This is a genomic window from Porcibacter vitabionis (assembly GCF_046263795.1).
GTDB lineage: Bacteria > Bacillota > Clostridia > Lachnospirales > Lachnospiraceae > Lachnocurva.
Window position 1 is genome coordinate 288,357 of sequence record NZ_JBJYZD010000001.1, and the last position, 57,671, is coordinate 346,027.

The 57,671-nt window shown below is 46.7% G+C and carries 57 protein-coding genes, 1 tRNA gene, 1 riboswitch and 1 other annotated feature (1 of these 60 only partly in view); of the genes, 2 read left to right on the plus strand and 56 right to left on the minus strand.

The genetic code is table 11. From position 1 onward, the window contains the following. The 29 genes from ACKX2L_RS01335 to ACKX2L_RS01475 all read right to left on the minus strand — a co-directional run. Positions 1–316, minus strand: the 5' portion of a protein-coding gene (locus tag ACKX2L_RS01335; RefSeq protein ID WP_497550827.1) for a chemotaxis protein CheD. It extends 221 nt beyond the left edge of the window; 316 of the gene's 537 nt are visible here — the first part of the coding sequence; it begins with the start codon at positions 314–316; its stop codon lies off the left edge, out of view. Beyond that, positions 316–1,059 (minus strand): flagellar hook-basal body protein, encoded by a 744-nt coding sequence (locus ACKX2L_RS01340; protein WP_497550828.1) that lies wholly within the window; start codon positions 1,057–1,059, stop codon positions 316–318. The genes ACKX2L_RS01335 and ACKX2L_RS01340 overlap by 1 nt, the downstream gene beginning before the upstream one ends. 15 nt (positions 1,060–1,074) lie before the next feature. Continuing rightward, the gene (locus tag ACKX2L_RS01345; protein WP_497550829.1) at positions 1,075–1,830 is read right to left on the minus strand and encodes a flagellar hook-basal body protein; all 756 of its coding nucleotides are present in this window, start codon (positions 1,828–1,830) and stop codon (positions 1,075–1,077) included. Positions 1,831–1,843: 13 nt separating this feature from the next. Further along, a complete protein-coding gene (locus ACKX2L_RS01350) occupies positions 1,844–2,674 on the minus strand; it encodes a sigma-70 family RNA polymerase sigma factor (RefSeq protein ID WP_497550830.1) in 831 nt (276 codons plus the stop codon). Further along, entirely contained in the window at positions 2,667–4,826 is a 2,160-nt protein-coding gene (gene flhA, locus ACKX2L_RS01355; RefSeq protein WP_497550831.1) for a flagellar biosynthesis protein FlhA, read from the minus strand. Before flhA ends, ACKX2L_RS01350 begins: the two co-directional genes overlap by 8 nt. Before the next feature lie 57 nt (positions 4,827–4,883). Then, on the minus strand, positions 4,884–5,945 hold the full coding sequence (gene flhB, locus ACKX2L_RS01360) for a flagellar biosynthesis protein FlhB (protein WP_497550832.1): 1,062 nt from the start codon (positions 5,943–5,945) through the stop codon (positions 4,884–4,886). A gap of 67 nt (positions 5,946–6,012) precedes the next feature. Further along, positions 6,013–6,783: a flagellar biosynthetic protein FliR gene (locus ACKX2L_RS01365; protein WP_497550833.1), complete on the minus strand. Its 771-nt coding sequence runs from the start codon at positions 6,781–6,783 to the stop codon at positions 6,013–6,015. 3 nt (positions 6,784–6,786) lie between these two features. Further along, on the minus strand, positions 6,787–7,050 hold the full coding sequence (locus tag ACKX2L_RS01370; protein WP_497550834.1) for a flagellar biosynthetic protein FliQ: 264 nt from the start codon (positions 7,048–7,050) through the stop codon (positions 6,787–6,789). Between the two features lie 12 nt (positions 7,051–7,062). Next, positions 7,063–7,737, minus strand: a complete 675-nt coding sequence (gene fliP / locus ACKX2L_RS01375) for a flagellar type III secretion system pore protein FliP (RefSeq protein WP_497550835.1) — start codon at positions 7,735–7,737, stop codon at positions 7,063–7,065. After that, the gene (gene fliO / locus ACKX2L_RS01380; protein ID WP_497550836.1) at positions 7,734–8,120 is read right to left on the minus strand and encodes a flagellar biosynthetic protein FliO; all 387 of its coding nucleotides are present in this window, start codon (positions 8,118–8,120) and stop codon (positions 7,734–7,736) included. Before fliO ends, fliP begins: the two co-directional genes overlap by 4 nt. Then, positions 8,117–9,607, minus strand: coding sequence for a flagellar motor switch phosphatase FliY (fliY, locus tag ACKX2L_RS01385; RefSeq protein WP_497550837.1), 1,491 nt, complete (start codon positions 9,605–9,607; stop codon positions 8,117–8,119). The genes fliO and fliY overlap by 4 nt, the downstream gene beginning before the upstream one ends. Positions 9,608–9,624: 17 nt before the next feature. After that, a complete protein-coding gene (gene flgC, locus ACKX2L_RS01390) occupies positions 9,625–10,080 on the minus strand; it encodes a flagellar basal body rod protein FlgC (protein WP_497550838.1) in 456 nt (151 codons plus the stop codon). Positions 10,081–10,099: 19 nt separating this feature from the next. Continuing rightward, positions 10,100–10,465 carry a response regulator gene (locus ACKX2L_RS01395; protein WP_497550839.1) on the minus strand — a complete coding sequence of 122 codons (366 nt, stop codon included), beginning with the start codon at positions 10,463–10,465 and terminating at the stop codon, positions 10,100–10,102. Positions 10,466–10,469: 4 nt separating this feature from the next. Further along, positions 10,470–11,531, minus strand: a complete 1,062-nt coding sequence (locus ACKX2L_RS01400) for a flagellar motor switch protein FliM (protein WP_497550840.1) — start codon at positions 11,529–11,531, stop codon at positions 10,470–10,472. Positions 11,532–11,541: 10 nt separating this feature from the next. Next, on the minus strand, positions 11,542–12,432 hold the full coding sequence (locus tag ACKX2L_RS01405; RefSeq protein WP_497550841.1) for an OmpA/MotB family protein: 891 nt from the start codon (positions 12,430–12,432) through the stop codon (positions 11,542–11,544). A 3-nt stretch (positions 12,433–12,435) separates the two neighbouring features. Continuing rightward, a complete protein-coding gene (locus ACKX2L_RS01410) occupies positions 12,436–13,242 on the minus strand; it encodes a motility protein A (RefSeq protein ID WP_497550842.1) in 807 nt (268 codons plus the stop codon). A 24-nt stretch (positions 13,243–13,266) separates the two neighbouring features. Further along, positions 13,267–13,470 (minus strand): flagellar FlbD family protein, encoded by a 204-nt coding sequence (locus ACKX2L_RS01415; protein WP_497552514.1) that lies wholly within the window; start codon positions 13,468–13,470, stop codon positions 13,267–13,269. Between the two features lie 36 nt (positions 13,471–13,506). Further along, complete coding sequence (locus ACKX2L_RS01420) at positions 13,507–14,508, minus strand: flagellar hook-basal body complex protein (protein WP_497552515.1); 1,002 nt, start codon at positions 14,506–14,508, stop codon at positions 13,507–13,509. Positions 14,509–14,574: 66 nt separating this feature from the next. Next, positions 14,575–15,078, minus strand: coding sequence for a flagellar hook assembly protein FlgD (locus tag ACKX2L_RS01425; protein WP_497550845.1), 504 nt, complete (start codon positions 15,076–15,078; stop codon positions 14,575–14,577). Between the two features lie 44 nt (positions 15,079–15,122). Continuing rightward, positions 15,123–16,925 carry a flagellar hook-length control protein FliK gene (locus ACKX2L_RS01430; protein WP_497552516.1) on the minus strand — a complete coding sequence of 601 codons (1,803 nt, stop codon included), beginning with the start codon at positions 16,923–16,925 and terminating at the stop codon, positions 15,123–15,125. Positions 16,926–16,961: 36 nt separating this feature from the next. Continuing rightward, complete coding sequence (gene fliJ / locus ACKX2L_RS01435; protein ID WP_497550847.1) at positions 16,962–17,408, minus strand: flagellar export protein FliJ; 447 nt, start codon at positions 17,406–17,408, stop codon at positions 16,962–16,964. Positions 17,409–17,497: 89 nt separating this feature from the next. Next, a complete protein-coding gene (locus ACKX2L_RS01440; RefSeq protein WP_497550848.1) occupies positions 17,498–18,805 on the minus strand; it encodes a FliI/YscN family ATPase in 1,308 nt (435 codons plus the stop codon). Further along, on the minus strand, positions 18,798–19,613 hold the full coding sequence (locus tag ACKX2L_RS01445) for a FliH/SctL family protein (RefSeq protein WP_497550849.1): 816 nt from the start codon (positions 19,611–19,613) through the stop codon (positions 18,798–18,800). The genes ACKX2L_RS01440 and ACKX2L_RS01445 overlap by 8 nt, the downstream gene beginning before the upstream one ends. Next, positions 19,597–20,640, minus strand: a complete 1,044-nt coding sequence (gene fliG, locus ACKX2L_RS01450) for a flagellar motor switch protein FliG (RefSeq protein ID WP_497550880.1) — start codon at positions 20,638–20,640, stop codon at positions 19,597–19,599. The genes ACKX2L_RS01445 and fliG overlap by 17 nt, the downstream gene beginning before the upstream one ends. A 10-nt stretch (positions 20,641–20,650) precedes the next feature. Then, entirely contained in the window at positions 20,651–22,321 is a 1,671-nt protein-coding gene (gene fliF / locus ACKX2L_RS01455; RefSeq protein ID WP_497552517.1) for a flagellar basal-body MS-ring/collar protein FliF, read from the minus strand. Between the two features lie 129 nt (positions 22,322–22,450). Further along, positions 22,451–22,789, minus strand: a complete 339-nt coding sequence (gene fliE, locus ACKX2L_RS01460; protein ID WP_497552518.1) for a flagellar hook-basal body complex protein FliE — start codon at positions 22,787–22,789, stop codon at positions 22,451–22,453. Positions 22,790–22,950: 161 nt separating this feature from the next. After that, a riboswitch (cyclic di-GMP riboswitch) is annotated at positions 22,951–23,024 on the minus strand. Between the two features lie 463 nt (positions 23,025–23,487). Continuing rightward, positions 23,488–24,822: a C40 family peptidase gene (locus ACKX2L_RS01465; RefSeq protein ID WP_497552519.1), complete on the minus strand. Its 1,335-nt coding sequence runs from the start codon at positions 24,820–24,822 to the stop codon at positions 23,488–23,490. A 100-nt stretch (positions 24,823–24,922) separates the two neighbouring features. Continuing rightward, positions 24,923–26,269, minus strand: a complete 1,347-nt coding sequence (locus tag ACKX2L_RS01470) for a methyl-accepting chemotaxis protein (RefSeq protein ID WP_497552520.1) — start codon at positions 26,267–26,269, stop codon at positions 24,923–24,925. Between the two features lie 59 nt (positions 26,270–26,328). Further along, positions 26,329–28,674: an EAL domain-containing protein gene (locus ACKX2L_RS01475; protein WP_497552521.1), complete on the minus strand. Its 2,346-nt coding sequence runs from the start codon at positions 28,672–28,674 to the stop codon at positions 26,329–26,331. Positions 28,675–28,829: 155 nt separating this feature from the next. On the opposite strand from ACKX2L_RS01475, the gene ACKX2L_RS01480 reads away from it, so the two are divergent. After that, positions 28,830–29,426 (plus strand): methyl-accepting chemotaxis protein, encoded by a 597-nt coding sequence (locus ACKX2L_RS01480; RefSeq protein ID WP_497552522.1) that lies wholly within the window; start codon positions 28,830–28,832, stop codon positions 29,424–29,426. Between the two features lie 123 nt (positions 29,427–29,549). Here ACKX2L_RS01480 and ACKX2L_RS01485 read toward each other — a convergent pair whose 3' ends face one another. The 17 genes from ACKX2L_RS01485 to ACKX2L_RS01565 all read right to left on the minus strand — a co-directional run bounded on the left by ACKX2L_RS01485 (position 29,550) and on the right by ACKX2L_RS01565 (position 49,147). Next, positions 29,550–30,662 (minus strand): HD-GYP domain-containing protein, encoded by a 1,113-nt coding sequence (locus ACKX2L_RS01485; RefSeq protein WP_497550856.1) that lies wholly within the window; start codon positions 30,660–30,662, stop codon positions 29,550–29,552. 205 nt (positions 30,663–30,867) lie between these two features. After that, positions 30,868–31,698 (minus strand): ribonuclease H1 domain-containing protein, encoded by an 831-nt coding sequence (locus ACKX2L_RS01490; RefSeq protein ID WP_497550857.1) that lies wholly within the window; start codon positions 31,696–31,698, stop codon positions 30,868–30,870. 309 nt (positions 31,699–32,007) lie between these two features. After that, positions 32,008–32,805: an ABC transporter ATP-binding protein gene (locus ACKX2L_RS01495; protein ID WP_497550858.1), complete on the minus strand. Its 798-nt coding sequence runs from the start codon at positions 32,803–32,805 to the stop codon at positions 32,008–32,010. Next, positions 32,805–33,716 (minus strand): ABC transporter permease, encoded by a 912-nt coding sequence (locus ACKX2L_RS01500; RefSeq protein WP_497550859.1) that lies wholly within the window; start codon positions 33,714–33,716, stop codon positions 32,805–32,807. The genes ACKX2L_RS01495 and ACKX2L_RS01500 overlap by 1 nt, the downstream gene beginning before the upstream one ends. Positions 33,717–33,753: 37 nt before the next feature. Next, positions 33,754–34,755, minus strand: a complete 1,002-nt coding sequence (locus ACKX2L_RS01505; protein WP_497552523.1) for an ABC transporter substrate-binding protein — start codon at positions 34,753–34,755, stop codon at positions 33,754–33,756. A 749-nt stretch (positions 34,756–35,504) separates the two neighbouring features. Continuing rightward, entirely contained in the window at positions 35,505–36,566 is a 1,062-nt protein-coding gene (leuB, locus tag ACKX2L_RS01510) for a 3-isopropylmalate dehydrogenase (protein WP_497552524.1), read from the minus strand. Positions 36,567–36,668: 102 nt separating this feature from the next. Then, a complete protein-coding gene (leuD, locus tag ACKX2L_RS01515) occupies positions 36,669–37,166 on the minus strand; it encodes a 3-isopropylmalate dehydratase small subunit (RefSeq protein WP_497550862.1) in 498 nt (165 codons plus the stop codon). A 1-nt stretch (position 37,167) separates the two neighbouring features. Next, positions 37,168–38,427: a 3-isopropylmalate dehydratase large subunit gene (gene leuC / locus ACKX2L_RS01520; protein WP_497552525.1), complete on the minus strand. Its 1,260-nt coding sequence runs from the start codon at positions 38,425–38,427 to the stop codon at positions 37,168–37,170. A gap of 112 nt (positions 38,428–38,539) precedes the next feature. Continuing rightward, entirely contained in the window at positions 38,540–40,216 is a 1,677-nt protein-coding gene (locus ACKX2L_RS01525; RefSeq protein WP_497552526.1) for a 2-isopropylmalate synthase, read from the minus strand. 4 nt (positions 40,217–40,220) lie between these two features. Next, positions 40,221–40,601 (minus strand): RidA family protein, encoded by a 381-nt coding sequence (locus ACKX2L_RS01530; RefSeq protein ID WP_497550865.1) that lies wholly within the window; start codon positions 40,599–40,601, stop codon positions 40,221–40,223. Between the two features lie 48 nt (positions 40,602–40,649). After that, positions 40,650–41,843, minus strand: a complete 1,194-nt coding sequence (gene ilvA, locus ACKX2L_RS01535) for a threonine ammonia-lyase (RefSeq protein WP_497550866.1) — start codon at positions 41,841–41,843, stop codon at positions 40,650–40,652. Between the two features lie 166 nt (positions 41,844–42,009). Further along, positions 42,010–42,257 (minus strand) — a binding site (T-box leader). A 197-nt stretch (positions 42,258–42,454) separates the two neighbouring features. Further along, positions 42,455–43,423, minus strand: a complete 969-nt coding sequence (locus ACKX2L_RS01540) for a family 43 glycosylhydrolase (RefSeq protein ID WP_497552527.1) — start codon at positions 43,421–43,423, stop codon at positions 42,455–42,457. A 15-nt stretch (positions 43,424–43,438) separates the two neighbouring features. Continuing rightward, on the minus strand, positions 43,439–44,428 hold the full coding sequence (locus ACKX2L_RS01545) for a LacI family DNA-binding transcriptional regulator (protein ID WP_497552528.1): 990 nt from the start codon (positions 44,426–44,428) through the stop codon (positions 43,439–43,441). 30 nt (positions 44,429–44,458) lie between these two features. Next, positions 44,459–45,973: an arabinosylfuranosidase ArfA gene (arfA, locus tag ACKX2L_RS01550; RefSeq protein WP_497552529.1), complete on the minus strand. Its 1,515-nt coding sequence runs from the start codon at positions 45,971–45,973 to the stop codon at positions 44,459–44,461. A 4-nt stretch (positions 45,974–45,977) separates the two neighbouring features. After that, positions 45,978–46,817, minus strand: a complete 840-nt coding sequence (locus ACKX2L_RS01555; RefSeq protein WP_497552530.1) for a carbohydrate ABC transporter permease — start codon at positions 46,815–46,817, stop codon at positions 45,978–45,980. Continuing rightward, positions 46,814–47,704, minus strand: a complete 891-nt coding sequence (locus tag ACKX2L_RS01560; protein ID WP_497552531.1) for a carbohydrate ABC transporter permease — start codon at positions 47,702–47,704, stop codon at positions 46,814–46,816. Before ACKX2L_RS01560 ends, ACKX2L_RS01555 begins: the two co-directional genes overlap by 4 nt. A gap of 141 nt (positions 47,705–47,845) precedes the next feature. Further along, positions 47,846–49,147, minus strand: a complete 1,302-nt coding sequence (locus ACKX2L_RS01565) for an extracellular solute-binding protein (RefSeq protein WP_497552532.1) — start codon at positions 49,145–49,147, stop codon at positions 47,846–47,848. A gap of 277 nt (positions 49,148–49,424) precedes the next feature. Between ACKX2L_RS01565 and ACKX2L_RS01570 the strand changes: the two genes are divergently transcribed. Then, entirely contained in the window at positions 49,425–49,547 is a 123-nt protein-coding gene (locus ACKX2L_RS01570; RefSeq protein WP_497552540.1) for a hypothetical protein, read from the plus strand. Positions 49,548–49,672: 125 nt separating this feature from the next. On the opposite strand, the gene ACKX2L_RS01575 is transcribed toward ACKX2L_RS01570, so the two are convergent. The 10 genes from ACKX2L_RS01575 to ACKX2L_RS01620 all read right to left on the minus strand — a co-directional run bounded on the left by ACKX2L_RS01575 (position 49,673) and on the right by ACKX2L_RS01620 (position 57,519). After that, positions 49,673–50,263 carry a TetR/AcrR family transcriptional regulator C-terminal domain-containing protein gene (locus tag ACKX2L_RS01575; protein WP_497552533.1) on the minus strand — a complete coding sequence of 197 codons (591 nt, stop codon included), beginning with the start codon at positions 50,261–50,263 and terminating at the stop codon, positions 49,673–49,675. 188 nt (positions 50,264–50,451) lie between these two features. Then, a complete protein-coding gene (gene fucO / locus ACKX2L_RS01580) occupies positions 50,452–51,597 on the minus strand; it encodes a lactaldehyde reductase (RefSeq protein ID WP_497552534.1) in 1,146 nt (381 codons plus the stop codon). Positions 51,598–51,800: 203 nt separating this feature from the next. Continuing rightward, a complete protein-coding gene (locus tag ACKX2L_RS01585; RefSeq protein ID WP_497552535.1) occupies positions 51,801–52,250 on the minus strand; it encodes a hypothetical protein in 450 nt (149 codons plus the stop codon). 241 nt (positions 52,251–52,491) lie between these two features. Then, complete coding sequence (locus ACKX2L_RS01590; RefSeq protein WP_497552536.1) at positions 52,492–53,427, minus strand: DMT family transporter; 936 nt, start codon at positions 53,425–53,427, stop codon at positions 52,492–52,494. A 5-nt stretch (positions 53,428–53,432) separates the two neighbouring features. Further along, positions 53,433–53,505, minus strand: a tRNA-Thr gene (locus ACKX2L_RS01595). Positions 53,506–53,670: 165 nt separating this feature from the next. Then, entirely contained in the window at positions 53,671–55,182 is a 1,512-nt protein-coding gene (locus ACKX2L_RS01600; RefSeq protein WP_007215987.1) for a recombinase family protein, read from the minus strand. Between the two features lie 90 nt (positions 55,183–55,272). Continuing rightward, on the minus strand, positions 55,273–55,428 hold the full coding sequence (locus ACKX2L_RS01605; RefSeq protein ID WP_436798084.1) for a hypothetical protein: 156 nt from the start codon (positions 55,426–55,428) through the stop codon (positions 55,273–55,275). 43 nt (positions 55,429–55,471) lie between these two features. Continuing rightward, positions 55,472–56,416, minus strand: a complete 945-nt coding sequence (gene mobV, locus ACKX2L_RS01610; RefSeq protein ID WP_497552537.1) for a MobV family relaxase — start codon at positions 56,414–56,416, stop codon at positions 55,472–55,474. 182 nt (positions 56,417–56,598) lie between these two features. Then, entirely contained in the window at positions 56,599–56,994 is a 396-nt protein-coding gene (locus tag ACKX2L_RS01615; RefSeq protein ID WP_139619488.1) for a replication initiator protein A, read from the minus strand. 111 nt (positions 56,995–57,105) lie between these two features. Further along, positions 57,106–57,519, minus strand: a complete 414-nt coding sequence (locus tag ACKX2L_RS01620; RefSeq protein ID WP_002578725.1) for a cysteine-rich VLP domain-containing protein — start codon at positions 57,517–57,519, stop codon at positions 57,106–57,108. Positions 57,520–57,671 lie beyond the last annotated feature (152 nt).

The following is a 57,671-nucleotide window of genomic DNA, read 5'->3' on the forward strand; positions in this document are numbered from 1 at the left end:
TCTTCACAACGGTATTTTCTCTTGTAAAACCATGTTTTTCCAGGATCGCCCAGGTCGTTCGGATCCCCGAATCCGCATATTTCATGTCATTCGGATCCCGCCCGGCAGGCTGTTCTGGAAGCAGAATATGGAGCAGAGCTCCCATTTTACGGCAGGGATCATAGAAACTGATCCCCACACAGGACCCAAGTGCATAGGTTGTTATATCGACATCGCCTTGGGCCATTTTCATATCCGATATCCGGACCAGGTATTGTTTTCTCATCTTGTTACCAGAATCCATCAAAGTATTGATGGAAAGTCCTCCCCTTCCCATCAGCCTCTTAACTGGTTGATGGTCTGCATGACCTCATCCGACGTGGTTACCATGCGAAGATTCATCTGCATGGCTCTCTCGGTTTCGATTACCTTCGTCATTTCCTGTGCCAGATCTGTTCCGCTGACTTCCAGCGCACCGCGGGTAAGCTTGCTATCCGGATCAGGACTTACCGTATTCTCATTATCGCCATCCTGGATGGCAAAGGCATTGTCTCCTACGGAAAGAAGACGGGAGGGAAAAGCAAGACGAAAGACTCCAACTTCGCTTCCCTCTGCCAGATCCGCCTGGCCTTCTGCATTGGTCTCCATAGGAATCCGCTGACCATTCCTGTCAAGAACCAGCTGATTGGACTCATTCATAAGGAAGAATTGCCCCTCCTCCATCTGGCCGGCATGGAAGTGACCGTCTCTGGTAAATGTAAGGCGACCTGTCGCAGGATCTTCCAGGCCGAAGAAACGATTATCGCCGTTGATTGCGAAGTCCAGGTTTCTTCCGGTATCTGTAAAAGCAGCCGTCCGAAAGTCCGTATGCGTGGACACGAGACGGGCACCGGATCCGGTGCGAAGATTACTTTCTTCCTCTTCGGGTGCATGGAGATTGTATTTTACCAACTCCTGGAAAGAAGCATCCTTTGCCTTATATCCATTGGTATTGATATTTGCAAGGTTGTTGGAAACCACATCCAGATTTTTCTGCATGGTGCCGGCGCCGACTGCACCGGTCCAGAATGACATATCCATTGTTTCTCTCCTTTATTAGATCTGGCCTACATCATTGGAGGCCTTGCTGAGCACAGAATCATACATACGAAGCATCTGTGCTGCACTTTGCAGTGCTCTCTGAGAAGACATCATAGAAGTCATCTCCTTTACCATATCCGCATTGGAGCGTTCCAGGCTTCCATTGATCAGCCTGGTCTGTCCTGTCAGATCTCTTCCTGCATCATCTGACCGATAGAGGCCGCTGTCTTCCTTGACCAGCTGATTCGTATCAAGACCGGTCAAGCGGATCTGTCCGGCGATTCTGCCGTCCGCCTGATAAATGATTCGGCCATAAGAATCCATAGTGACATCTTCATTGTCCAAATGGATCGGATTTCCATCCTGTCCGAGAACCAGGCCCAGTCCATCCAGCATGAGATCGCCATTCTCATTCAGAGAAAAGGAACCATTCCTGGTATAGCGAATTCCTTCATTGGTCTGAATATTGAAGAAGCCCTCTCCCTCAATCGCGAAATCATACTTCTGTCCGGTCTCGTGCAGAACTCCCTGGGAAAAATCCGTAAGGGTTTCATCCGCCTTGACGATTGGCGTCTGGACTCCAAGCTCCTTGGGATTCTTTTTATTGTATCGGCCGGTCCGGATCAGCATTTCTTCGTCAAAAGTACTGTTGACCTGGGTATCCTTCTTATATCCGGCTGTTTCAATATTGGCAAGATTATTACTGATCGTATTCAGATTTCTCTGCTGGGTCAGCATTCCGCTGGTCAGTTCATAAAATCCCTGGTACATCCTTCTCTCCTTCTCACTCTCTCATCAGTTTCTGAAGCTTTCGTATTGCCTGGGCATGAAGCTGTGAGACACGCGGCTGACTGATTTCCATCACATCGGCAATCTGGCTCATATTGAGATTATCGACATAATAGAGTGAAATTATCATCTTTTCTTTCTCTGCCAGGCGGTCAATACAGGAGGCAAGCTGGCGGGTCGTCTCTTTATTCATGAGACTGGCCTCGGGAAGGACCCCTTCATCTTCTGTCGGGACCTGCAAAACTGCCTCATCCGTATCATCGTAGGTCATATCCAGAGAAAGAACATTCACCATGGTTGACATGCTTCGGATCTTTCGTAACTTTTTTATATCGATATCCGCTTCTGCTGCCACTTCTTCATCGGTCGGTGCCCGCCCCAGTTTCTCCGTAAGCTTTGTCTGAATCTCCTCCAGATTCTTCCGGTCTCTGTGAAAATTCCTTGGCATCCAGTCATTTTTCCTCATAAGATCGATCACCATGCCCCGGATCCGTTGAGAAATAAAGGTATCAAATTTATTATCGCGAGCCGGATCATAACGGTCGATTCCCTTCATGATCTCCAAAACACCCTCGTTAATAATATCTTCCGGTTGTGTAAAGCTGATATAGAGATCCCGCATCTGATAGGCGATGGCTTTTACAATAAAGAGATAACGGAGGGTCAGCTCCTGACGAAGAATCTGTTTGATCCCTTCATCATTTTCTTTTCGATAAAGATCGAACAGCTCCTCATTGGTCTTTTCTTTCAACTCATCCATAGACATAACTTTCTCCCATTCACCGGAAATGGTCTGCATTTTACAATCAGAAAACGATTCAGTCATTTCCATCTTCCAGTTTCAGGCTACCGATCGACTGTATCTGAACATTGCTTGCCACTTCGTTAAAGGAAAGCACCCGAACGTTCGGGAAAAACTGGGCAATCAAATGATAAAAATGGGTTCGCATCACCTGTGAGGTCAGGATCACAGGCGGCTGATCCAATTCGGAAAACTTCTTGACTCCGCTTTGTACCTGGCGGATCACGCTCTGCAGAATCTCAGGCGACAGAGCCAGATAAAAGCCGTTTTCTCCCTTTGAGAGAGAATCCACCATAGCCCGCTCCAGATCCGCATCCAAGGTAATGACTCTCATGTTGCCATCTTCGGTATACATACGGGTGATGGTCCGTTTCAACGCCATACGAACCTGTTCTACAATACCGTCGATGTCCTTGGGGCTTATGCCCTTGTCTACAATAGCTCCGGCCATGGTCTCCAGGATCGTCTCCATATCCCGGATGGCAACACCTTCTTTTAAGAGCTGGACCAGGACTCTCTGAATCATACTGTAAGTCAGAACCGGTCCGACCGTTTCTTCCACCAGTTCCGGTGCCGTCTGTTTCAAGTTGTCAATCAGACGAACCACTTCCTGTCTGGTGATGAGTTCAAAGGCATGCTGACGGATGACTTCAGACAAATGGTTGATCATAACAGACAAAGGATCGATGACGGTATAGCCGTAAAGCTCTGCTTTCTCCCTGTTTTCCGGCCGGATCCATTTACTGGGGATGCCATAGGCCGGCTCAATGGTGTCGATACCGTCCACCTTATGGCTGACCTGATCGGATTCCAAAGCGAGAAAATAATCAATCAGGATCTCACCACGGGCAACTTCCTCGCCTTTGATCCGAATGCAATATTCATTGGTTCCCAAACTGGAAGAATCCCGAAGACGAATGGATGGCACGACAAAACCCATATCCTGAGCATATTGCCGTCGGAAGATCACAATCCGGCTGATCAGCCTGCCTCCCACAGATTCGTCTGCCAAAGGGATCAGACTATAACCGAAATCCAGCTCACAGGGTTCCACTTGAAGAAGCTTATAAACATTATTGACATCTTTGTAATAGTCTGCTTCCTGAACGGGTTCGGGCGCCTCGGCTGCGGCCTTCGTTTCCTCTGCCGGCGTAGGTGCTGCGGATCTTCTCCCGCTGCCTCCGTCTCCGAAGACTTCTTTTGTTTTGGCAAAATCCGGCTGTTCCTTCATCTTCTTCTCCAGGAAAAAGCCTGCTGCCAGAAGTCCGCCGCCTACTAGAAGAAGATAAGGAATGGGCATACCCGGGATGACAACCAGGATAAGCATGACTGCACCGGCAATGGTGAAGGCTCTGGGCTGGGCCAGGAATTCTCTCGAGATATCCTCATTCAAGGAGCCTTCTGCAACTGCTCTTGTGACGATCATACCGGTCGAAGTCGAAACCAGGATCGAAGGGATCTGTCCGACCAGGCCGTCACCGATGGTTGCGATGGAATAGGTCTGGGCAACGGTCTGCAAGTCTCCGCCGCCCTGCACCATACCGATAATGATACCGCCGATCAGATTGATCATAGTGGTAATGATGGACATGGTGGCATTTCCTTTGACAATTTTCGTTGCACCATCCATAGAGCCGTAGAAATCGGACTCTCTCTGCACCTTCAACCGTCTTCTGGAGGCCTCGACATCATCGATCAGACCGGCTCCCATATCGGAGTCGATGGCCATCTGTTTTCCGGGCATGGCGTCCAGATTGAAGCGGGCAGCTACTTCGGCGACTCGCTCGGCGCCCTTATTGATGACGATGAAATTCATGAGGACGATAATAATATAAATGACGATACCGACAACGACATTGCCTTGCAGAACGAAGTCACCCATGGCCTTGATGACATTCCCGGAATTTCCTCCGTTGGAAAGAATGTTTCTGGTCGTGGAAACATTGATTCCAAGCGTCAGAAGCGTCGTCATCAAAAGCAGAGTCGGGAAGATTGAGAATTCCAGGGGTTCGTGAATAGACATGGTAATCACAAGGATCATCATGGAAAGTGCCATATTCAAAAGAATAAAGACATCAATGATGCCGGCAGGGATCGGGATGATCATCATCAGAATAATGACCAGGACCATCACTGTCATGGAATTCTGTAATACTTGTTTGACGAACTTAGGCATGTTACGACTTCTCTTACCGCTCTTACTATTATTATGGAACTATGATTCTTACAACTCTTACTTCAGGATATCCTCTCTGCCTTCTTTCCGGTAGATCAAAACCAGGATCTCGGCAACGGCTCCGAAGTATTCAGGCGGGATCTCCTGGTCCAGGTCACAGGCACTGTAAAGGGCCCGGGCCAGGGTCTTGTTTTCGATCCAGGGGACCCCGTTTTCTTCTCCGACTTTTACGATTCGAAGTGCCATGGAATCTAATCCTTTTGCCAGGACAACAGGCGCTTCATAACGATCGGGATCGTATTTCAAAGCGACAGCAACATGAGTCGGGTTTCTTATGATCACATCAGCTTCCGGCACTTTCTGCATCATACGGCGCTGGGAGATCTCTCTCTGCTTTCTCTTAATCCGGCTCTTGGTCTCCGGATTTCCTTCTTCCTGCTTTAACTCATCTTTGACTTCCTGCTTGGTCATCATGAGATCTCTCTTATGCTGCCATTTCTGAAAGGCAAAATCTACAACCGCGATGACACCGAAGGCCAGGCTGACTTTCACCACCAGGTTGAATATCATATCAAACAGGGCAATCAAGGCAGAATCCGGTGTCACATGCTGGAGTCTGACCGCCGGCAGGATATCCCCTTTGATCGTGGAATAGACCAGAAAAATCAGAATCGTGATCTTTAAAAGATTCTTCAGCATTTCAAAGAGATTTCGAAGAGAGAAAAGTCTTTGAAATCCTTTGGCCGGATTGATCCTTTCGAACTTGGGCTGCATGAGTTTCGGCGTTACCGCAAATCTCGTCTGGACACCATCTGCTGCAACGGAAACGGCAGAAAGGATCAGAAGAAGAGGCAAAGTCGCCGCTGCTGCCACCTTAATGAACTCTTTGGCCACCTGACCGGACAGGGGAGTGTTATTTCCGATCATCTGAAGAATATAATTCAGGAAGACACGCAGGTTCTGGTCTATATTTGACCTCTGTATTTTCAGAAGAAAAGCGCCGGCAAGGAGGATAGCCACAGTACCGATGTCCCGGCTCTTAGCGATATTACCTTCTTTTTTGGCATCATCCAGTCTTTTTTGGGTGGGCTGCTCGGTCTTACCGTCACGGTCTGGCATGGCTTTCCTCCTTTCCCTGGTGCTTGTTTATCAAAACCTTTCATCTTACGGAAGAATCTCTTATGACTTAAGAGAAATATCCGATAGATTGATATAGATGCGTGAACATGTCCTTCCAGATATTGGTCAAAAAGCCGGACATGGGATTAAAAAGAACCATAAGCATCACGAGTCCGACTGCGATCTTCATCTGAAAACTGACAGCGAAGATATTGATCTGCGGCACAATACGCATAAGAATACCGATCCCGACCTCAGTCAGGAATTCCACAACGATGACCGGCATGGCGAATTGCAGACCGAGGGCAAAACAGGCCGTAAAATACTTCAAAACAAACTGTGGCAGATCACTTGATATCACTACATGTCCAAAGGGTATATCCTCCACGGTCTGAAAGACGATCTTTAAGAATTCTACATGTCCGTCATTTACCATAAAGATCAATAACATGAACATGAGATAGATTCCGCTGGATACGCTCATCTGTGCATTGGAAGAGGGATCATAGACCTGAGCCATGGAGAGACCCATGGTATAGTCCATGACCGCCGTACCGAACCGCACGACAAGCATGGCAAGTTCTACGCCGAATCCAAGCACAAAGCCGATGAAAAGCTCACGGACAATAGCTATGGAAAAGGCCAGGACCTCTGTCGGAGGATTCACAGTCATTTGTCCGCCGGTCCAAATATAGACCATAAAGGACAGAGCCAGCGTCAGGCCGCCTCTTGCCAGCGGCGGAAAGTCCGACCTGCCGTAGATCGGATTAAAAGCGATGGCTCCGGACATCCGCGCCAGGATCAGGGCCAGATAGGTCACAATATACTGCGGATCCATAAGCTAGCCTCCGGCAATCATCGACAGGATACTTTTGAAGAAATCCTGCAAGGTGACTAAGATCGTAGATCCCAGGATAAAAATCATTGCGACGATCCCGACCAGCTTTAGAACAAACATGACCGTCTGCTCATTGATCTGTGTAACCGCCTGGAAGATCGCCACGATAATGCCGATCACCATACTGACCAGGAGGAAAGGCAGGGCGATTCGAAGGGCCAGAAAGAAGGTCTGCCGCATGACGTCAAGAACCTGTGCATTACTCATGAAGCCTGCCTCCTATCGAAAACTATTGACAATGGTCGAGAACATCAGATCCCAGCCATTGACAGAAACAAACAGTAGAAGTTTAAAGGGCATGGACACCATGGTCGGCGGCATCATTGCCATACCCATGGCCATCAGAGTCGATGCCACGACGATATCGATCAGAAGAAAGGGCAGATAAATCAGGAAACCCGCCATAAAGCCTCTCTTTAATTCATTGGTCATAAAGGCCGGTGTAATGATGGTGAGAGGATACTGGGTCGGATCCTTCAATTTCTCCTGTTTTGCCATGGACACGAACTTGTTTAAGGTCTTCTTTTCCGTATTCCGGAGCATGAATTTCTTCATGGGCTCCTCCATTTTCACCATGGCTTCTTCCTGATTGATCTGTCCGGCCTGATAGGGTTCTATCGCCTGGGTCCGGATCTGATTCATGGTCGGTGTCATGATGAAGAGAGTCAGGAAAAGAGAGATCCCGATCAGGACAATGTTCGGAGGTGTCTGCTGAACGCCCAAAGCTGTTCTGGTGAAGGATAAAATGATGATGATACGGACAAAACTCGTCATCATGATGACGATGGTGGGAAGCAGGGCTACCAGAGTGATCGTATAGATCATATCCAGTGCCGGTACATTGCCTCCGTTCAAGCCCGAGATCACTTGTGTTGCTGTGTTCAAGTCATTCATTTCTTCAAAACGTCCTTTCCCGGGTCAGCATGCCCGGTATATTTCTTGAAGTTGTATATTAACAACTCCTTGAAAGTCCCCTTCGCATCCTTTCCCGGGAAATGAAAATCCGAAGGCGTATCTTCATCCTTGAAATCGCCCTCCAGTTTTGACAGGAGACGAATGTCTCCATTTGTAGATCCGACCAGATAGTTCTCGTCCTTGATCTTAACGATCATAAGATAACGATCCTGTCCACAGGGGACCTGATCGATCACATGAATATAACGGCCTCTGGCGGTTTTCCGCCAGGTCTTACCAAGAAAACGGCTGGAGGCCCAGGCCAGAACCAGGACCATAAGGCACATTAAAATAACTGTTACAAGGGACAGGACCGTGTTCATTCCTGAACCTCCCGGTAAATATCCTTGTTCAGGATCTCTGTAATTCGAATACCGAAATTATCCTCAACAACAACGATATCGCCATGGGCAATGCATTCTCCATTCACATAGAGATCTGCCTGCTCACCTGCCATCTTATCAAGAACCACGAGAGATCCCTGTGTCAGATCCAGAACTTCCTTAATGGGTTTTCTGGTTCTTCCGATTTCAACGGAGATCTCCACGGGAACCTTCATCAGCATCTCCCGGTTGGCTTCGATTTCCTCTCCATCCTCCTGAAGTTCGCTGTATTCCGGGGCAGATAAGGAGCGGACAATACCTCCGGTCTCCTGCTTTCTTGCTTCTTTTCTGGCCTCTAATTTCTTCTCCCTCTCCTTCTTCTCCTCATGCATTTCCTGCATCAGATTCATCATCTGATTCTGGGACTGCTGGAGAGCGGAAAGAATCTGGGTCAAGGCCGGATCCGGCGCTGATACATACTGAACCGGAGCCGTTTGGCTGCCTGTATTCACAGTTGGAGTCGGGGCAGGCTGACCGGTCGTTTGAACAGGGTTATTGGAAGCCGGTGCTTCCTCTGCTTCTTCTTTTTTAGTCTCTTCCGAAGAAGCTGCAGCTTCCTCTTTGAGGCGGGCCAGGATCGCATCCGTTTCATTCTGATCCAGAGCATGTTTTTCATTCATTCCCTGGTAGACCGCTTTTGCTTCTTCATCAGAGATTTCCGGCGAAGTTTCTTTCTCCTCCACAGGAGCCTCTGCGGTCTCTTCTTTTTCAGTCTGATCCTCTTCTCCAAAGGCCGGCGGTTCTTTTGATGATGACTCGGGAGCGACAACGGTCTCTTCCTGACCGAGAACCGGCGGTTCCTCCAGTGTATCCTCCTCTGACGTATCCTGTCCCAGGCTTGCAGCATAGGGGCGAAGCAGTTCCTTCACCAGCTTCGCATCCATGATGATCAGAAATTCACTGTTTAAGGCCTGATCAATGGCCAGATTGAACCGGACAACAACCTTATCCTCTTCTCCGGGAAAGTACTTATCCTTGAAGGCAGCTGCATTCGGCACTTCGAAGGAAACCGGTGTGGAAATATTGACCGTATATCCGAGGAACTCCGACAAGGCGGTTGCGGAGCTTCCCATCATCTGGTTCATGACCTCACAGATGGCGCTTTTGTTCATTTCATCGAAAACAAATTCTTCCGGCGGGATTTCCTGCCCCATCATCATTCCGACGATGATCCGGACATCCTCTTTACTGAACATCATGACATTGGTACCGGATAAGCCTTCGACATAAGAAATCTCAACAGCAATCGCGGGTTCCAGATTCTGGAAACTGAACTGGGAACGGGATTCCACCGATACAACCGGTGTTGTAATATTGGTTCTTGCTCCAAGGAGTGTCGAAACAGCGGTTGCCGAGGCGCCCAGACTGATATTCATGATCTCGCCGACAGCGTCAATCTCCATTTCGTTAAAATTGGAAGCTCCCATTGATTCTTACTCCTTCATTATTTACCGATGTTCATCGCACTCTGTGTCATCTGCTTGATGGCATTCAAAGCAGTCACATTTGCTTCGTAGGAACGGGTCGCTGACATTGCATCTACCGTTTCTTTTAAGACATCCACATTTGGTTTCTCTACATATCCGTTTGCATCTGCGTCCGGATTCTCAGGATCATAGACTCTTTTCAAAGCGGTCGTATCTTCCACAACCTCAGAAACACGAACGCCCATTTTCCCGGAGCCAACCGTCTTCTCTCCGGTTCTTGCCCGGCGGAGCGCATTGGCAAATGTCGCTTTCTCTCCATAACTCTCGAGGACAACATCCTTCCTCCGATAGGCACCGCCATTTGCCGTTCTCGTGGTATCGACATTGGCTATATTCTCGGAAGCAATATCCAGACGGGTCCTCTGAGCGCTCATTCCGGATGCGTTGATATCAAAAGAATTTAAGAAAGACATTCTTCCTCCTTCTTACGGCTTATCCCAGGATATTCTTTACGGTAGAACAAATTCTCTCCGCATTGAAAGGCTTTACGACGAAATCCTTTGCGCCGGACTTGATAGCGTCCACAACCATGCTTTCCTGTCCCATTGCCGTACACATAACAACCTTTGCAGACGGATCCTCTTCACGGATCTTCTTTAAGGCTTGAAGTCCGTCCATATTGGGCATGGTAATATCCATGATCACAATGTCCGGCTTCTCCTGTTCATATTTCTGAACGCCGTCCAGGCCATCGGTCGCTTCAATGAAAGTCGCATCGGCATATCCACCCTCAGACAGGGACTTCTTCACCATCATTCGCATGAATGCCGCATCATCTACCAGTAAAATCTTAGCCATTTGATTATTCTCCTTCTTCTTTGTTCTTGTTCGTTTCCTGATCGTCCTCATTCTTTGGTTCAATGCGGCGATCAATGTGAATTGCTATATTTTTCTTATAAACACCCATATGACCCTTAAACCAGGGGCTGCTACCGACATAAACCGTCGAAAGGGCATTTTTTGAAATATTCATATCAATCACATCTCCCACCTGGAGGCGATCGATATCATCTACCGTAAGTCTGATCTTCCCCAGAACTGCCGTAAGCTGCAATGAAGAATCTCTGAGGTGACTCATAATGGTATCGGTATTATTGGCATAGGTAAAACCTCTTGCCAGATGCTTTCGATTATCAATGGTCCGAAAAATCTGCTCGAGAAGGGTTCCCGGAATACACATCCGGATCTTCTCAGAGGATATCCCTGTAACATCTACATTTAAATGAACGAGGACCACGGTCTCATCCAGTCCGACTTCCTGTACCATGGAGGGGTTTTCTTCCACTTTCTGCGGTTTGAAATCCGCAGTAATGTAATTCGAAAATCCGTCTCCCAGGGCATGAATAAAATATTCCACAATTCGCCGGTAAAGAGACATCTCCACATCAGAATAGCGGTAATTGTCCTCCGCCTTTAAGACCCGGTCGCCGCCGCCCAGCATATGATTCATCAGAGTCAGAATCAGTCCCGGTGTAATATACATCATCATGGGTACACTGAACTTGCCCTTGTCCGGAAGACTGACATCAATGATGGTCATACAGTCATTCTCATGGAAAGAATTAACAAATTCATAGTAACGGCTCTCCCGGAGCTCGATGACCGTAATATCCGTCATGGCCCGAAAGATTCCATTCACCTGAGAAGTCATCAAACGGGCATAGTTCTCAAATATGCTCCGAAGGATCTTCAGTTTTTCTTTTGTAAATTTTCTCGGACTATAGAAGTCATACTTCTTATAGTCATCATTCGGCTTGGCTGCCGGAGTCGGAACCGCTTCTCCTTTGACCTCTGTGTCTTCTGCATCATTATGCATGGAGGCTAAAAGGGCATCGATCTCACTCTGAGACAATACATCTGCCATGCTGTTTCCTCTATTGTGCCGTGTTATTTACTGTCGTCGATGTAGCATCCTTCCCTACAGAAACATCTGTATCCGGATTTCCGTCAGTTGTCGCCGTTTTTGCATTGCCCGTTCCGGAATTCACCTCATCCCGGATCTTGTCAACGTCGTTTTCGTCAGCTCCCTTGTCAATCAGAAGGATTTCAACCCGGCGGTTGGCCGCCCGTCCCGCCTCCGTATCATTACTTTGGACGGGACGAAACTGTCCGTATTCCATACTGACAATTTTTTCCGGTTCAATCACATTCTGCTCTTCGATATAAATACAGACCTCTGCCGCTCGCATGGCGGCCAGCATGCGGTCACCTCGAACGGTATCTCCCGCCCGGGATGCCTGGGCTGTATGTCCCATGATATTGACCTGGCTGATCTTTTCCTTTTCCGGTGCAATGATATTACAGAAAATACTCAAGGCATCTTTTCCCTGATCTGTCAGGACAGAAGAATCGCCGTTAAAGAAGGCCTTATCCTTGAATTCTACAAAAGTATAATTCTTACCCCGGCTTGCAGATACTCCGCTGACCCCCTGCTGGTCCATTTTCTGTGCGATCATGAGATAGAGTTCATTCAGGTTGTCTGTTGTTGCCTGCGCATTACTGGCGGCAGCTTTATCTCCGGCTCCCTTAGACGCCTTTCCGTCTTTGGTAACCTGGCCATTTATATTGATGCTTCCGCTGTCACCGTCTTTACTGACAAGACCAGGATAGATACTCTTTACGAAAAGATCCCACTTACTCTGATCCAGACTGGACATGGAATAAAGGAGCACAAAGAAAGTCAGAAGCAATGTAACCAGATCCCCGTAGGTATCCATCCAGCTTCCGCCTTCATCTCCGCCCCCGCCTTTCTTTCTTCTTGCCATACTTTATTCTCCCGTCTGTCCGGTCTTAATGTCCTCTGCCAGCAATTTTGTTGAATCTTTTGTCTTAATGGAGCCAAGCAGATTCTCCCGGATATTCTTGGGGTTTTCCCCGGACTGAATCGCAATCACGCCTTCAATAATGGTGGAACAATAAAGTTCTTCTTCTGCATCTCTTACTCCCAGTTTCTGCGCGATCGGATGGAAGAAAATATTGGAAAGAGCCGAGCCATAGAAGGTTGTGATCAAGGCAACGGACATATCCTGTCCCAGGGTCGACGCACCGCCGGAACCACTCAGATTCATTCCCTTTAACATGTTGATCAGTCCAACCAGGGTACCGATCATACCAAAAGCCGGTGCAAGGGCAGAGCCCTTCAAATACATGCCCCGAACTTCTTCATGTCTTGCTGCCATATCATCCAGCCGCCGTTCCAAAACAAAGCGAACCTTATCCGGGTCGTTTGCATCTACGATCATAAGGACTGCTGAATGGAAGAAGGGCTCTTCGATCTCATCCGCTTTCTCTTCCAAGGCTAACAGTCCCTCTTTTCTGGCGATCATAGCCAGTTCCACAATTTTATCAACGGTCGGCGGAATCTCAAAATCCTTGCCGCGAAAGCATTTTCCAATATGCTTCGGGATATCCTTCAGCATTCGGACAGGATAGCAGGCAATCAGGGAGGCAATGGTTCCTCCTAAAACGATAGCAATACTGGGTACATCATAGAAGTTCCCGAGCTTCGGGACCGTAATACCATAGACAACCAATGCGATTGCCAGTACCCATCCGATTAGTGTCGTAATGTCCATAAGACTTGATCTGCCTCCTGCATCCTATTGTTCCATCCCGCTATTTCCGGTAAATATAGACCGGAAATAGACCTGGGTCTCTTTGACAATATGGTCAATGCTTTCCCGAACCAGGAAAAAGTCCCCATTTGTCATTCGAATCTTCGTCTCCGGAATCGATTCCAGACTAAGAATCTGGAAATAATTCAAATAGAAGGTCTCACCATTGAGACGAGTCAATTTTATCATATTTTCTCCTAATAAAAGGGGCGATGTATTCTTCTATCAGCGCTTCATGTTAACTAATTCCTGAAGAATCTCATCGCTGACCGTGATCATCTTGGAGTTTGCCTGGAAACCACGCTCAGTAACGATCATATCGGAGAATTCCTTGGCCAGATCCACATTGGAGGACTCCAGGTAGCCGCTCATCAGACTGGATGTGGATCCTCCCGGCTGGGTAGCTGTCATGAAACCGGAGTTGTCATTTGCACTGGCATTGAAGTTATTGTTTCCGGCCTTCATCAGGCCTTCCTGGTTCTGGAAGTTTGCGATAGCCACCTTTCCGATGACAACATTCTTGGATTCCCCATTGAAACTGATTGTTCCCTTTACAGTACCATCGTTATCGATCTGCACACTCTTCAGCTGGGTTGCCTCACCGGTGAAATTCAGCCTTGCGTCAGCAGCAACCGTATTGCTTCCGGTAAGAGCCGGAGCACGGAGTGCCTGTAACTTTGTTCCATAGTGATCTCCGGGATTTCCGATCTCATCCAGGGTCAATGTAATTGCATTGTTATTTCCCAGAGGCTGAAAACCATAGACGAAATTTCCGTTGGAATCTACCATATATCCGTTGGCATCCACAGAGAACTGGCCGACACGGGTAAAATTGAAATTGGCAGCCTTTAATTTCGTAGACACTGCGGCGTCTCCGTCCGCAGTCTCAATCGGTTCCTGCTGAGCTGTTGTCTTTGTGATGAAGAATCCGGATCCGTTGATGCTGGCATTAAAGCCTCCGACATAGCTCGGTGTGGAGCTTGTCATATCAGTGGAAATCGCTCCTGTGACAGAACCATAACCATACTGAACAGCATTAGAACCGCCGACGGTTCCTGCCTGGCCATTGGAAGATGCGGTTGTTGTCTGATACATGGCATCCTTAAAGGTGTAATTCTGTGCCTTGTAACCACTGGTATTGACATTGGCAATATTATTACCGATGACATCCATCTTGTTTTGATGTGCTCTTAAGCCGGAAACGGCGGAATCCATAGCTCTTAACATAATTTTATTCCTTTCTTCCTTTTGAATCGGTTTTATTTCAAACAATCAGTTATTATCTATCACTGGTTAAGACTCAAGAACAGAGTCTGCATTCTTTGTATCTCTTGTAGTGTTTCCAAGTACACTCTGAATTCGTTCCAAAGAATAGTCTGTATCGTCTCCCTCGATCCGAATGGTCGGGTTCTTGCCACTCAGACTGACCGAACTTACAATTCCGGTCTTTGTGACGGTCTTTTCACTGCCATCCGCTCCAGTCCCTGCAGATGCGAGATAGGTTACCTTTTTCCCGATCAGACTGGCTGCATAGCTTTGCTGACTTAAAGCGGTCGAAGTCTTTATGGATTCTGTCATAGCTGTCAAAGACTGCACCATAGCCATCTGAGACATCTGATTCATCATATCACTGGTATCCATGGGATTGGACATATCCTGGTTGGCAAGCTGTGCTGCCAGAAGTTTGAAATAACTCTGTATGTCCAGACTTCCCTTCTCATTATTGGCGGCGGCTGTATTTTTTGAATATACGGAACTTGTTCCGCTCGATCCGCTCAATGCACTGATATCCGGCATTTTGTCTTCCTTTCTTCTTTCTGCGAGGACTTTTCTATTCTCTATCAATCCAGGCCAAGCCGCATCATATTAAGAAAACGGTCGTGGCTCTCCTGTTTTTGTTTCTGTCTTTTTTGTCCTTCATCCGCTTCCCGGCGGTTTTGAGATCGTCCTTCCAGATTCATGGAAGTTTTCTCCCCGCTATCCGTCATATTTGGTGGAAGAATGACAGCCGTTTCTTTCCCGGTCGACCGGGTCAGGATCTCTCCCATCTTTTCAGCATGTTCGGAAAGTAAATGGAAAGTTTCCGGTTTTGTTGTAAGAATCGTAAGATTTGCCCGTCCGGACTCGTAGGTCAGATGGATCGTGATCTTTCCGAGATTCTCCGGATTCAAGGTCAATTCCATCGTTCCGGGTCGGTTTTCATTTGCTTTCCAGGTCTTCGTAATGAGAGTACTTAAGTCCTCCGGAAGGCGCGCAGGACTTGTTGTCATCTGTCCTTTCGCTACGAAAGCCGAACCTTCCCCATTCCTAATTATTTCGACATTTTGGCTTGAATTATAAACATTCGACGGAGATATCGGCGAAGGCTCTTCGCTATTCCCGGAATCCTTCCTGCTACTCTTTAAGGCGGAATCCGGACGATTCTTTGCTTCTATTGTAAGGGCTGTAAGGTCCTTCCCATCTCTATTCTCCAAAGCATCTGTACTCGGATTCGAATCAAGGACCTTTGGATCAGAAGAATTCTCTTTTCCGTTCAAAGGGTCTGTCTGCACTTCAGCCAAAGAAGCCTTTCCTTCCGATTTCCCATTCTCGGATCCAAAAGCATCCCTTTCCTGATTGGTAATAGCGATCGGCTCTGCACTTGAATCTTTCGCTCCTGCCGCTCCTGTTTCATTGTCTCGATTGGAAGCGGATATTGAAAGCATTTCCCGGTCATTTGCATCCGACTCCATCATTTTCTGATTGACAGTGTTTAACGCATCTTTTGTCGGATTTACTGCAGCTTTTATCTCCTCCTTCGAAATGGCAGGATCTGTCGAGCCATCTTTCGGAATCGCAGTGTCTTTCCTGCCTTCTTTGAAAGCCGCTTTGTCTATTGCGCCTTCGTTCAAAATTGCAGTGTCTTTTTCGCCTTCGTTTAAGACCGCTGTGTCTATTTCGCCTTCGTTTAAAATTGCAGTGTCTTTTAGGCCTTCTTTTGAAATCGCAGGATCTTTCACATCCTCATCCGGATCTGTGATTTCTTTCCTTCCGGCTTGAAAACTTATCGCAGCATCCGTTTCCACTTCCAAATCTACAGGTTCTGTCTGACCTGTACTCGAATCTTTTGTAACTTCTGCTTCTACTTTTGGATTTTCCTTCGGTAGGGCATCTGCTTCCAGATTTACCGCGTTTTTCTCATTTATTTCAGGGTCCACGATGATCTGACTGTCATTTTTCTCATTTTTCACAGCCGGGCCATCTTGTCTCTGTTCTCGCAGGGCAGCCGGATCCGAGTCAGAAATAGCAGCATCCGTTTTCTGGCTTCTGCTATCTGTAGGTATCCTGCTTTGCTCCTTGTCTTTGTAATCGACTGTTCGGGCGCCATTCGAAGAAGACAAATTCTGATTTCTCTCTGTAACGGAAGCTGTTTTTCCTGCTTTTTCTACCGAAGAAGTCGAATGGTCCATCGTATGGCCTTCTTCTCTTTTCGGACTGTCTTTTGCTTTTATATTACCGGTCAGAGTCTGAATGAGATTTTGAAATGTACCGGCAATGTTGTCATTCCCATTCGAAAGTCTTCTTTCTCTCTTTCGGATCCCAGAGGAATTGGCCTTTGCCGGTTCGTTTCCCCGAACATTCAGGGTATCGTTCATTCCATACATTCTTCTTCCTCCTTTCTAATGATCTGCACTTTCCTGTTAACCTGTCGGACGTGACGTCTGGTTCTGAACAAATTCATCGATAAAAGCCTCATTTTCTTTCTGCTCGGCCAGACGATAGGATTGAAATTTCTTTTCCTTCAATTTTTCGAATTTATTGACATCGATTTTCGCGTCGATTACCTTCTTTTTGACCTTCTCTGCTTCCTTTTCGAGTTCTTTCAATTTTTCCTTCTGGACTTCTATTTCCCGGTCCATCCGGTCAATCAGGTCCGCATAGAGGAGAAATTTTTCAATGCTTCCACCGGCATGCTGGAGTTTGTCAAAGGAATCCTCAAGATTTCTCTTTTCCTTTCTGAGCGTTTGGATCTTTGTCTTCCTCTCTTCGATTCTCTGTTGCCAGACGGCATATTCTTCCAGAATGGAATCCAGGATCCTTTGTTTATAATCGAGGACAGTCTCCAGACTGTAGTGAAATTTCTTCATGGATGATCCTCTGACAGGAAACTTCTGTTCTTTGCCCGCTGAAGAAGCTTTTATTTTCGTCAGCCTGTTTCTCAAAAGTCATCGAAAAGTCAGCCTTCCAGAGCTTTCTTCATGCCTTCCAGAACTTCTTCATAGCTAAAACTTTCATTGACCCCTTGCATCAGGAAGCGATTGATCCGGGGGTAGAGGCGAATTGCCTCATCCAATTCCTTATTGGCACCTTTCTTATAAGCACCAATAGCAATCAGATCTGCATTCTTCTCATAGAGAGCCAGAATATTTCGCATACGACTGGCCAGCTTTCTATGCTCATCCGATACGATCTCTGCCATCAGACGAGAAATAGAAGCGCCAATATCAATGGCAGGATAATGGTTTTGCGCGGCCAGAGCACGGGATAGGACAATATGCCCGTCCAAAATGCCTCGAACCGTATCGGCAATCGGTTCATTGGTATCGTCGCCTTCCACCAGGACCGTATAGATCCCTGTGATGGAACCCTTCTTGAATTTTCCGCTTCGCTCTAAGAGCTTGGGAAATTCCGAATAAATAGAAGGGGTATATCCTCTTGCAATCGGCGGCTCTCCAGTCGCGAGTCCGATTTCTCTCTGTGCCATGGCAAATCGAGTCAGGCTGTCCATCATCAGAAGGACGTCCATGCCCTGGTCTCTGAAATACTCCGCAATGGTTGTTGCAACCAATGGGCATTTCAGCCGCATCATAGACGGCTGATCAGATGTTGCTACTACAAGAACCGTGCGTTTCATTCCTTCCTCGCCCAGATCCTTCTGAACGAATTCCAGAACCTCACGACCACGCTCGCCAACCAGAGCAATCACATTGATGTCGGTCTTAACATTCTTGGCAATCATGCCCATCAAAGTGGACTTTCCGACACCGGATCCGGCGAAGATACCGATACGCTGTCCCTTGCCGATCGTATTTAAGCCATCGATAGCCCGGACGCCGAGATCCAGCCGGTCCCGGATGGGCGGTCTGGTCAGAGGATTGGAGTAGCTGCTGCTTACGGTGTAATATTCACATTCCTCCGGGAAAGCCTCTTTCCCGTCGATTGGATGACCGACAGCATTGATAATCCTGCCTCGTAAGAAATCTCCAACCGGGATCCGCAATCTGTGACCAGTGTTTCTGACAAAGCTTCCGGCTGTAATCCCGCTGTTACTCTCATAGGTCATAAGCTGGATCTTCTCACTCTTAAAGCCAACGACCTCAGAGGCCACATAACGGCCGAGTTCCTCGCTGTAGATTTCCATGATATCGCCGATCGAACATTTGCTGCCCGAAGCTTCCATGGCAAGTCCGACGATGTTTTCAATTTTACCGATGTGACCTATCGTATCCATATTGCGGATCAGGCCGGGTATCTGACTAAACATCGATATCTTCGTCCTCGATCGTAACTTCCTTCAACCTGCTTTTTACATTTTCGACCTGGGTTTTCACGCTCATGTCGATCACTTCTTCCGGGGTCTCCATGATGAGATATCCACGGGATTCCTTGTCCATAACAACAAATTTAATATTTTCGGAAATATCGGAAAGGACCCCGGCGAGATCCCCTCCTTCCTTCGCTATCATGTCATAATCTTCTTTATCGATATAGATCTTGATCCAGGCCGTTTTCCTGTGTTTCTCCGCCTCTGCGGCAATCATTCGTAAGATGATCTCCGAACTGGATGCAAGAGAGACCTGAATGACTTTTTCCGCAACTGCAAGGGAGATATCCCTAAGAGTTCCGAGATACTTCTTCAAGATGGCATTTTTTGCGTCCTCGAGTTTTTGGATGGCTTTTATATTTTCAACCTCTGTCTCTTGGATGGCCTTTTCAAATTCTTCTCTGCCTTCGACCTGGCCGGCATTTTTTCCTTCTTCAAAGCCTTCTTTATATCCATCCAGATGAGCCTTTTTTCGGATATCCTCCGCTTCCTTTCTCGCATCTTTCAGGATGATGGCGGCTTGTTCTCTGGCCTCTGCCAGAATCTGTTCACTGACTCTGGCAGCATGGCTTGTCTTATCTTCTTCTTTCGCTTTTTTCTCGACTTTCTTCCGTTCTTCCATTCGGATCGCTTCCGGCTGTATTGCCGTGACCTTCGGCGGATCCTGAAACTTCAGAGTCAGGAAGGGGTGGATGTCTGAAAGGCTCTTCTTATCCGGCATTTCCGTATCCTTATACGATGATCTCATCTTCACCGCCGCCTCCCTTATTGATTACAAGCTCGCCACGATCTTCCAGAGACCGGATCAGGTTGACAATTCTCTGCTGTGCTTCCTCGACATCACGGAGACGGACATTGGTCGTCATCTCCAGATCACTTGTCACGGTTTCAGCCATACGCTTGGACATATTGTGGAGGAAGGTCTGTTTCATATCTTCGCTTGCCGTCTTCAGGGCAAATACAATATCTCTGCTGTCGCAATCGCGGATAAAGCGCTGTACCGAACGGTCGTCCATGGTAAGGATATCTTCGAAAACAAACATCCGGTCGCGGATCTCTCCAGCCAGATCCGGATTGGTTTCGTCCATTCCGTCAAAAATCTTCTTGCTTGTGGTACGGTCCACATGGTTCATGACATCCGCAGCGAAATCAATACCGCCGACATTCATGTTGTCTTCACTGGTAATGATGGTATCAAACTTCCGTTTCATCTCTTCCTCGACGATGGATATTGCCTCGGGAGAAACCCGGTCCATTTCCGCCATAGCCGAGATCGTATCGACTCTCTTGCTTTCCGGCAGATTTGCCAGGACTTGAGCCGCAAGTTCCACCTCCAGATAGGAGAGAATCAGAGCGATGACCTGGGGTCTCTCATTCTGCATCAGAGAAATCAGAGATTTCGGATCTCCCTTGCCAAGAAAATTGAAGGGTCTGGACTGCAAAGTCTTTGAAACCTTATCCAAAAGATTTCGGGCAGTTGTTTCGCCGAACGCCTTTTCCAGGACATCCCGAGCATAATCAATACCGCCCTCGCTCATCATCTTATGCGTGACGCAGAGTTTATAGAAATCGCTTAAGGCGCCCTCGACCTGGGAATTGGTCCTCTGGCCAAGTCTTGCGACCTCATAGGTCAGCTCTTCTACTTCACTTTGTTTTAAATATTTGTAGATCTGAGAAGCCCTCTCTGTACCCAGAGATACGATGACCAATGCCGCCTTCTGCCGATTGGTCAGCCAGGAAGTCGATGTGCGGTCCGGCTTGGCCAGCTCGCTCAGATCTACTGTATTATTTTCTGGACTTTCTTCTGCCAACGCTATCATCCTCACTTCTCAGCCAGCCTTCCACCAGCTTGGCTGCAGCCTGCGGATTCGTCTCCACAAAGCTTCCAATACTGTCTTTCAGTTCCTCTCCTCTGGCGACATGAATGTCTGCCTGTTCTTCTTCGTTCAATTTTCTTGCCTGAGCTTCCGCTGCTTCCTTTTCTGCCTTTTCCTTGGCCAGCCGCTCTTCTTCAAGACGAGCAGCTTCCTCTTCTTCCTCTTCCTGCCGTTTGGCCTTTCTCGCCATCAGGATGCGAAGAATAATAAAGAGGATCAGAATTCCTGCACCGGCAATAATGGCCATAAGGATCATCTGTCTCGGATTCATCTTGCCATTGTTATTAGCATTGGTCGAGCCGGATTGCTTGGCAGCTTCCTTAGTTACTCCGGTTCGAATGACGCTGACCTTCTGATCTGCGTTTGCTCTGCTGATACCTGCTGCATCCGCGATCAACTGACGAAGCTGGTTGTCCGCAATCGACATATCTGCTGTATCAATGACAACAGCCACGGTCAGATCCTGTAAGGTTCCGGGATTCGTTGTGGTCTGTTCCTTCTGAGTGTTATAGAGATATTCTCTGGAAGCATCATTATTGAAATTCGAATCATTCGTTGTATTGCTTCCATTTTGTGTCGTATACTGTGGCGTATCCGCATTCGCGTCTGTTCCTGCAACACCCGCAGCTCTTGTAGCATTATCTCCAGTGTAAGCATTGCTCTCTGTTTCTTTGGAAAGCAATCCCTCCTTATCATCCGGATCCGTCTGTACCGGAACCGAGTAAGTTGTATTTTCCTGCACCCGACTCGAGGTATCCAAAGTTCCCTTAACGGAAACTTCTACATTGCCGGCCTTATAGAGCTTGGCAAGAACACGCTTTACATTTGCTGCAATGTTATTCTCAAGTTTCTGTGTCTGACTGTCTACCGCCTCCGTATTATCGGTACTGCCAGTGGCGGAAGAATCTCCAACCTCTGTCATGGTAGCTGCATCGAAAACCGATACATTGGTGAAATTCATTCCCTTAACTGATCTTGCAACCAGATTTCGGACCGCATTGGCGCTTTTTTCCGACAGTGTTGCACCTCTTTGCATGGTTACGACGACCGATGCAGAAGCTGTTTTCTCTGAATTACTATCATCACTGGAGAGTGCGTAAGTGTCATCGTCATCCTCCGCAATTGTCACCTTGGCATCCCGTACTCCGTCAAAAAGGCGAATGGTCGATCCCAGCCGATCCTGAAGTTCATAGAGTGTATATTGTTTCTTGTCTGATTCCGTTGCCATCAGGTTCGAGTTCTTTACATACATATCATATGTAAAACCGCTCTTCGGATATCCCTGACTGATCAGCTTCGCACGGAGAGAATCTGCCTGATCTTTCGGGACATTGATCGTTCCGGAAGCAGCATCGTATTTGTATTCCACTTTCTCTTCTTCGATCAATGATGTGATCTCTGTAGCTTCATCTGCACTGAGACCGGTAAAGAGTGTGGTGTATTCCGGTTTCTTGGTAGAAAGATGAGCAAAAACCAGAGATCCGATCACAACAAAAGCGATTGCCGCTGCCGCAGCAATCATTATCACTCGCTGAGCTTTTGGAGACAGCCCCTCCCAGGCTTTTTTTACTTTATTCATCATGTCCTCTGATCATCCATTGATAAGTATCAAAAAAGAAGCTGTGAAAAAAGATGGTAATTTGCAAAAAATGCAGTGTAACCTATCAATCACTTTTTTCCAGCAAAAGAAGACCTCCGAAAAGAGGCCCTAAATCTGCATCTGTGTTAATTCCTTATAGGATTCCATTGCTTTATTTCGAAGGGAAATCATGAGATCCAGAGAAATCTGCGCCTTGGATTCGGCGATTGGCAAAGTATGAGGATCATCCAACTGACCGGTAGCCAGAAGATATTGCTGATTCTCTACTTCCGCCTGTGTAGACTTCACCTGATCCGCCGCGTTCCGGAAGACATCGCTAAAAGGCAGTTCACCCGTTCCCTGAATGGAATTTGTACCGGGTGTAGAACTTGAAAGTGACTGAACCCCATTTGCTTTCCACAGCTTCATAGGGGTAATAAAAGCCGAATTGATAGACTGAATTGCCATGCTGATAAACTCCTTTTGTTTTATTTCCGACATCCTTGTCGTAAGTTACCGGCCTCCATAGCCGGTAATAAAGTAAAACAAAAAAAGCACCGAGACCCTATCAAGGCGGCCGGTGCTGCAAGGAAACAGAAATATCCATGTATCCTGTCTCCATTCTAAAGTAGTGCAGCTGGCTGACCGTCTGGTCCCTATAGCTTTGCGCCACAGACTTCCATCTGCTTTGCCTTTGATATTACTTTTAAGAACCTATTATATTACCATTGTTCATAAGTGGATCTACCGATCGAAAAATATATCGGATCAATCTCTTATCAGTAATTAATATTAATAGCCTAAAGCCAATTATGCAAGCCTTTTCCTCGAAACATTCGATTTTTCGTCATTTTATATAAAGGCTTTGCCTTGTAGTTTTCTGTTTTTTGGGGTGGATTTTTGTATTATTTGATAACAGCTGATTAATTTTTATATTGTCTGTATCTTTTGGTTATAATTGCAATATTGTCTAGATGAAAGTCCATCGTTTTCTAACGAAAAATCAGTAAAAAACTCTGATTTTTGTTGAAATTGTCATGCTGTATGCACTCATAGATTCTTTTCTGTTCTCTAATGGATTCCAAAAAAGAATCGAACAGTATTGCATGACAACTCAACAGAAAATTCCGGATTTTCATAATCCTAAGTCGAATCTGTCCTATATGCTAAAACATACGGCGAATATCAAGAATCTGCCGGTAGGCCGGATTGTCCTGAACAATGATGCCGGATTTTGTGCTGGCAGCATGAACGATCCGGTTATTTCCGATATAGATTGCTGTATGGCTGCCGTAATTAATGACATCTCCCGGCTGCATTTCCTGATAGGAAACAGATCGCCCATCATAAAGCTGCGTTGCAGTCGTCCGGGTCAGATTGATATGGAATGCTTTATAAACCTGCTGCACAAAACCTGAGCAGTCGCATCCATTCGTCAGAGAGGTTCCGCCCCAAACATAGGGGTTTCCGACGAACTGAAGGGCATAATTCACCAGTTTCTCTCCTTCTGTCTTTGGATTTTTATACCCATAGGCCTCTACTGCTTTCTGCCCGGTCAGTGAATGGTCCACCGATCCTGTTTTACTATTATGGCTCTGACTTTCGAATCCGTTTTCCGAACCCTCTGTATCATTGTCAGGTCCTGCCTCATCCGAATTACCATTCCCAATCCGGGAGTAATTGCTTCCTTCACCTTCCCCTGCCAGCTTTTCCCGATCCGCAATCTCATCCAATTTCGATTGAATGGCGGCAATCTCTTCTGTTAGATCAGAGAGACTCTCTTCTTTTTCTCTTGCCAGGCGATCCTTCTTCGTCCAGTCCTCCGTCACTTCCGTCAATTGATCCAGGATCTTTTGATCCGGTTCCGAAACTTTTCCCTTAATTTCTTTCTTCGTATTCCGATAATACTGTAACGTCTGCTTCTGTTCCTGGCGGGCCGTCTTCATTTCCGATTGGGATAAGGAAAGCTGCGTCCTCTGAAAAACAAGGGCCTTCGATGCCTCCGCCTTGGCCCGTGCCGCTTCCAAAGGACTGTCATATTTCTGCCGCGTAACCTTTCTTTGTTCTCTCAATGCTTGCTTTAAAGCCTTACGGATATCCTTCTGATTGGTCTTTATTTCGCGGATCCCGTCTTTGGCAAGAGAAACAGAGACCTCAGCGTCGGCCAGTTTTCTCTGATTTTCTTCTAAAGCAGCGAGGATCGCCTGACGGCTCTGGTAAGCTTTGTCCGCATCTTGTTTTAAGGACTCTGCCTCTGCGGAAAGCGTTTCCTTCCTGCTTTCCAGAGCCCTTTTCTCCATTTCCAGTCTTTCTTTTTGGTTTTTGGAACTTGTACTCTCTTGTACCCGGCTTTGTTCAGAGCCTTCCAGGGGAAAAGAAGTCTCTGCATTCGCCCCCGAAAGACGAGAAGCCGTAGCAGAGACTGGCGTCCCTGCTGCGGCTGTAAATACAAAAATCATTGTAAGAAGGAGAAGGATTCCTCTCCATGGATGTGAAATCATTCTCAATTTCAATTTCCTTTACCTGTATGAACCTGAGATCCTGACCCCGGGTGAAAGCGGAATGGGCAGGCAATTATCTCATTCAGACCACACCGGACCATCAGACGGTGATCTCATCTACCATTTGCTTCAAAGACGATGCCTGATTATTGAGCTCCTGGCAGGAAGTCGAACTCTCTTCAGCTGTTGCACTATTCTGCTGAACAACCTGAGAAATCTGTTCCAGACCGCTTGTTACCTCACCGATAGCCGTTGCCTCGCTCTTCATCTCGCCCGCAATATCAGCGACCAGTTTCTTACTCTTCTTGGCACTCTCCATCACAGCGGTCAAAGATTTGGCCGAATCTGTAACCAGAGAGGAGCCGTTATGGATGGCTGCAATGGCACCCTCGATCAGAGAAGATGTCTCACTTGCGGCTTCGGCAGACTTCCCTGCCAGGTTCCGAACCTCGTCAGCTACTACAGCAAATCCCTTACCTGCGTTGCCGGCACGCGCTGCCTCAACTGCCGCATTCAAAGCCAGGATATTGGTCTGGAATGCGATATCATCGATTGCCTTGATAATATTCTCAATCTGGTTGGACTTTTCTTCAATTTCTTTCATGGCTTCCAGCATATTGGTCATCTGCTTGTTTTGTTCCATGATCTCATCTGCAACCTGACCGGAGAAGTTCTCAACATCGCCTGCGTCCTCCGCATTCTTTGTGATCTGCAAGGAAAGCTGGGTAATGGTGCTGGTCAATTCTTCTACCGTTGCGGCCTGCTCGGTTGAACCTTGAGACAGGGCCATGGATCCGTTGGCGATTTTTGCCGAACGCATGGTCACCTGATTGGCAACCTTGTTCATCTGCTGGAAGATATTCCGAAGATTCTTATGGATCTCTTCAAAAGAAACTGCGATTCTCTTATATTCACCGACGAAGTGATCCGGATTCTTGATCTCTGCAGTGAAAATTCCTCTGCTCATCTCATCCAGAACCTTCGATGTCTCGCCGATCACTTCTTCTGTCGTTGCCTGCATAGCAGCATAATCATCGATTGCCTGGCCGAACTCATCATTTCCGGTATGCTTGCGACTGATCCGATAATCGAAGCTGCCCTTCTTCATGACATTGACTGCCTTAGTAATCTCAAGAATATTTCTTGACATATAGCGTGTCAAAATCAGGAAATCGACAACCAAAAGAAGCATGATAATGGGAAGAACGATAGCGACTCCAATCATAACATGCTTATGAACCTTGTTCAAGCTGGCAGTGACAGAATTAAACTCTGCCTGGTTCAGATGACCGCTGGACAAAAATCCATGAATATGGTCAATCGCAACTTTCTGCATCCGATACATGGAATAATATGCCAGAATAAAAATCAAAAAAAGCGATGACAGCATATAAATGAGCGTTCCTATAAACTTACCTTTGATGCTCCAATCCTTCAGGTTTTTCATTTTTTTCACCTTCTAAAATTTCTTTAATATGAACCTAGCCTGTTACTTTCTCATTGGTTTTATATTCCATGGTTTTCAATCTGTCTGCTTTGGACTTGCTTTGCATCTAGATTCTGTGAAACTACTTCCTGATTTATGAAAAAGGATAGTTGATGCAGATCCTTCACAAGAGTCGGCATGACAGACGGATAACCATTTTCATCAAGATTCTCTATATGTTCGAAACCCGCCGGACGGGAACAGAACAGAATCCGGCATTGTTGCTGCCGACGAAGGAGAAAGAGATCATATTCCATCCACTGGAAATGATCCTTCTCATCCATGGTTCGGAAATAATCTGTCAGCATTCCATGGTCTCTGCAGGACAAGCGTTCTACCATCGTTTCCGGATTCATAAAGGCAAGAAAGCGCTTTTGATCACCGGGATGAATCCGATTTACAAGTCTGCTTCCTACCCATTTGCTAAAACCGGTACCAACCAAACCTCTGGAAAGGAAATGATTCTTAATATAGACCGGCTCGGCAGTATCCTGTTTGGGATCAATCAATTCCACGACATCGAAGATCTGGAAAACCACCGACATCACTTCCCTTGGCTGTATCCCTTTGGAAAATTCTGCATGTTCCGATACATTGTGAGCAACAAGAACGTAAGCACTGCCTCCCTCATAGCGGGATACTGCCCTTCCATGCAAAATCAGATAATTTCCATTGACCATCTGATCCAGCGTCACGATCTTCCTACTGTCGAGCATCTTTTGGAAATATGCCCGGACCTGTCCATACAAAGGATGCGCCTTATCATTCATATCAAATTCCAGTGCTCTTGGTGAGTAAACGCCCACACTTCGTAAGAGACTCCGGTAGGGTTTATTGGTTAGAAGGAAGCGCCCTCTGTCTCCGCGATATTCCCAGATAGCCAGGGGGATACCCTGAGAAATCTCAATCGTATCATCATTATCCTGCATCAGATCACTTTCCAAAGGACGGGTACTAAGCAAATTGACCCGACCGAGATCATCATAATAATTCCGCATGGAGTCCGGTTCAATGGAAAGTTCGACATGATGCAGGTGAGAAGCCAACTGTCGCAGGGGCTGGGGTTTTCCAATCAGAAAGCCCTGCAGTTTCTCACATCCGATATCCCTTAAGAATGCCAGCTGCTCCTCTGTTTCCACACCCTCTGCAAGTGTCCGAATCCCAAGCCGTTTTGCCATATCAACAATCGATGTCAGAATCTTCTGCGACCGGTTATCGAAACGTCTGAGAAAGAGCATGTCGATTTTAATGACGTCGAAATCATAATCTTTCAAGGTATTGAGAGAAGAATAGCCTGAGCCGAAATCATCCATCCAGACTTCAAAGCCGGCTTGATGGAACCTTTTGATCTGTTCCTTGATATATTCCGGATTCTTGTCGAATACCGACTCCGTAATCTCAATATGAATCAGCTTCTTCGGGATCTGATACTTGTCTGCAATTTCCAGAATGTCCTGATAGATATCACATAGTTCAAAGTCCAGCCTTGATACATTGAAGGAAAATGGAACAACTTCTTTTCCCTCCTCCAGGAGTTTTCCGGTTTCGCGGCAAGCGATGGTGACAATGGCCAAATCCAGCTTGTGAATCAACTGATATTCTTCGAGGGTCCCAATCAGAAGGTCCGGCGTGATCAAACCGTAAACCGGGTCCTCCCAGCGGGCCAGGGCTTCGACACCACAGACCTCCCTGGTCAGACTGCGGATCACAGGCTGATAATAGACCTTGATCCAGTCCTTTTCGATCGCCTCATCCAAATGCTCTACAATATAATGCCGACGATTGATTGCTTGTGCCAGTTCCTGATCAAAGTAGCGATAGATTTTCCAGTAGTCTCTCTTAATACTGTCCGCAGCACTCTTGGCACGGTCACAGAAAATCGACATCTCACAGTCGAGCTCTTCATAAGGGATGGTATAGATCCCCGCCTTTAGACTGCAAACCGTATCATAAAGGGTCGTGGAAAATTTACCATTGACTTTCTCAATGCCTCTCACTGACTCGTCAGAAAAAGCCATAACAATGAACTGATCCGCTGCAAACCTTGCAACCATACGATTTGGAAAAGCTTCGGCAAGGATATTTGCAAGCTTGCAGATTGCCTGGCTGCCCCGCTCAAATCCATATTTCTCGTTATAGGACTGGAAGGAAGTGATATTAAAATAGATAATATCCACTCCACGTTTCTGAAACTCCCGTGCTTTTTCTTCCAACTCTCTGATATTCTTAAGAAAAATTCCTGAGATCACACGGAAAGAGTAGATATTCAGCGCATTGGTCAGTGGGTCATATAGGAAATTCTGGGAAATCAGACTTTCCGGCATGTCCATATGATAATCTTGAAACAATCGGATATAATTGATCATAGCAGCCTTTGATATATCTTCTAAAGCACCTTTAGTTCTATAATTTTATCGGCAAAAGTCTTGTCCATATAAGCCGAACTTTCTTCGCAAACGGGTTATATTTCTGTAAGAATTCGCCGAAGTATAGGAAGGTTCATTATCTTAGGAGGTACGATATGAAATTACAGGATTTCTGTGATCTGAAAGTTGTAAATGCACTGATAGAAGACTGGGAGAGGGTCACCGGTCTTAAGGCGATCCTTCTTTCCCCGGACGGAAACCCGCTTGGGCAGGAGAAGGAGCTGAAAGATGCCGAAAGCCGGGACCTTATGATCGAAGATGAGAAAGTTGCCGAGCTCCACTTAGGATATGATGCAGCAGAAGAAGTCCCGGAAGGAGCTCATGCGAGTGAGAAAAAGGACGCTGCCGTCTCTCTTCTTTATCAGTCCCTTTCCAACACCCTTTATCAGCACTATTTCAAATATGCAGCCGACCATCGTCTTAAGCGCCTGGCCGATGGCATCGAAGCTACAGATGAACTGGTTCGCCAGATCATGAGCTGTACTGTCAATCTGAAGAATATCCAGAAGCGGCAGAAGATCGTTGCCATTAATGCCAGCATTGAGGCTGCCAGAGTCGGCGAGGCCGGCAGAGGCTTTGCCGTTGTCGCTGAGGAAGTTGAGAAATTGTCCGAGAGCAGTTCCGAAGTCAACGCAACGATTGAAAAAGTGGTTTCCGAGATCAGGAATACCGTCTCCAGCCTGAAGGAGTGAGGTTCTGATAGAGTGAGCTTTTGAAGAAGTGTTCTTCTGATAAAGTGAGATTCTGATAAAGTGAGCTTCAAAAATAAAAGCGCCATCCCTTGGGTGGCGCTTTTTTGATCTGCTTTCTCTTCCTCAATCCTTCACATTCGTGATAACGATATTGGCACATTCAATCGTGGAAAGGTCATAGACTTTTCCGCTTTCACAGCCGACAACGGTCGGACGCAGAAGCCCTGCCGGGTTTTTCTGGACAACTCTCGCCGTCTCTCCGTTACTGAGTACCACGTAGGAGTCCACCGGATAGAGGATCATGGAGGCCAGAAAGCTCTTCAGATCATCCATATCCAGCTGATCCGTCATGGCCATCAGCATCTCAACTGCCTGTCCGGGTGGCATTCCGTCCTTGTAAGGGCGGTTTGTCACCAGTGCATCATAGATATCGGCAACGGTAAGGATCCTGGCATAAGGATGAATTCCATCTTTTAAAGCTCCAAAGGGATAGCCGCTGCCGTCAATTTTCTCATGATGCTGAAGCATACCAAGCTTGACTGCATCCGGGATCTCCGGATTGCCCTCGACCATCTCATAGCTTAAAAGGCTGTGGGTCTTCATCACTTCAAACTCTTCCGGCGTTAGTTTGGCCGGCTTGTTCAAGATCTCTGGCGGGATCTTGGTCTTTCCGATGTCATGCAATAAGCCGGACATACCGATCTCATAAACTTCTCTCCGGCTTTTCTTCTGCTGCTTTGCAATAATCATCGCGATGGTTGCGACATCCACACTATGTTCAAAAGTATATTCATCCGATGTCTTTAATTCCCGGATATTCAGAGCGACCGCATGATTGGAGTCAATAGCCGTCATCAAATCATCCATGATAGACCGGGTTGTTGTCGCCAATTCCTTGGGCGAAGGATTGTTATAAATCGTCTGAACGCCAGCTGCGATCTGCTTTTTCAGGGTCTTCGAAAAATGCAGCTTGGCAGGATCCTCTACCCGAAGGCGTTCGACTTGCTGACGGGCAAGCCTGGTCATCTTGGGCCGGTTCATTCTGTCATTAGCTTCACCGATCCGGATCTGCAGAGAGCCGATCCCAAGATAGCGCAGATGTTCTATGATATATGGTGTCAGCACCGTACCGGCTTCTACCAGATGTCTGCTGCGGCGGTCCTCTACCGGACTGCCAACGATCATCCCGGGCCGGACGGCATTTATTGGCATAGAACGTACTATGACATTGCCCATTCTAATCTCTCAACTTTCCCAAAAAGTGTATTATCTGAAAGGCCTGTTATCAGGCAGATTCCTCTATCCTGTTATCAGGCAGATCCCTCTATCTATGAAAGCAGAACCATCGATCTTCTAAATATTATCGGCAGGTTTCTGCTGCCTTATAAATGCACGGTCCTTCATGCGCCTGCTGGCGGCCCAAAAGATCCATGACACGGTCTTAGGATATGGCAATCCTCTCTCCGTTCGAAAGGACAGTATATCCGTGCCGGTCGTCATCCAAATCAGCCACGAGAATCGCCCGCTCATCTACGAGATTTCCATCCTGTATTAAGAAATATAGACCATTCTCTCCCTTTTCTGCAAGCATCTCACCATAATTTGACAGTTTGTCGCAGATCTTATTAAAAGGGAACTCATATTTTCCATCCGGCAAAGCTTTCCTATGAGCCTGATCCTTGGGGCCAAAAACAAGTTTTCTCTTCTTCACAAGTTCCCAAAGGGGCTGGATAATATCCGTATTTTCCTTCAAAGACCAGAGATTCTTATTCTCCCAATTTTGCCACCAGGTCTCCATGCCCTGGCGGACATAAACCGAATCCGCCCGAAAATCCACTGTCGATCCCTCCGGGATCCGTTCTAAGGCCCGAAAGGCTGCCATTAATTCCATCCGGTTGTTGGTCTGTCCCGGCATGGCCCCGAAGGCCTCCGTCAGGATCTGTCCCTTTCGATTCAGAATGACAAAAGCATATCCGCCGGGACCCGGATTGGTCAATGCGCCTCCATCCGTATGGATCTCGTAAAAATCCATTGGATCCTCCTCTGCCGGCAGACTCGGTTCTTTCTTCCCTACTGGTTTTTGTTGATTTCCATAGGGCTTGTCCCCTGTCCTTAGAAATGTTTCATAGGCAGTTTCAGCCGCTTTCCTTGTCTCATATCCCTTATAGATAGCATGGGGAAAGCCAGTCACCAGAGGACTTACTTCTTGCCAGCTGTTAAAAATGCCTGTCTCTTTTCCTTGAAATATTACATATGCGGCTTTCTTTGCCATGTGACCTCTCCTGGTATCAGATCTTTATTATAAGGGTTACATCTGCCGAGCCCTGGTTGTTTTTCAGATTAGTCTAGGATCCTATTATAACACGAAGAGAACCAGCTCTGCCTTATGCAAGTTGCTTTCAGAAAAAAACAGGAGGGCCTGATCAGGCACTCCTGTTTTTATGACATTTGAAAAATAATAGGGTCATGTCTCGGTGAAGCAAGACTCAATAAACCTGGTATCTATTTCATTATCGATAGTGTTCTAAAAGAAAGGATCTTTCCGAACATAATCTTCTGTCTCTCGATTGGTCTATATTTCTCAGGAAAGAATCGCCTTATCTGACGTGAATTCCTCACCCGATACTTCTTCAAATTTATGGAGGAGGTCCTCGATCGTCAGTTTCTTCTTTTCTTCTCCCCGGATATCCAGAATGATCTGTCCGTTATTCATCATGACAAGGCGGTTTCCGTGAGCGATGGCGTCCCGCATGTTATGGGTGACCATAAGGGTCGTCAGATTGTTTTCCGATACAACCCGGTCGGTAGCCTTCAAGACCTTGTCAGCCGTCTTCGGATCCAGGGCAGCCGTGTGCTCATCCAAAAGAAGGACTTTCGGTTTCTGAAGCGTCGCCATAAGAAGGGTCAGGGCCTGTCGCTGACCGCCGGAAAGGAGACCGACCTTGGCAGTCATCCGGTCTTCCAGTCCGAGATCCAGCCGCTTTAACAGCTCATGATACTCCTCATGTTCCTTTTTCGTCACGCCCCATTTCCAGAAAGCATGGAAACTGCCACGTCTCCTGGCCAGTGCTAGATTTTCCTCGATCTCCATATCCGCAGCGGTTCCGGTCATGGGATCCTGAAAGACCCGTCCAAGGAAGGCTGCTCTCTTATAATCCGGCAAAGCGGTGACATCGACACCATCAATCGTGATTCGTCCGCTGTCGATTGGCCAGACACCTGCGATCGCATTCATGAGCGTTGACTTTCCTGCGCCGTTTCCGCCGATCATTGTCACGAAATCTCCGGTCTCAAGGTCCAGAGAAACTCCGTTCAGGGCCTTCTTCTCATTTACGGTTCCGGGATTAAAAGTTTTTCTCACATTCTTTATCGTAAGCATCACTTCTCCCCCTTTCCGGCCTTCTTATAGGAATGCTGGATGCGATCCTTCACATAAGGCACACCCATGAAAATGGCAACAACCAGTGCTGTAAAGAGCTTTAAGTCGTCCGAAGGGAACTGCATGGCAAGGACCAGACCGATGACAATATAGTATAGGATCGCGCCCAGAACAACGAAGATCATGCGGAGCATGAAGTTCATTCTCTTTCCGAAAACAGCGCTTCCCAGGACATCTCCGATGATCACTGCGGCAAGGCCTATGACAATGGCGCCACGACCCATATTGATATCGGAAAAGCCCTGATACTGAGCAAACAAACCGCCTGCCAGAGCCACCAGTCCATTGGAAAAAGCCAGTCCCAGGATCTTCATGCCTCCGATATTAATGCCCTGAGCCTTACTCATCTGTGGATTGTTTCCGGTTGCGCGAAGGGCAGATCCTTGTTCAGTTCCGAAGTAAATATAGAGCAAAATGACGATGACCACGACAAAGATCGCAGATATCACAATGGATCTTTGGACATATCGTAAGGACAGCAACAGAGGATAATTGCTAACCGAAACTGCCTTATTCGCTGCGCCCATGATGTTCAGATTCAGGGAATAGAGAATAAACTGGGTCAGAATTCCTGCCAGAATATCCGGAATGCCCATGACCACATGGAAGATACCGGTCAGAATGCCCGCCAGGATCCCTGAAACAGTTGCAAGAATAAGTGCCAAAGCAACCGGTTTCCCGGACAGAATCATCATGACTGCGACAGCTCCTCCTGTAGCGAAGCTGCCATCGACCGTCATATCTGCAAAATTAAGAACCTTAAATGTGATGTAAACTCCCAGCGCCATAATGCCCCAGATCAGGCCTTGGGCTATATTTCCCGGAAGTGCATTCGTAAATGCAATGAACATATATCGCTCCTAGATTTTCAAAGTTGAACTTGATTTTTTACTCCGACTTGATTTCCGAATAGTCATCCGGAATCTTCACGCCAAGCTTATCCGCACGATCCTTCATGTATTCCTTCGTGAATTTCTTTGCGGTCTGAACTTCCATCTCACCGGGTTTCTTTCCGTTGACCAAGATGTCATAAGCCATCTCGCCGGTCTGATAGCCAAGGTCATAGTAGCTCAGGGAAAGAGTTGCAACGCCACAGCCTTTGCAGATCCCTTCTTCACCGGTAACGATCGGGATGCCGGCCGGCTCAGCGACATTGTTGATATTCTCAGCACAGGAGGCTGCTGTATTATCCGTTGGAATATAGAGTACTTCTGAATCGCCGCAGGCTTTCTTAGTTACATTGGCAACGTCATTGGAATCTGAAAATGCATAATCGGTAACGGTATATCCTTCTTCTTGCAGATACTTGGTAATGTTTGTTACCTGATACTTGGAATTGGCCTCTGCATTGCAGTAGAGAATACCGACTTTTTTCTTATCCGGAAAAAGTTCCTGGATCATCTTAGCCTGCTCATCCAAAGGAGCCAGATCCGTCGTACCGCTGACATTGCTGCCGCTCTTGCCTGTCCAGTCCTTGATGTCCAGAGCGGAGCCGTAATCGGTAACACTGGTTCCGACAATGGGGATGTCTGCTGTTGCCTGGCTGGCTGCGGTCAGAGCTGCAGTCGCATTGGCCATGATCAGATCCTTACCTGATGACACAAAGGAGTTGGCAATCGTTGTACAGGTTGCCGAGTCACCGGATGCATTCTGTTCATCAAATTTTACCTTGCTGCCAAGCTTGTCCTCCAGGGCCTTCTTGAAGCCCTTGGTTGCTGCATCCAATGCCGGATGCTGGGTCAGCTGAACGATGCCGACCTGATAGGTTTTTGTTGCCTTGCCTGACTTGCCTCCGGAAGCACTGCCGGATCCGCTTGCAGATCCGCATCCTGCCAGAAGACTTACGGATAAGGCAGCCGTACTGAGTAATGCGAGTAATTTTCTTTTCATCTTATTCCCTCCCGTAATTGAATGAATTTCATCTGAATGAACTTCGTCTAAATGAGTTTCATCTGAATGAACTTATCTGAATGAGCGCCATCTGAATGAGCGTCATAATATAAGTGCCATGCACTCCCTTGTGGAATAGTCATTGCAACTGTCCCACAACTTTTTCACTTTATTGCGTTGACGTGAGTTTCTTTCATGTAAGATAACACGTCAACGTGTAGAAGTCAATATAGAATGTTCCAACAGACCTCAGGCGAATCCCGACAGCCCCACATGAGCTGCCATATTCGATATATGAAAACTTTTCAAATCCATGCGTATTCCCAGGCCTCGACAGCCCTCCAATGCCACTCAATATTCGATATTTGAAATCTTTTCAAATCCATGCGTATTCCCAGGCCTCGACAGCCCTCCAATGCCACTCAATATTCGATATTTGAAATCTTTTCAAATCCATGCGTATTTTTCGGCCTTTTTTATAGCATGATTTTCAAAAGATTTCATATATCGAATTTTTGATCCGAAAAAGATCATTTTGTCGGTTCGGAACACGCATGAAATCAAAAACTTTTCAAATATCGAATAATCCCTCATAAGCATAACCGAAAAAACGTGCCCTGCAAGACAGGGCACGTTTTAATACCAGCTCGTAAATAGAAATTCTAATCCTTACTTCATAAATAGAAATTCTAATCTTACCTCATAAATAGAAAGCCTAATCCTTACCTCATGAATAGAACTCCTAATCCTCACTTCAAATATCCGGCAATCAGATCTCCGCATTCCTTGCAGCCGACTTGCTTCATGCCGGCTTCCATGATATCTGCGGTTCGATAACCGTCATCCAGATAGGAAGAAACCGCTTTTTCAATGGCATCCGCTTCCTTCTCCATATTAAAGCTGTAACGAAGCATCATAGCTGCTGAAAGAATGGTTCCAACGGGATTTGCAAGATCCTGCCCGGCAATGTCCGGAGCCGAACCGTGAATCGGTTCATAGAGGCCAACCGTTCCGGCGCCCAGGCTCGAGGAAGGGATCATGCCGATCGAGCCTGTGATCTCGGAAGCCTCATCCGAAAGGATATCGCCGAACATATTCTCCGTTACAATGACATCGAATTGGGAAGGATCTTTGACGATCTGCATGGCACAATTGTCCACCAGCATATCGGTGAGTTCCACATCCGGATATTCTTTCGAAAGCTCATGCATGGTCTTCTTCCAGAGCCGGCTGGTATCGAGGACATTACTCTTTTCGACGGAGCAAAGCTTCTTTCCCCGCTTTCTTGCTGTCTGAAAGCCGATTCGGCCGATACGTTCGATCTCTTCCTTACTGTATTTCATGATGTCCGTGGCGGTCTCTCCCTCGGTCTTATGCTCGCCGAAATAGATACCGCCGATCAGCTCACGCACGATGATGAAATCTATACCGCGGCCAACAATGGCTTCTTTCAATGGAGATGCCTCTGCCAGTTGAGGCCAGATCTTGGCCGGCCGATTATTGGAATAGACACCCATACCCGAGCGGAGACGAAGGAGTCCCTTTTCCGGACGTTTTGGGCCCGGAACATCATTCCACTTGGGGCCACCGACCGCACCAAGCAGAACACTATCCGAAGCAAGGCACTTGTCCAGTTCCGACTGAGGCAGGGGATCGCCATACTTATCGATCGCACATCCACCCATATCAACATCCGTATAAGTAAAATGATGACCGAAGATCCGGCCGATCTGATCCAAAACCTTGATTGCTTCATTCACGATCTCGGGGCCGATTCCATCTCCCCGGATCACCGCAATATTCTTATCCATTTTCTTTCCTCTCTCTCCACTTGAGCTAGCTATCGACTCTCCTATGCACTTCATCCTGAATCCTCATCCCGGATCCTAAAGAAGGCTGCTATGATCCGGCTTTTATGCTTTTTTACTGCTTTCCTTCAGAGATTTCAGAAGTCCGCCGCAGCGAATGATATTCTGGATAAAAGGAGGAAAAGGCTCTGCCTGGTAGGTTTTCCCCGTCGTCAGATCGCTGATCTTGCCGGAATCGAAATCGACCTCTACTTCATCATTGGCCTGTATTTCCTCTGCAGCCTCCTCGCACTCCAGGATGGGAAGACCGATATTAATGGCATTCCGATAGAAGATCCGGGCAAAGCTCTTCGCAATCACACAGCCCGTTCCGCAGGTCTTAATGACCAGGGGCGCATGTTCCCGCGACGATCCGCAGCCGAAATTCCAACCGGCAACCATGATGTCACCCGGTTTTACTTTCTTTACGAAATCCTTATCGATATCTTCCATACAGTGCTGTGCCAGTTCCCTGGCATCCGGCGTATTCAGGTAACGTGCCGGAATAATGACATCCGTATCCACATTATCCGGATATTTGAAAACAGATCCTTTTGTCTTCATCTCATGCCTCCTCGTATTCCGTAATATAGCCTGTCAGCGCGCTCGCTGCCGCTGTATAGGGCGAGGAAAGATAGACCTCGCTGTCAACATGTCCCATCCGGCCGACAAAGTTTCGGTTTGTGGTCGCAATGCAGCGTTCTCCAGCCGCCAAAATTCCCATATAACCGCCCAGGCAGGGGCCGCAGGTCGGCGTGGAAACAACTGCGCCGGCATCAATAAAGGCCGTATAGTAGCCTCTCTCAACACACTCTCTTAAGATCTGCATGGTTGCAGGAATGATGATACAGCGGATCCCATCGGCGATCTTCTTTCCATTCAGGATCTTGTAAGCCGCCTCCATGTCCTCCATACGGCCGTTGGTACAGGAACCGATAACGACCTGGTCTATTTTTATATCATGAAGCTCTTTGGCAGGATGTGTATTCTCCGGAAGATGCGGACAGGCAACGACCGGAACGATCTTCGACAGGTCGATCTCAATGGTCTTCTCATATTCTGCATCCGGATCTGCTTCGAATTCGACCGGCGGTCTTTCACTTCTGCCATCCAGATAAGCTCTGGTAATGTCATCCACCGGGAAGATACCATTCTTGGCGCCGGCTTCGATTGCCATGTTACAGATGCAGAGTCTGTCATCCATGGAAAGGTTATGCACGCCCTCGCCAGTGAACTCCATACTTTTATAGAGTGCACCGTCTACACCGATCATACCGATAATGGTCAGGATAACATCCTTGCCGCTGCAGTTTTTCGGAAGCTTGCCGGTCAGGTGAAAACGAATGGCGGACGGGACCTTGAACCAGGCCGTTCCAGTCGCCATGCCGGCAGCCATATCTGTGGAACCGACACCGGTTGAGAAAGCACCCAAGGCACCATAAGTACAAGTATGGCTGTCCGCACCGATGATGCAGTCGCCGGCTGTTACAACGCCCTGCTCGGGGAGGAGGGCATGCTCAATTCCCATTTTTCCGACATCATAAAAGTGACTGACACAATGGCTGCAGGCGAAATTCCGGCAGGTCTTGGACTGCTCTGCCGCCTTGATGTCCTTGTTCGGTACAAAGTGGTCCAGGACGATCGCGATCCGGTCCTTGTCGAAAACCTTGTCGAATCCGGCCTTCTGAAACTCATTCACTGCCACCGGTGTCGTGATATCATTTCCGAGAACAATATCCAATTTTGCCGAGATCAGCTGTCCGGCCTTGACCTCATCCAGACCGGCATGTTTAGCGAGGATCTTTTGCGTCATTGTCATTCCCATTCCGCAGAGTCTCCTTTCTTTTCTTTCTTTTTCCTCTTTTTCTTTTCCTTCTCCAGGGGATGCAGGCATCCTCTGATATCAGACTGTTGAACCGTTCAGACTTTTGAACTGATCAGACTTTTGACCCTTTTGTCATGTTGTAAAAGGCACTTAAAAGTGCATTCGCACTTGCTGTTACGACATCGGTATTGGTCCCGGCGCCCCAGTACATGCTGCCATCCTCTCTCTTCAATCCGATATAGGATGCGGCAACACTCTGAGATCCCTGTCCCTGCATACTGTGCTGGGTGAATACTTCCAAGGTATATTCCTCGCCGGTAAACTCCTTTAAGGCATTATTGATCGCGTTCAAAGCACCATTTCCCTTGCAGGCCAGTTCCTTTTCCTCGCCGTCTCTTTCGAAAGTGATCATGACCTTGACCACATCGTTATTTCTGACAAAGTCAAAATCCGTGATCTGAATACCACTATCCAGGTTCAGATAGTGCTCTGAGAAAATCTCGAAAACTTCATTCGGTTTCAGTTCCTTATGTTCATGATCCGAGATATCCTTGCAGAGATAGCTGAATTCCTCCCGCATACCGGCCGGCAGGCTGTAACCATAGGTCTGCTCCAGCATATAACCGATGCCGCCCTTACCGGACTGGGAATTGACACGGATGACATCACCGTCATAGGTCCTTCCGATATCCTGAGGATCGATGGGAATATAAGGCACGGTCCATTCGTGCATCTTTTTCTTCTTCCGATACTTCATGCCCTTGGCGATCGCATCCTGATGAGAGCCCGAAAATGCTGCAAAAACAAGTGCACCGGCATAAGGTGCCCGCTCATAGACATGCATCCGGGTACATTTCTCATATTCCGAAACGAGATAAGGCATATCCGAAAAATCAAGTTTCGGATCCACGCCATGCGAATACATATTGAGAGCCAGGGTGATGATATCCACATTACCAGTCCGCTCTCCATTTCCGAAAAGGGTTCCCTCAACACGGTCCGCACCGGCCAGAAGAGCCAGTTCTGTATCTGCTACACCGGTACCACGGTCATTGTGAGGATGAAGAGACAGAGTCACATATTCACGATACTTCAGATTTTCACTGATGTATTCCACCTGAGACGCATAAATATGTGGAGAACTCATCTCAACCGTAACCGGAAGGTTGATAATGACATTATTATCCGGGCCAGGCTCCAGAACATCCAGGACTGCATTGCAGACATCCAGTGCATAATCCGGCTCAGTTCCGGTAAAGGATTCCGGTGAATACTCAAAACGGAAGTTGCCCTCGTACTCAGCAGCCAGTTTCTTTACAAGCTTTGCTCCATCCACGGCGATCTGCTTGATCTCTTCCTTGGACTTCTTGAAGACCTGCTCTCTCTGGGCCAGGCTGGTCGAATTATAGAAATGAACGATTGCACTCGGCGCACCCTTGCAGGCCTCAAAAGTCTTACGGATAATGTGCTCCCGGCACTGGGTCAGAACCTGTACCGTCACATCATCTGGGATCATCTTCTGATCGATCAGGGTCCTTAAGAATTCGAACTCGGTCTCGCTGGCAGCCGGAAAACCGACCTCGATCTCCTTAAAGCCGACCCCGAGAAGGACCTTGAAATACTCCAGTTTCTCCTCCAGACTCATGGGAACGATCAGACTCTGATTTCCGTCTCTCATATCGACGCTGCACCATACCGGCGGCTTCTCAATATGATCCTTCTTCACCCACTTGGTATATTTCGTATCTACCGGAAAATAGCCGACATGATATTTCGTTGCATCCATCATAATGTCACGCCTCCTTCTCCGCTACGACTTCCACTTCCACCAGAGCGCCCTTAGGCAAATCCTTCACGGCAACGCAGCTTCTGGCCGGTTTCTCTGTGAAATATAGACCATACACTTCGTTGAATGCCTTGAAATCGGAAATCTCACTTAAGAAACAAACCGTCTTTACGGCACTCTGCATCGAAGAACCAGCTTCTTCCAAAACAGCCTTCAGATTCTTCATGACCTGATGTGTCTGCTCCTCGATGGTCTCTCCGGCAAGCTCTCCGCTTTTCGGATCCAGTGCGATCTGACCGGAAGTAAAAACCAGATTTCCGACGCTAATGGCCTGGGAATATGGTCCGATGGCTGCAGGAGCCTTTTCAGTATGAACATAGTTTCGCATATCTTTTCTCCTTTCCCGCCTGCGATATCAGGCTTCTTCTTTTTCCTTTTATTTCACAATTTTAAATCCGTGATCGCGGAGTGCTTTCTTAATCATGTTGACATGATGGAAATCTCTGGTCTCCATTTCAATCCGAAGGAAGCATCCGTGAACACTCTCGGTGTTGCCCTTTTCATAATGAACGCCTGTAACATTGGCACCACAGTCTGCAATAATGCCGGAGATCTCTCTAAGCTGGCCGGGCTTATCAATCAGTTCGATCAGCATGCTGGTCGACCGGCCGGACTTCAGGAGGCCACGGTCAATGACACGGGAGAGGCTGGTGACATCGATATTGCCGCCGGAAACAACGGCTACCACTCGCTTGCCCTTCAAGTCAAATTTGTCGAACATGACGGCAGCGACCGATGCGGCGCCGGCGCCTTCCGCGATCATCTTCTGCTTTTCCATCAGAGCCAGGATCGCAGAAGAAACCTCATCATCCGTAACCAATGCGATATCATCGACATATTGGCTGACATAGGAGAAGGTATTTTCACCAGGCTCCTTGACGGCGATGCCGTCGGCAATGGTGGAAACCGAATCCAGACACTCGATTTTGCCATCCCGGATGGAGTTATACATGCCCGGTGCGCCGGCTGCCTGGACTCCGTAGACCTTTACGGAAGGACGGATCTGCTTCACTGTATAAGCGATTCCGGAGATCAGTCCGCCTCCGCCGATTGGAACAACGATCGCATCGATATTGTCGAGATTGTTGAGAATTTCCAGAGCAATGGTGCCCTGACCTGCGATCACATCTTCGTCATCAAAGGGATGAACAAATGTATACCCTTCGCTCTCTTTTAGTTCCAGGGCTTTCTTATAGGCATCGTCGTAAACGCCTTCGACCAGGCAGACCTCTGCGCCGTAACCTTTGGTTGCCTCCACTTTGGAAATGGGGGCCGAATCCGGAAGACAGATCAGAGATTTGATCCCGTTTTTCGTTGCAGCCAGGGCAACTCCCTGAGCGTGGTTTCCGGCAGAACAGGCAATAACGCCTTTTGCCTTCTCTTCCTCTGTCAGGTTGGCGATCTTATAAGCGGATCCCCGGACCTTAAAGGATCCGGTGATCTGCAGATTTTCCGGTTTCAGATAAAGCTCGCAATCCGGAGCAATCCCATAGGCACGAACGACATTCGTTTCACGAATGATGCTCTTTAAAACCTGCTGTGCATCAAATACTTTGTCGAGAGTTAACATCTTTTCTTTTTCCTTTCCTGTTTTCTTTTTGTCTTCCTGCGGGTACCAAATCATTTTTGTATCGGATCATCTGACCCGCTCACCGTCATCTTACACCAGAAACAAGGTCGGACGATAGAGATTTCTTTTTATATATAAAAAAGCACCCGACCCAAAGCGACTCTTGCTTTGAGACGGGTGCTTAAACACTCGCGGTACCACTCAAATTGCAGATATGAAATCTGCCACCTCTTCGAAGTCTGACAACTTCTATGCACTAACGCAGCATACTCGGATACATCCTATCCACCAAATCCGGCTTTCAGATGATCAGCTCAGAAGTGAGAGAATCCTGCTTCTACATACCGGCTTACACCAACCGCCGGCTCTCTGCGCTGTATTTTCACAAGACTCATTCTTCGTCACAGCTTTTTCCTTTGAAATTATTCTAGTAATAACACAGGATGAGTCTGTTGTCAAAGGTTTTCTTCGTCTCTAAAATAAATCTTATAAAGGAGATCCTCCTGAAAACGTTGCAGCAGATTTAACTTCCAAATATTTCTTACTATTCTGATTCTGCAGAATAAAGTCCGGTGACTCATCTGAAATACTAAATACATGAAACCTGATCATCAGCCCAAATAATTATTTGCAAAGTCAAATACCGGGCCCGATTTATCCCACTTGATTTTCATAAGATACGTATGTCTATTGTAATCGTAAAGAGGATCTCCTTTGATCTCATCATACTGCCGTGCATGGTAAACGAGAACATCTTCTCCCTCTTCATTGACTGTAAACGAGTTATGTCCCGGGCCAAATAATCCCTTATCCGGGTCGGTTTTTAATACAGGCCCACTTGACTTTTCCCAATTCCATGGGTTTAATGGGTCCTTTCCATCTTTCAATTTCAGAAGTCCCATACAATAGCAACTTCCTGTTGCACTTGCTGAATAGGTGAGATAGGAATAGCCGGAATGATGAATGTAGGCCGGTCCTTCATTTACCCAAAAGTCCTCTCTTTCCCACGAGAAGGAAGGCGTGGACAGTAAAACCTGAGGGCTATGCAGTTTATTTGGACTATCCATTTCCGCAATATACAGATTTGATATCTTCTTCCCCACGCTTACTTTTTCAGCCCAAACTGCATAGGTTTTATCCTTTATGGGAAAAACGGTCATATCCAATGAAAAATCCGTAAAAGAAAAAGGATCAGATGCTTTCATCTGTCCCAGTTCTTCCCATCTATCCTTCATTGGATCATTCCCACAGCACCGTAATACGTAGGGTCTTAGGGCCCAGATATCATCAACAGAACTTGCTGCAAAATAGATATACCATACTCCATCGATGTAATGTAGTTCCGGTGCCCAGATATGCTGGCTCATGATCCCAGAGTCATGTTTTCTCCATATCTCAATTTCAACTGCATCCTTTAAACCCTTCAGCGTTTTCGCTTGCCGTAGAATAATCTTGTCGTAAGTAGGCACAGAGGCCGTAAAATAATAATCTCCATTGGAATGACGATAAACATATGGATCTGCTCTTTGACAAATAAACGGAGAGTTATAAGGCGTTTCTTTATAGTTATTGCTATTCACAGTTCTACTCCTAGTCTATAACGTTTCACGATCCATAATTTTATGTTTTAAAAAAATCGTTCGAGGTTCATAATCAGGATCTCTTATAGAAGCAATCAATTCATTTACAGCAGTAGATGCTACACCCTCAACATTAGTTGAAATGGTCGTGAGTTTCGGAGTGATGTACTTTAACATGCTTAAATCATCGAATCCCATCAGGCCATACTGTTTCGGTGGCAAAATACCTTTTTCACGTAAATCATTCAGGATTTCCAAGGCATAGACATCACCGGAACAGAGTATTGCTATTTTCTCATGTTGCAAAAAATCGTATTGGTTAATGGCATCCAGATATCGTTCGTCATCCAGGATGTCTACTTTAATTTCCGGATGTCTGGCAGTTGCAAGACGTATCCCTTCTAATCTTTCCATATGGACATAGATATTCTTCTGCCCTTTATTCTGCAGTGGTGGACATACGAACAAGACATGCTGATACTTTTTTTGCGCAATATGTTCAAAAGCATCCTCTGCCGCCTGTCTTTCATCCACCTGAACGGTAGTGAATTCATCCGAAATACGATTACCCAGACATACACATGGGATGCCAAGGGATTTTAAGAAGGATTCAAACTCAGTTCCCTGATTCATCGGACTCAATATAATTCCTTCAACTTGTCTGGCTGCCAAGCCCTGAATCAGTTTTTTCTCCTCCTCAAGGCTCTCATCACAGACTGCAATGCTGGTAAAATAGCCGTTTTTTTCAGCCGTACGATTAATGGCGTCCAAGCGCTGTACGAAATACATATTTGCAATATTCATCGTCACAACGCCGATCGTGTTGGTGTGACCATGATTTAGACTTCGCGCAAGCAAATTTGGCTGATAATGATATTTTCTTGCTGTTTCGATGATAAGCTCATAGGTCTCCTTCCGAACACTGCCGGTCCCATTCAATGCTCTTAGGACTGTGGTCCTAGACACATGGCATAATTCAGCAATTTGATTAACGGTAATTGCCATTGCTTATGAACTCCTCTTGCACAATAAACATTATTTCAACGAGATTCGAATCATATTAAAGGAAAGTGGCTTGATCTCACATACAAGATCAGAACGATTTTCTATTTTTAAACCTGCAAGTTCCCTTGGCACCACTAAATCATGATTAAACTGATTGGTTGCCATTTTATTATCGCAGCTTAGTTCTTGTGCCTCAATAATATTCTTTAATTCAAAACCTTGACACGTATAGCGAACCTCCATGGATTCACTCTCATGACGGTTAATAAGATAGACCACGAGCTCTTCGGCTTTTTCGTTATATACAGACTCTTCATCCAGAAATGGTACTTGCCCATAATGATTACTTGGATAGGATTTGCAACATATTCTAGAATCCAGAACTGTTCCTCGTGCATAATTAGCAATGCAGGCATATGGATAATATATCGTCTGTTTCCACATGTCCCCACCTGCTTCCGTCATAATGCAGGCGCTAACATTGGTGAGTAATGACTGGCAAGCTATTTTTATATCTTTCGAATTTCTTAAAATTACAAGCATCATTTCTGCAAAAAGCAGAGCATCCTGCAGTGTATAAATCTGTTCACTAATGGCTGGAGCTATCTGCCAGGGATCCTGATCAAGTTCTTTATTAACACTATCGCTCGGCAGTGCCCATACGCCCCATTCATCAAGACTAAATTTCATATCTTTATCGGATCTATGCTTTGCCTTGATGTACTTCGCAGTAGCTCTAATTGTCGAGATATATCGCTGCATATCCATGGACTGGGCAAGAAATTCTGCGGTACCCTTTTCCTGTCCTCCATAATACTGATGCAATGCCAGATAATCTGCAATGTCATACGTTTCATCAAGCACTGTTGCATCCCAGGATGGATATGATGCCATTGTTGACAACGAGCTGCCACATACGATCAGTTCAATCGATGGGTCCAGCCTTTTCATAGCCTTACCAGCCTCGGCTGCTAACTTTCCATAATCAACTGCAGATTTATGTCCAATCTGCCAATTTCCATCCATTTCATTTCCAAGACACCAAGTATGAATCCCATATGGCTCCTTAAAACCATGTTGTATTCTCATGTCACTATACTGTGTTCCATTTGGAAAATTACAGTATTCCAGATAATGAATCGCATCTTCGATTCCTCTGGTTCCAAGATTGATCGTGAAAATCGGACTGACTCCGGCTTTCCTTGACCATGTAAGAAATTCGTTGGTTCCGAATTCATTGGTTTCAATGGAACGCCAGGCAAGATCGATTTTCTTAGGGCGTTTTGAAACCGGGCCGACACCATCTTCCCAATGATACGTCGATACAAAATTCCCGCCAGGATAACGAACTGCCTTAACTCCCATCTCTCTGACTGCAGTTAACACGTCGCTTCGAAAGCCATTTTCGTCAGCAAGAGGATGCTTAGGTTCATAAATCCCAGAGTAAACCACTCTTCCCATATGTTCAACAAAAGAGCCATAAATTCGATCATCTATACGACCGCAAGTAAAATTTCTATCGCATATTGCTTTTGCATCCAACATCAAATTAGCCTTTCAATCCCGAGCTCGCCATTCCTTCTACGAAATATTTCTGTCCAAAGATATAAAGTACAAACATTGGTATTAAAGAAATAAATGCACCGGCAAATGCTGCTCCATATTCAATCGTATTTTGTCCGACAAATAGAGCCAGTCCATTTGCCAGAGTTCTCATTTCAGTACTACTTGTAATTAACATTGGCCATAATAGATCATTCCAAGATCCATTTACACTCAGAATAATCAGTGTAATAATTGCAGGCTTGACCTGTGGAATCATAATCCGCCAAAAGATTCCCCATTCTGATAGTCCATCAATACGTGCAGCTTCTGCAAGTTCGTGTGGTATCCCGGAAAATGCAGATCTCATCAGGAAAATAGATCCGGCAACGGCAACTCTTGGGATAATTAGGCCAAAGTATGTATCATACATATGCATTTTGAAAACAATAAGAAACAAAGGAACCATAATGACCTGAATTGGAACCATCATGGTTGCCAGGGTGATCAAAAATGCTCCTGTCTTACCCTTAAAATCATAAAAAGCATATGCGTAACCGGCCATACTGTTTACAATAACAGCCAGACAGGTTGTACCTCCTGCATAAATTGCAGAATTAAGCATATAGCGCAGAATATCGATCCTTTTTTGCACATCGGTAAAATTCGAAAGTGTAAAAGACTTTGGAAAGAAAGTCGGTGGCCATGAAATAATTTCACGTTCTGTCTTAAAGGCACTGCATACCATCCAAACAACAGGCACAAGAACCAATAGTGCCAGAACAATCAAAAGAACCATAACCGGTATCGTTCCAGCCACTTTTTTAGCAGTAGAACCTTTCTTCATGATGATTCCTCCTTATTCATCCTGCGATACAAAAGGACCGTAACAACCATAATGATAAGAAATAGAATAACTGACATAGCAGATGCATAACCCATGCTGGATGTCGTTGAAAACGCTCTGTTATAGATATAAGTAACGGTAGACTCTGTTGTATAATTGGGACCGCCATTTGTGGTTGTGTAAATGATATCAAAAATCTGAAGGGATCCAGCCAAGCGAGTCATCAGAATATACCAGAAAGTCGGGCGAATAGACGGAGCCGTGATGGAAAAGAACTGTCGAATCTTTCCTGCTCCATCCATTGCAGCAGCTTCATAAAGAGATGGACTTACCTGTTGAATTGCAGTTACATATACAATTGCCGATATACCAAAGCTTCTCCATATTGAAATAAAAGTAACTACGAAAATTGTAAGTCCGGGGGTATTAAGAAAATTGATTTTTCCGAGGCCAAAGCTCTGCAATACCGCAGGTATAAATCCGATATTTGAATGCAAAATCATTTTCCACATAATACCGATTGCAGTTGCCGAACAAATAACAGGAAGAAAATAAATTCCCCGTAACACTTTATTCACACCATTGTTCTTGGTAATTAATGCAGCAATCATCATTGCACCAAAAGTTTGTATCGGAACTTCGATCAGCGTAAAAACTGCTGTAACACGTAGGCTATTTAGAAATCTCTTATCGTGAAATGCCTGAACGAAGTTCTGTAGTCCAATGAATTTTGCCGTGTCCATTGTGACGGGGACATCAAAAAGGCTTAGTCCAAGGCCAATAAACATTGGTATTACACTAAACATCAGAAGCAGGACTAAAGACGGCGCCAGAAAAATCCAGGCGGACCTTTTCGGATTGTTCCAAAATCTGTAAATCTGTTTCAACACTTTTCTCCATCTATTACTAGCAGTCCGAAGTTCCTTTCTGATTAGTTTCCAAGACCGGAAGCAAAAGGGGTACCTCCCGGTCTTGGAATAATCCCACTTAATGTTTTAGGTGGTAAAGGAAGGGATTACGAGAACTAGTTATTTGTTGTATTTTGCTACAATATCATCAGCCGAATTTTGAGCTGTTTTTAATGCATCGTCAATGGATGACTGATCAAATGCTACAGAATTAATCATTGGAGGAATAACATCAGAAAGAATTCCATTAATTCCTTCAAAGCTGGAATCGCAGATAAAATCTGTCGGTGCATCCGCATTAGCCGGAGTCATAGCTTGAAGTTTCTTATTCTCCTGATACTGTGCATTGTTCATTACAGAAGTCATGTAAGCCGGATATCCATTCTTCAAAGACCACTGGAGAGCGGGAGAATCTCCATTCTTGTCTGCAGTATTCCACCATTTGATGAATTTATATGCTGCTTCCTTCTGCTTATCAGAAGCATTCTTGGTTACCGAGAATCCGAGAACCTCACAAGAATTCATTTCTCCAGCATCGCCAGTCGGAATCTGACCGATACCATAATTCACACCAGCCTTATCTAATCCAGCCGTAACCCAAGGACCGCCAACTGTCATTCCGATCTGTCCGGCTGTCATCATAGGATCTGTCTCTTTTTCCTGGGGATTGTCACCGTTTTTAACCATATCGGAATACATCTTCAGGAATTTCTTATAGCCTTCATTTTCAGCAAAGTTTGCTTTCCATTTGTTACTATCCTTTGTAACTGCCAAGCCGCCAAACCGCTGCATAATATGTGCAATTTGATAGTTATAGCCATAGGAAATACCTGAGCCATAAATATTTTTAGATTTATTGGTGATCTTTTCGGCATCTTGCTTCCATTCATCCCAGGTTGCAGGGCCTTTTTCCGGATCCAGTCCAGCTTCTTTGAAGAGATCTTTATTCCAATACATATAGTATCCAACCAACTGGAAAGGAACAAAATATAGCTTGTCTCCATCAGAGCAATAATCCAGATAAGATGAAATAAAATCCGACTTATCCAAGCCTGTCTTATCAAAAATATCGCTGATATCTTGCAGATATTTTCCATAAGTAAAACGGTAGGTACTGGAACTCAGCAATAATGTCGGTCCTGTTCCAGCAGCAAAAGCAGATGAGAGCTGGCTGTCCAGGTCAGTGGAGATATCCATTTTGACCTTAACGCCGTCCTTGTTTTCCTTGTTATATTTGTCTACAAGGCTTACAAGCATGTCCCCATCTGCTCCTGTAAAGGAATTCCAAAAAGTAACCTCTGTTTTTCCCCCACTATCCTTAGAAGACTTATTGGATTTTCCCGAAGTCGATCCGCAAGCAACTGTTGACATCGTTATTAAAGATGCCAGTCCTAATGACAAAAACTTTTTCCATGTTTTCATCGTCTCAATTTCTCCTCTCATACCCTAAATACAACTATGTACACGTGTGCATTTCTTATGTTTTTATATATATTCTTATATAGCCAAAATGTCAATATATATTATGTATTATCGTCATTTTATACGACTTTATTTTATATATTTTGTGCAGTATTACTGTTTTTGCTGTAATATTTTCGATGTTCTCGTGTACACATTCAGCAATTCCCTTATAACTGTGTAAATTGAAATAGAGAAAGAGCCAAGAGCTCATCTCTTATAGAATTATCTCCAGAGCCTGAAAGATCGCGGACTCAAGGATCTCCTGATGATTACATTGGATGCTCATGAAGGCATTCAGGATGCCATCAGCAAGGTGTTTCTCAATTTACACACAAATTTGGACTTGACTAAAAAATAGTGCTGCGAGATTTCTCGCAACACTATTTGATAAGGGAAAAGAATTGCGAGTGGAGATTTAATATTCCCTTTCGCAATTCATTTTAAAACACACCGATATTTCATCCTTACTTGGCTATCTCATAGCTAGTGCCCAGCAGAATCCGTTTCTTCCAAGAGATCCAGGCAGGCAAATTTATCGCGCAATTTCTCGGGCAGGGCATCCACCAGTAAGCGTGCCAGCCATTCCGGTGACTGCTGCATGCCACCCAGGACCCACTTCACCGTCATATAGATCGATGCTCTGCAGTAAAGTTCCAGGAGCAGGGCGATCTCGTCGGTCGGACTGCTCCCGCTTTTCTTCACGATCCAATCCGAATAGAAGTGAAAAATCATCTCAAAATCATGTTCCTTCAGATTATTTTGGGCATCGGAAGCAAAAGCCGCCCGAAAGAAATCGCCCTCTTCCTTCAAATAGGAAAATTTCAGTCGAAGTCCCTCATCGATCGTCTTTCCTTCTCCCATTCGGTCGAAAGACTTACTCATTAATTTGTCAAAATACCAATTGATCAAATCATACTTATCCTGAAAAGTCCGATAGAAAGTCTGTCGAGATACACCCGCCCGAGTCGTGATCTGTCCGACCGTCAGCTTCTCAACACTGCTTCCGGCAAGACATTGCCGCGCCGCTTCGCAAAGCTCATATTTCAATCTGGTATTTTCACTTGTCTGTTTCATAAGAAATTCCCTGTCAGTTTTTTATCTATGCGATATGAGTGGTAAAGTCATTTTTACCACTACAATCATCATAATACAAAACTTCTCCGCCTGGTATCATCCGAGCAAAAAAAGACCCGCCCCAAGGATTCCATACCATCCTCAGGGCGGGTCTATATTTAAAAAGGATTAGTAACGATATGCAAAAATCACATCAACTGACGGAACATATCAATGACCTGTTCCTTCGTAGCTTCTCTGGGGTTTCCAGGATAGCATGCATCATTCAGAGCATCGGTTGCCAGCTGATCCAGGTCTTCTTCGCGGATTCTTTCGTTCTTTTCCGGAATTCCGACATCCTTGGAAAGCTTCTTTACAGCCTCGATGGCTGCATCACGATACTCTTCCTGGCTCATGTCGTCTACGCCCTGAACGCCCATGGCACGGGCAATTTCCCGATAACGCTCGCCGGTATAATCCCGGTTGAACTCCATAGAGATCGGAAGGAGCTGTGCGCAAGCCATTCCATGAGGAGTGTCATAATGTGCAGACAGGGTATGTGCCATGGAATGATCGATGCCAAGACCTACATTGGAGAAGCCCATGCCGGCGATGTACTGACCAAGAGCCATGCCCTCACGGCCTTCCTTGGTATTGTTAACAGCGCCTCTCAGATTCTTGGCAATCAGGCGAATTGCCTCGAGATGGAACATATCTGTCATCTCCCAGGCAGCCTTGGTGGTATATCCTTCGATGGCATGCGTCAGAGCATCCATTCCTGTTGCAGCAGTCAGGCCCTTCGGCATAGAGCTCATCATGTCAGGATCTACAACTGCAACAATCGGCATATCATGTGGATCTACACAAACGAACTTACGCTCTTTCTCTACATCAGTAATAACGTAGTTGATGGTAACCTCAGCTGCAGTTCCTGCTGTGGTCGGAACTGCTATGATCGGAACGCACGGATTCTTTGTCGGTGCAACGCCTTCCAGAGAACGCACATCCTCGAATTCCGGATTGGTAATGATGATGCCAATGGCCTTGGAGGTATCCATGGAAGAACCGCCGCCGATTGCTACAATACAATCAGCCTCGGACTCACGGAAAGCTTTTACGCCATGCTGTACATTTTCAATGGTCGGATTGGGCTTGATATCAGAATAAAGGCTGAACGGAATACCGGCTTCTTCCAGAAGATCCGTTACCTTTGCAGTAACTCCAAATTTTACAAGATCCGGATCCGATGCAACGAATGCCTTCTTAAAACCATGTCCCTTGATCTCGTTCACGATCTCCTGGATTGCACCAGCTCCATGATAAGACGTTCCGTTTAACGAAATACGATTTGCCATAAAATCTCCTTCCTTTTGGGCCCCTGCCCCCTCTTTGTTTCAGTGGAAATATAGACCTCTCGGTACTTTTTCCGCCTTTCATTTATCTTCGATAAGTATTATAAAGGAGATCTTCAGGCAAAAAATGTGACAATGCAAAAGCATTGTCACATTTTTAACAAAGTGAGGATCTATGAATTCTTGTAATACTTCTATCTCCGGACTTACTTTTTCCTGAACTGCTTCAAAATTCTTCTCGCAGAAGGCTCGCCCTCTTTATAGACGCTGATGACAAAGGGGCCTTCTTTTAAGGGATCATAGATCTTACGGACTTCCTCTTCGAAGGCATGTACCTTCTGGTCTATATTTCGAAGTTCGTGATCCTCGATCTCTACCGCATAATCATCTGCTGTCTTACGAATCTGGTAAGGCACGAAGATATCTGTCTTCACACGAATCTTTCCGGCATCGATAAACTCATCTTTTGTCATCGGCTTCTGGTGCAGAGCCGTCAGAAGTTCATTCGCTCTTTCGACACATGCCTCTTCTTCCGAACTTTCTGCAATTGCTTGAATTGCCGACTCCGTAAGTTCCAGATCGACCACGATCCGGGCATCTGCATTCGACTCGGATAAGACTTCCTTCAAATCCTGTTCCTTTGTTTCTGTAGGCATTGCAATTCCCCCTTGATCTTATTTCGATTGCAAAGTAACTTCTGTATTTGGTACAAGAAATTATTTTGTATACAATCATTATAGGATTTCAAAGTGAAATTGCAATAAAACAAATTTCACAAACTGTATTTGTCTGTCAATCCCCTCACAATCTTACACCTGTCTCACTAACAAACATTCTGTCAGTGAGACGATCCGTCCTCGTGAATATAGATCGGCATCTGCCTTTTCGTATGGATTTTTACTGATCCTGCTGATCCTTCTGCACATAAACATTGTAATACCACTTTACAATCGCCATACCGATAATGATGACATATCCAATCACCGACCAGCCATCCGGAATCTCTCCGAAGAAGAGCAAGCCCCAGATGGAAGCAAAAAGAAGTTGTGAGTAGTCAAAGACCGATATCTCCTTGGCCGGAGCAAATTTATAGGCTGCAGTTACCGTAAACTGGCCAACCGCTGCAGCACTTCCTGCGCCAAGAAGACAGAGGAGCTGTCTTGTACTGAGGGGCTGAAAATCCATCATCATAAAAGGGAATACCATCAAGCAGGTAAAGACCGAAAAGAAAGCAACGATCACCGGTCCTCTCTCCCCCTGGTTACCTAGTTTTCTGACAAAGGTATAGGCGATTCCGGCGCCAAGTCCGCCAAGAAGGCCCACCAGAGCCGGAAGACTCGCAAGCCCGGCTGTGGGCTTCACAATAAACAGGGCACCACAAAAGGCAATGACCACGGTAAAGATCTCAAGCCGGTTCGGGATCTCCTTCAAAATAAAGATCGATGCTATAATTGCAAAGAATGGCGAAAGTTTATTCAAAATATTGGCATCCGCAAGTGCAATGTGATCGATTGCCCAGAAATTGCAGATCATGCCGAGACCGCCCGCAATGGAACGTGCCAGAAGCGAAGGGACACTGCCCTTTTTGATTTTAAATTTCTCTTCCGTCCTGCTTAAAGCAATCAGGGCAATGACGGCGGCAATCAGATTTCGGAAAAAGGTCTTCTCCATGGTCGGTACATTGCCCGACAAGCGGACAAAAAGACTCATCAGAGAAAAGAATAATGAGTCAATAATGACCATCGTAATGCCAAGCACATGCTTATTTGTAATCTTCTTCATGGATCGACCTTCTTTACTTAACAAAAAAGCCCCCGGAAAAACCGAGGGCAAATGAGAGCTGCTGACGGGAATCGGACCCGTGACCTCCGCCTTACCAAGGCGACGCTCTACCGACTGAGCCACAGCAGCATTATGGTTTGAAGCCTTCCGGCTCACAACCGACTTTGTTATAATACTGTATTGCAGGAGGCAAGTCAAGTTTTTTTTGATTAGATTTTGTTTCTATGTTCGTACAAAAGTACAGTTTACAAGGGACTACACAGGGTAACGGTCTGACGGGAGGATTACCGCCCGTCAGATTTTCCATGTAATGTTCAAGCTGTCGCTTGTGGCGGCAACGGTGGTAATCATCAAATCCACCACCCGCCGCTTGTCGTCAAAGGATACATCGTCCCATGTGTCGAGGTAGCCGGAAATCTGGTTGACCTGTCCCGGGCTGATGGTTTCCACCGTCAGCTCGGCTATCTGCTTCACAAGTTCCTGCTTGCGCCCGTCCAGTTCCGCTATCTTCACATTCACATAGGAGAGCAGGACATTGTTCGCGCCCGTCAGACTGTCCACCAGCTTTTCAATCTCGCTGTCCACATGGAGAAGCTCTACTTGCAGGGCGGCGATTTTGGGATTGGCCTTTGCCGCTTTCTTCCTGCCCGTCAGCGTCTTGTGCTTTTCCAGCTTCTTCACCATCTGCTGGTAAACCACCGCTTCCAGTTCGGAAGTGATGATTTTCCCACAGCCCGGACAGCTTTTATTGTCCAGCCGTTTCGTACAGCGGAGATATTGCCTGCCGGACGGATTGAAGATACTCATAAGCGCATATCCGCAGTTCCCGCACTTGATTTTCCCCGCCAGCCATGTGTGGGTGGCTTTTCGGGCGGACTGGATTTTCATGTTGTTCATCAGCTTCTTGCGGCAAGCCAGCCATATATCCGCCGGAACAATGCCCTCATGGGGAGCCAGCACCAGCATTTGGTCTTTCAAGTCGTTTTTCTTGCTGGGCTTCACATCCCGCCCCTGATACAGATAACAGCCGTTTGTCCCCGTAAAGTCGGCGGCGTCATTGACGATAACCGTACCCTGGCTTTTGAAAAATTCGTACACATCCAAGTCCGCCTGCACATAGACGGGATTGCGTAACATCTGCGCCAGTGTGGGGCGTATCAGTTCCTTGCCGTAGAACAAAATCCCCTGTTCGGCAAAGTACCGGGTAATGTCCCCGTAAGAGGTTGTGGGCTGGGCGTACATCTCAAATATCAGCCGGATATTGGCCGCTTCGTCCGGGTTTACCACCAGCTTCTTTGTGTTGATACCGTCCATTTTGATAGGCTCGGTGTGGAAGCCGTAAGGGGCTTTCCCGCCCATCTTGAAGCCCCGCTGACTGCGGGAGTAGTAAGCGTCTGTCACCCGCTTCTGTATCGTTTCCCGTTCAAGCTGGGCGAACACGATACAGATATTCAGCATAGCCCGCCCCATCGGGGTGGAGGTATCAAACTTCTCCGTAGAGGACACAAACTCCACATCGTACTGCTGGAACAGTTCCATCATGTTGGCAAAGTCCAGAATGGAACGGCTGATACGGTCAAGTTTGTAAACAATGACCTTTGCAATCAAGCCCCGCTTAATATCCCGCACCAGTTCCTGAAACTTCGGGCGGTCTGTGTTCTTGCCGCTGTACCCTTTGTCTGTGTATTCCTTACAGTTCCCGCCTTTCAATTCGTATTTGCAAAACTCAATCTGGCTTTCAATGGAAATGCTGTCCTTTTTGTCTACCGATTGCCTTGCATAGATCGCGTCTATCCTGTTATTCATTTTGTCGCTCCTTTTCTTAAAAAGAAACGGAGCTGCTGACAGTTCTATTATACCGCCAGCAGCCCCGCAAATCAACGATGGCTTCGGGATTTATGCCCCGGCTTCCTCTTTCTGCCGCTTATCGGCATATTTGCGGAACACCTCATAAAGCTGCTGCTCCAGTTCCCGGCGTTTGGTCGCTTCCTGCTCCGGCGTGAACACCGGGGAGAGGTTTTCCAGCGTGATTTCCTTTCCCTGAAAAGTCACGACTTCTGTTTCCTTTTTGTATCTGATATTGTTACTTATAAAATCACCTTTCCTTTCCATACTGCCGCTGCTGCCGTTTCAGTTCCGCCAGTATATCCGGCGGGATACGGTCAACCAGCCTTTGCATATCGTGCAGTTCGCTTTCCAGCTTTGCCCGCTCCATGCGGTCTTTGATTTTGCCGCTCTCGCTGGCTCTGGCTCGTGCTTCCAGCTTCTCATTTTCTGCCAGCAGGTCATTGATTGTGACCTTGTACTTTTTCAACTGCCCGGAGAAATTCTCCATCTGCGGGAACCACTTTTTCAGCATGGAGAGGGCTTCCTCTTTTTTCTTTCCGGCGTTCAGCGGGTTAATGCCGTCCAGTGTGGCTTCAATGGCTCTTGCCTGCCGGGAGAGGGAAACCGCCTGTTTGAAAAGCCGGGTGGGGATATGCTTCCGGCCTGTCTTGCTGGCGCTTTCCCCACGCTCCAAGTCGGGATATTTCTCCACCATGTAGGCGTGAAAATCATCCTGCCACTTCGTCAGGTTTGCCCGGTTGCCGATAATCTCCTTTGCGCACAGGCGGTTGTCCTTTGTCAGCGGAACAAAGGTCAAATGCAGGTGGGGCGTTTTCTCGTCCATGTGTACCACCGCCGACACAATATTTTCCCGGCCTACCCGGTCAATGAGGAAGTCGGCCGCCCGCTGGAAAAACGCCTGTATCTCCTTTGGGGATTTCCCCTTGAAAAACTCCGGGCTGGCGGTTATCAGCGTATCGACAAACCGGGTGCTGTCCTTGCGGGTGCGGCACCCCGCCTGTTCAATGCGGCGCTGAATGAAGTGGTAATAGCGTCCCTCCGGCTTGACGATATGGAAGTTGTACTTGCTCTTAGCGGTGTCAATGTCGGGGTTGCTGGCATACTGTTCTTTCTGCCTTTCGTGATGGGCTTCCAGCGGCCTTGCCGGGTTGCCCTTGTGCTTCTCAAACCGCAAAATTGCGTGTTGTGCCATTCTGCTCCTTTCCCCATTCCTTTCCCATCCGGGGTTTTCCACAGGGAAAATCCCGCAGAAAATAGCTCGGATAGGATTGGAATGGATAGAATATAAATCAATCTTTTTATCTTTGTATTTCTATATACCGTCCGATTTTCGTACTTCTCAGGAATGATTTCCGTACTTCATGGGTACGGTTTTCAGTCCTCCGGCGTACCAGAACGGGATTTCTTGAAGTCGGTGTTTGGAACTGCTTCATAGGATTTTGGGAAAATGCGGTTGGGTTTTCCACAGCCCTGCTTCTGGATCTCCACCAGTCCGGCGTATTGCAGTTCCCGCAGGGTGTTTACCGCTTTCTGCCGCCCACAGTGGAGCAGGTCAACCACCTCGCAGATGGGATAGTACAGATAAATCCGTCCGCAATCATCCGCCCACCCATTCTTGCGGGATAACTCTGTCCGGCGCAGGATAAAGGCGTACAGAACCTTTGCCTCGTTGGACAAGGGCTTGAATGTGGGGGCTTCAAAGAGGAAATTCGGGAGCCGGGTGAAGCTGAACGCCTTTTCCGGCTGATGGATATAGATGGTATTTGTCATAGTTCGTTTTGTGGACGGTTAGAAGCCCGTTTTCCGGGGCGGGCGATACTTTATACCACCTGCCCCGGTTTGGGGCTTGCAAAGCCTGATAAATCAAGGCTTTTTTCGCTCCTAACTGTCCACAGCAGACCTCCTTTTCCGTTCACTTTCTGTTTTCTGCCGCCTGTGAACTCTGGCGGCACAGCCGGGGCAGTATTTTGCCCGGTTGGATTTGGGGACGAACACACCGCCGCAGACCACACAGCGTTTCAAGTCCTTATCCCGGAAAATCTCCGCTTCCAGCGTCCCGTCCAGCGGCAAGACCGCCCAGCGGAACCACTTACAGCAGACCGAGAAAGAAACCGTCTGCGGGCAGGTGCAGGTGTCCCCATCGTCAAGGGCAATGCAGTTGCCGTCCTCACAGCAACAGCACTCCCGGCGTATCAGGCTGGCCGCCTGTTTCTTCTGGGCCGGTGTCATGCGGTAAAGGGAACCGTCCGGCCTGCGCTCCAGCGGCGGCAAGTCTTTATAGGGGTTATCTCTCATGCGTTCCCTCCATTTTGCTTTCCGTTGCCGTTCTCCCCGAAAAGGTTTCCTGCCCCATTCCTGCGGTGTGTTCCGGCGTTGGCACGCTCCCCGCAGCTTCGGGACATTTTGTCCCGAAGTCCGGTTCCTTGCGGTGCTTCCCCAGCCGGGGT

Coding starts and splice junctions, on each gene's coding strand:
- ACKX2L_RS01340 (WP_497550828.1), bottom strand. CDS start 1,059: ATGGATATGTCATTCTGGACCGGTGCAGTCGGCGCCGGCACCATGCAG.
- ACKX2L_RS01345 (WP_497550829.1), bottom strand. CDS start 1,830: ATGTACCAGGGATTTTATGAACTGACCAGCGGAATGCTGACCCAGCAG.
- ACKX2L_RS01350 (WP_497550830.1), bottom strand. CDS start 2,674: ATGACTGAATCGTTTTCTGATTGTAAAATGCAGACCATTTCCGGTGAA.
- flhA (WP_497550831.1), bottom strand. CDS start 4,826: ATGCCTAAGTTCGTCAAACAAGTATTACAGAATTCCATGACAGTGATG.
- flhB (WP_497550832.1), bottom strand. CDS start 5,945: ATGCCAGACCGTGACGGTAAGACCGAGCAGCCCACCCAAAAAAGACTG.
- ACKX2L_RS01365 (WP_497550833.1), bottom strand. CDS start 6,783: ATGGATCCGCAGTATATTGTGACCTATCTGGCCCTGATCCTGGCGCGG.
- ACKX2L_RS01370 (WP_497550834.1), bottom strand. CDS start 7,050: ATGAGTAATGCACAGGTTCTTGACGTCATGCGGCAGACCTTCTTTCTG.
- fliP (WP_497550835.1), bottom strand. CDS start 7,737: ATGAATGACTTGAACACAGCAACACAAGTGATCTCGGGCTTGAACGGA.
- fliO (WP_497550836.1), bottom strand. CDS start 8,120: ATGAACACGGTCCTGTCCCTTGTAACAGTTATTTTAATGTGCCTTATG.
- fliY (WP_497550837.1), bottom strand. CDS start 9,607: ATGGGAGCTTCCAATTTTAACGAAATGGAGATTGACGCTGTCGGCGAG.
- flgC (WP_497550838.1), bottom strand. CDS start 10,080: ATGTCTTTCTTAAATTCTTTTGATATCAACGCATCCGGAATGAGCGCT.
- ACKX2L_RS01395 (WP_497550839.1), bottom strand. CDS start 10,465: ATGGCTAAGATTTTACTGGTAGATGATGCGGCATTCATGCGAATGATG.
- ACKX2L_RS01400 (WP_497550840.1), bottom strand. CDS start 11,531: ATGGCAGATGTATTGTCTCAGAGTGAGATCGATGCCCTTTTAGCCTCC.
- ACKX2L_RS01405 (WP_497550841.1), bottom strand. CDS start 12,432: ATGGCAAGAAGAAAGAAAGGCGGGGGCGGAGATGAAGGCGGAAGCTGG.
- ACKX2L_RS01410 (WP_497550842.1), bottom strand. CDS start 13,242: ATGGACATTACGACACTAATCGGATGGGTACTGGCAATCGCATTGGTT.
- ACKX2L_RS01415 (WP_497552514.1), bottom strand. CDS start 13,470: ATGATAAAATTGACTCGTCTCAATGGTGAGACCTTCTATTTGAATTAT.
- ACKX2L_RS01420 (WP_497552515.1), bottom strand. CDS start 14,508: ATGTTAAGAGCTATGGATTCCGCCGTTTCCGGCTTAAGAGCACATCAA.
- ACKX2L_RS01425 (WP_497550845.1), bottom strand. CDS start 15,078: ATGCCGGATATCAGTGCATTGAGCGGATCGAGCGGAACAAGTTCCGTA.
- ACKX2L_RS01430 (WP_497552516.1), bottom strand. CDS start 16,925: ATGTATGGAATGAACGATACCCTGAATGTTCGGGGAAACGAACCGGCA.
- fliJ (WP_497550847.1), bottom strand. CDS start 17,408: ATGAAGAAATTTCACTACAGTCTGGAGACTGTCCTCGATTATAAACAA.
- ACKX2L_RS01440 (WP_497550848.1), bottom strand. CDS start 18,805: ATGTTTAGTCAGATACCCGGCCTGATCCGCAATATGGATACGATAGGT.
- ACKX2L_RS01445 (WP_497550849.1), bottom strand. CDS start 19,613: ATGAGATCATCGTATAAGGATACGGAAATGCCGGATAAGAAGAGCCTT.
- fliF (WP_497552517.1), bottom strand. CDS start 22,321: ATGAATAAAGTAAAAAAAGCCTGGGAGGGGCTGTCTCCAAAAGCTCAG.
- fliE (WP_497552518.1), bottom strand. CDS start 22,789: ATGGCAATTCAGTCTATCAATTCGGCTTTTATTACCCCTATGAAGCTG.
- ACKX2L_RS01465 (WP_497552519.1), bottom strand. CDS start 24,822: ATGATTTCACATCCATGGAGAGGAATCCTTCTCCTTCTTACAATGATT.
- ACKX2L_RS01470 (WP_497552520.1), bottom strand. CDS start 26,269: ATGAAAAACCTGAAGGATTGGAGCATCAAAGGTAAGTTTATAGGAACG.
- ACKX2L_RS01475 (WP_497552521.1), bottom strand. CDS start 28,674: ATGATCAATTATATCCGATTGTTTCAAGATTATCATATGGACATGCCG.
- ACKX2L_RS01480 (WP_497552522.1), top strand. CDS start 28,830: ATGAAATTACAGGATTTCTGTGATCTGAAAGTTGTAAATGCACTGATA.
- ACKX2L_RS01485 (WP_497550856.1), bottom strand. CDS start 30,662: ATGGGCAATGTCATAGTACGTTCTATGCCAATAAATGCCGTCCGGCCC.
- ACKX2L_RS01490 (WP_497550857.1), bottom strand. CDS start 31,698: ATGGCAAAGAAAGCCGCATATGTAATATTTCAAGGAAAAGAGACAGGC.
- ACKX2L_RS01495 (WP_497550858.1), bottom strand. CDS start 32,805: ATGCTTACGATAAAGAATGTGAGAAAAACTTTTAATCCCGGAACCGTA.
- ACKX2L_RS01500 (WP_497550859.1), bottom strand. CDS start 33,716: ATGTTCATTGCATTTACGAATGCACTTCCGGGAAATATAGCCCAAGGC.
- ACKX2L_RS01505 (WP_497552523.1), bottom strand. CDS start 34,755: ATGAAAAGAAAATTACTCGCATTACTCAGTACGGCTGCCTTATCCGTA.
- leuB (WP_497552524.1), bottom strand. CDS start 36,566: ATGGATAAGAATATTGCGGTGATCCGGGGAGATGGAATCGGCCCCGAG.
- leuD (WP_497550862.1), bottom strand. CDS start 37,166: ATGAAGACAAAAGGATCTGTTTTCAAATATCCGGATAATGTGGATACG.
- leuC (WP_497552525.1), bottom strand. CDS start 38,427: ATGGGAATGACAATGACGCAAAAGATCCTCGCTAAACATGCCGGTCTG.
- ACKX2L_RS01525 (WP_497552526.1), bottom strand. CDS start 40,216: ATGATGGATGCAACGAAATATCATGTCGGCTATTTTCCGGTAGATACG.
- ACKX2L_RS01530 (WP_497550865.1), bottom strand. CDS start 40,601: ATGCGAAACTATGTTCATACTGAAAAGGCTCCTGCAGCCATCGGACCA.
- ilvA (WP_497550866.1), bottom strand. CDS start 41,843: ATGTTAACTCTCGACAAAGTATTTGATGCACAGCAGGTTTTAAAGAGC.
- ACKX2L_RS01545 (WP_497552528.1), bottom strand. CDS start 44,428: ATGGCAATTACCGTTAATCAAATTGCTGAATTATGCCATGTGTCTAGG.
- arfA (WP_497552529.1), bottom strand. CDS start 45,973: ATGTTGGATGCAAAAGCAATATGCGATAGAAATTTTACTTGCGGTCGT.
- ACKX2L_RS01555 (WP_497552530.1), bottom strand. CDS start 46,817: ATGAAGAAAGGTTCTACTGCTAAAAAAGTGGCTGGAACGATACCGGTT.
- ACKX2L_RS01565 (WP_497552532.1), bottom strand. CDS start 49,147: ATGAAAACATGGAAAAAGTTTTTGTCATTAGGACTGGCATCTTTAATA.
- ACKX2L_RS01575 (WP_497552533.1), bottom strand. CDS start 50,263: ATGAAACAGACAAGTGAAAATACCAGATTGAAATATGAGCTTTGCGAA.
- fucO (WP_497552534.1), bottom strand. CDS start 51,597: ATGGCAAATCGTATTTCGTTAAACGGAACGTCTTATCATGGAGCTGGT.
- ACKX2L_RS01585 (WP_497552535.1), bottom strand. CDS start 52,250: ATGCCTACAGAAACAAAGGAACAGGATTTGAAGGAAGTCTTATCCGAG.
- ACKX2L_RS01600 (WP_007215987.1), bottom strand. CDS start 55,182: ATGAATAACAGGATAGACGCGATCTATGCAAGGCAATCGGTAGACAAA.
- mobV (WP_497552537.1), bottom strand. CDS start 56,416: ATGGCACAACACGCAATTTTGCGGTTTGAGAAGCACAAGGGCAACCCG.
- ACKX2L_RS01615 (WP_139619488.1), bottom strand. CDS start 56,994: ATGACAAATACCATCTATATCCATCAGCCGGAAAAGGCGTTCAGCTTC.
- ACKX2L_RS01620 (WP_002578725.1), bottom strand. CDS start 57,519: ATGAGAGATAACCCCTATAAAGACTTGCCGCCGCTGGAGCGCAGGCCG.